Source organism: Streptomyces sp. NPDC005551 (assembly GCF_042871785.1).
Taxonomy (GTDB): domain Bacteria; phylum Actinomycetota; class Actinomycetes; order Streptomycetales; family Streptomycetaceae; genus Streptomyces.
Genome location: NZ_JBIAJE010000003.1, coordinates 859896 through 915960, shown reverse-complemented (window position 1 = coordinate 915960; position 56065 = coordinate 859896). Strand labels below are relative to the sequence as shown.

Below are 56065 nucleotides of genomic sequence, written 5' to 3'. Positions count from 1 at the left end.
ACCGCTCGCCACCCGGCCGTAGAACTGCCTGGCCGCCGTGGAGCCGAAGTCGACTCCCTTGAAGAGGGCCCAGTCGCCGTTGCCGATCGCGCTGATGTTCTGCCCGCCGCCCGAGTCGGTGGTCGACTCGGTGCTCACGCCGCCCTGGCCGTCGTAGGACTCGGCCTGGATCGCGCTGTACGCGTCACGGTTGCCGGACGGCGGCGGCGTGGTGCCGCCCCCGCCCGCGGCTTTGAGGACCTGCACGTAGTCGACGACCATCGGGTGGCCCGGCTCGGTCCCGCCGTCCGGGCCGCCGCCGAAGGCGTCGGGGAAGCCGCCGCCCATCGCCACGTTCAGGATGATGAAGTAGCCGTGGTTCGTGGCGTTCGTCCAGGTCGTGGCGTCGACCTGAGTCGCCTTGACCGTGTGGAAGTTGACGCCGTCCAGATAGAAGCGCATCTCCTCGACGCTCGTGGACCTGTCCCACTCGACGGCGTACGTGTGGAACCCGGCCTGGCACGTCGCCCCGGTGCAGGGGGTGTTGCCGCCGATGCCCGAGGTCTCGTTGCACGGGCCGCCCGGGGAGGTGCCGCAGTGCATGGTGGCCCACTCGGTGTTGAGGCCCTGGACGTTCTCCATGATGTCCAGCTCGCCGATGCCCGGCCAGTTCCAGTAGTTGCCCCGGAAGGGGGAGCCGAGCATCCAGAACGCCGGCCAGTAGCCCTTGGCGGCGGGGCCGGTCACGTTCGGCATCTGAATGCGGGCCTCGACGCGCAGCTTGCCGCCCGCGGGCGGCTGGAAGTCGGTGCGCCTGGTCTCGACGCGGCCCGAGGTCCAGTGGCCGGACGCGTCGCGCCGCGGGGTGATCCGCAGATTGCCGGAGCCGTCGAGCGAGACGTTGTCGGTGCTGCTGGTCATCGTCTCGATCTCGCCGGTACCGAAGTTGGCGGGACCGCCGGGGTAGCTGGTGCCCGTCGTGTACTGCCAGTCGGTCGTGTTGACGCCGCTGCCGGCGGGGCCGGTGAAGTCGTCGACGAAGACCTGGGACCAGCCGGAGGGGGGCGGCGGAGCGGACGCGGTCGCGGGGAGGGTGGCGGCCGTGGCGGCGGCGGCCGCCAGGCCGAGGGTGCTGAACACGGCGATGAGAGCGCGCCGCAGTGGGGCGCGTCTGCCGGGTGTGCCGGACGTTTCACTCATGGGGGTGCCCTCTTCGGGTGCGGAGTGAGGTGTGCGGGTGGTTTTTGAGAGCGCTCTCACAGCAGCTGCGCGGCCAATGTGCTCTCCGGCACCCCGGCCGTCAAGAGGTCAAGCCGAGAAAGTCCGTACGGGGAAGCGGAGTTCAGGGTGTGAAGGCGCAGGCCCGCCCGGAGGACGACGTGGTGCGCGGGAGGCGGGTTCAGTCCTTGTACAGACCTTCCAGTACCGCCGCGTACCTGTCGCGGATGACACGGCGGCGCATCTTCAGCGACGGGGTCAGCTCACCGGTCGCGGGACCCCACTCCTCGGCCAGCACTTCGTACCGTTTGACCTGCTCGGTCCGGTTCAGGCGGGAGTTGGCGGCGGCGACCGCCCGGTCCACCTCGGCGCGCACGGCGGGATGCCCGGCGAGGGCGGCCGGGTCCGTCCCGGTGCCGATGCCGTGGGCAGCCGCCCAGGCCGGCGCCGCCTCCGGGTCCAGCACGAGCAGGGCCACCAGGTAGGAGTGGTGGTCGCCGTGCACGAGGGCCTGCCCGATCAACGGGTGCTCCTTGAGTGCGTTCTCAACCAGTGCGGGGGAGACGTTCTTCCCCGTCGAGGTAATGATCATCTCCTTCTTGCGGTCCGTGATCCAGACGTATCCGTCCTCGTCGACACGGCCCACGTCACCGGTGCGCAGCCAGCCCTCCTCGTCCACGGCGGGCGCCACCGCCCCGTCCTCGCGGAGGTAACCGGCGAAGACGGACTCGCCGCGCACCTCCAGCTCGCCGTCCGCGGCGACCCTGACCTCCACCGAGGGCACGGGTCGCCCCACGGAGCCCAGCCGGAAGCCGCCGTGCGGACTGTTCGCGGTGGCCACGCCCGCCGTCTCCGTCATCCCCCAGGCGTCCATCACGACGATGCCGAAACCCGCCCAGAAACGCACCACGTCGATCGGCATGGGTGCCGACGCGCTGGCCGCCCAGGTGACCCGGTCGAGACCGCCGGCGGCCAGCAGCGGCACCAGTACCCGCTCGCGGGCCTGCGCGTAGGCCGCGGCGAGTCCGGCGGGCGGCTCCTCGCCGCGCTCCCGGCAGGCGACGTGGTCCCGCGCCACCCGCATCGCCTGTGCGACGGCGTCCTGCTGCTCCCCGGGCAGCACCGCGAGCCCGGTCCGCACGGTCGTGGCCAGCTTCTCCCAGATCCTCGGCACCCCGAAGAACTGGGCGGGGCGCACCGCGCGCACGGCCTCGGCGACACGCTGCGGATCGGGGCACAGGTAGACGTGGGAGACCCGGTGGCAGGGCACGTAGATGCTCAGCATGCGTTCCGCGATGTGGGCGAACGGCAGATAGCTGATGTGCTCGACGTACGGCGGGAGTTCGACGACCCCGTCGATGGCGCGGGCGTTCGCCAGCACCTGCCGGTGGGTGAGCACCACGCCCTTGGGCTCGCCGGTGGTGCCCGAGGTGTACACGACGGTGACCGGGTCGTCGAGGCGCGACGCGTCGAGCGACGTGCCGAAGTGCTCCGGCACCGGCTCCTCGGACAGGGCGGAGTACGGCAGGTGGGCGCCCCCGCTCCCGGGCTCCACCACGACCAGCCGGGTGAGCGGGGTGTCCTCGTCGTCCAGCGGCGCCGCCCACCGGGCGGCCTCGGCGGCGCCCTCCACGACGGCCACGGAGGCACGGCAGTTGCGCGCGATGTGCGCCAGCTGGGGCTCCGCGGAGGTGCCGTACACGGTGACCGGCACCGCGCCCAGGCGCACCAGCGCGAGGTCGGACAGCCAGTGCTCGGGCCGGTTGGCCATCATCAGCAGCACGTGGTCGCCCCGGCCGACGCCCAGCGCGGCGTATCCCGCCGCGAGGCGCGTGGTGCGGTCCCGTACCCCGGCCCAGTCCAGGGTGTTCCACTCGTCGGCGCCGGGCTCCCGCCAGGACAGGGCCGGCCGGCCCGGATGGAGCCGGGCGTTGCGCTCCACGAGTTGGGGCAGGGTCCGCGGCCCGGCCGGATCCCCGGCTGCGGCTGTGCGCGTGGCGTGCGTCATGACGGCCTCCTGGCAGGCTGCGGCGGATCGTCGGCAACTCCCTCGGCGCTCGCTCGGACAGTAGGAGCGGCGTCGGGGGCGGTCAACGAGCGGAGCCGAACCGCGCGGGAACAGGCCGGATGACGCCGGTCCCCGCCGCGCGTTCCGAGCGGCGTCGTGTGTCCGGCGGGCCGCGCGGGGTCCCTTCGGCGCGCCCGTCGCCCACGGCTGCCTGACGCCGTCCCCCTTCATCCCGCTCTTCACCGGGCCGGCGACGGCCGCGGACGCGGTGGCCGGAAGGTGCGCGGGGTGCCCGGCACCGTGCGCGCCTCCGTCGTTCCGGCCGGGTCGGACGGGCCCGGGGCCGCGGCCGCCCGGAATCCCTCCGGCACCGTGCGCGGCGCGCCGGCAGCGCCGGTCCTGCGGCCCTGTGCCCGGCCGGCCCTGCCCGCCGACCAGTCACGTTCCCTGCGACGGACCGTGTGAAGCCCCGGGACCGGGAGGCGTCCGGCGTGATAGAGACGGACACGCCGGCCGACGCACCGACGCGGTACGCCGCGGCGGCAGCGGGCGTAGGGGTGATCGTGGCAGGACAGCCGGGGAAGGCAGGAGTGGCGTGAAGCTGACGATTCTGGGTGGCGGCGGGTTCCGGGTGCCGCTCGTGTACGGGGCGCTCCTCGCAGACCGGGCCGAGGGCCGCGTCACCCATGTCGTGCTGCACGACGTGGACGCGGAACGGCTCTCGGCGGTGGCCCGGGTCCTCGCCGAGCAGGCGGCAGGGCAGCAGGGTGCCCCCGTGGTGACCGTCACCACCGACCTCGACGACGCCCTGCGCGGCGCCGACTTCGTCTTCTCCGCGATCCGCGTCGGCGGCCTCGAGGGGCGGGCGGCGGACGAACGCGTCGCCCTCGCCGAGGGTGTCCTCGGCCAGGAGACGGTGGGCGCCGGGGGCGTCGCGTACGGCCTGCGCACCGTGCCGGTCGCGGCCGACGTCGCGCGGCGCGTGGCCCGGCTCGCCCCCGACGCCTGGGTCATCAACTTCACCAACCCCGCGGGACTGGTCACCGAGGCCATGTCACGGCACCTCGGCGACCGCGTGATCGGCATCTGCGACTCCCCGGTCGGCCTCGGCCGCCGTATCGCCCGCGTGCTCGGCGCGAACCCCCGAGAGGCCTGGATCGACTACGTCGGTCTCAACCACCTGGGCTGGGTACGCGGTCTGCGCGTCGCGGGCCGGGACGAGCTCCCGCGCCTGCTCGCCGACCCCGGGCTGCTCGGTTCCTTCGAGGAAGGCAGGCTCTTCGGCGCCGACTGGCTCCGGTCCCTGGGCGCCGTCCCGAACGAGTACCTGCACTACTACTACTTCAACCGCGAGACCGTACGGGCCTACCAGGCGGCGAAGAAGACCCGCGGCGCCTTCCTGCGCGACCAGCAGGCCGCCTTCTACGAGGAGATGCGGCGCCCCGGTGCCGCGGCGCTGACGGCCTGGGACCGCACGCGCGCCGAGCGCGAGGCGACGTACATGGCGGAGAACCGGGACGCGGCGGGCGCCGGCGAGCGCGACGCGGACGACCTGTCGGGCGGCTACGAGAAGGTCGCCCTCGCCCTGATGCGGGCCATCGCCCGCGACGAGCGCACCACGCTGATCCTGAACGTCCGCAACCGCGGCACCCTCGCCGTCCTGGACGCCGAGGCCGTCATCGAGGTGCCGTGCCTGGTCGACGCCAACGGCGCGCACCCCGTCGCGGTGGACCCGCTTCCGTACCACGCCACCGGGCTGGTGTGCGCGGTCAAGGCGGTCGAGCGCGAGGTCCTCGCCGCCGCGGAGTCGGGCTCCCGCACCACCGCCGTCAAGGCCTTCGCCCTGCACCCCCTGGTCGACTCGGTGAACGTCGCCCACCGGCTGGTCACCGGCTACACGGCGGCGCATCCGGGGCTGGCCTACCTGAAGTAGCCGTGGCCGGACGTGCGCGTGGGGGTACCCGGCCGACCGGCGGCCCGGTACCCCCACGCGGAGAGCGTCAGCCGGTGAACCCGGCCGTGATGGAGGTGAACTGCCAGTCGGTCTGGCTGATGCCCGAGCAGTTGCTCGTCACGCCGCCACCGGGGCAGGGGCGGTCGCGGTTGACCGACCAGAAGGCGAGGCGGGCGATGTGGTGCGAGTTCGCCCAGTCGCGGATCTGGGCCCACATCGCGGGAGTGGTGTTCTCCTGCTGGTCGCTCAGGCCGTTCATGCCGGAGATGCCGATGTGGGAGTAGGCCGTCGCGTCGTCCCAGCCGAAGGTCGACCTGAGCTTGGTCTTCAGGCCTTCGGTGGCGCTCACCGTGCTGCCGTACATGTCGGATCCGCCGCCGAAGTCGAACGGCATGATCGTGAAGACGTCGATCCCGGCGTCGAGCGCCTTGGCCTGCTCGATGAGCCGGTTGCCCCAGTACGTGGGACCGGTCGTCGTCGTGCCGAACGTGATGATCGTGCGCAGGCCCGGGTTGTTCGCCTTGACGGTCTTCAGTGCGGTGAGGATGCGGTCCTGGACAGCGGCGTTCTCGAACTCGTCGGTGTTCTCGATGTCCATGTCGATCGCCTTGAGGCTGTAGGCGTCGATCACCTTCTGCAGCGCCGCGGCGAGCGCGCTCGCGGAGGAGCAGTTGGCGCCGAGCTTGCTGCCCGACCAGCCGCCGAACGACGGGACGATGTCACCGCCCGCGGACCGGATGGAGTTGATGACGCTCTGGTCGTTGCCCCCGGTGAGGGGACGGCTGCCGTCCCAGGCCGGGTTGCAGCCGCCCTGGTCGAGCATGAACGCCATCGTGTACCACTTGATGCCCGTCGAGCTCATCACCGAGGTCGCGCTCGGCGGGTCGCCCCAGCCGAGGTAGAGGTAGGGCGCCGCCTGCTTGAAGCCGGTGCCGCCGCCCCCGCCGGCGTCGGTCGTCACGCTCACCGCGTTGGACGCGCCCGAGGTGTTCCCCGCCGCGTCGCGTGCCTTGACCGTGAAGCTGTAGGCCGTGCTGGGCGAGAGCCCGCTGACCGTCGCGCTGGTGCCGGAGACGGTGAGCACCTGGTTCGAGCCGCTGTAGACGTCGTACGCCGTCACGCCGACGTTGTCCGTCGACGCGTTCCAGGCGAGGGACACGCTCGACGAGGTCTTGCCCGTGGACCGCAGGCTCGCCGGAGCCGACGGTGCCTGCGCGTCCGAACCACCGCCGCCGGGGCCGTCCAGGCTGATGTCGTCGGCGTAGTAGGTGCCCTGGCCGTACCAGCCGTGGGTGTAGATCTTGGCGCTGGTCTGCGAGGCGCCGGTGGTGAAGGACAGGGCCAGCTGGCTGTAGCCCGCGGCGGAGGACGTCCACGTCGAGGCGCCGCCGTCCACCCCCAGGTAGACGTAGCTGCCGCGCACCCACGCCGAGAGGCTGTACGTGGTGTTCGGCTGGACGGAGACGGTCTGGGTGCACTTGGCGTTGTCGCTCGAACTCGCGGCCCCCGCGAGGGCCTTGGAGCCGCCGTGCACGGGACTGGAGACGACCGAACCCAGGTTGCCCGTGCAGGTCCAGGGGGAGAGGCCGCCCGACTCGAAGCCGGGATTGGTCAGGACGTTCGCCGCCTGGGCCGTACCGGGCAGAGCGACCGCCCCGGTCATGGCCAGGGCGGCGGTGCCGAGCAGGGCGAGGAGGCGTCGTCTGGAACGCCGGAACAGTGTGATGCGCACGCGATCTCCCTGGAGAAATGGGGGTGTTCGGGAGTGCAGGGGAATGCGGGGGAGTGCGCAACCAAGTTGGTATGGACCAATGCCACTGTCAAGAGGTGGGCCCGGAATTGGTCCAGACCGGTTGTTGCAATTCGGTTCCGGTGCGGCCGGTTTCAGGACCAGGCGATCTCCCCGTGACGGGAGACGAAGCGTCCGGTACCGGCGCCGGGCTCCTCGGTGGCGAGGGCGACGATCGCGTCCGTGCCCTCGGTGACGGTCTGGGGGCCGCTGTGACCGTTGAGGTCGGTCGCGGTGTAGCCGGGGTCGGCGGCGTTGACGCGGATGCCCTGGAGCCCCTTGGCGTACTGCGTGGTCAACATCGTCAGCGCCGCCTTCGACGAGGTGTACAGCGGCGCGACGACCCGTGACTCGGGCCGGCCCGGGTCGTGGGTGAGGGCGAGGGAGCCCATGCCGCTGCTGACGTTGACGATCGCCGGGGCGTCCGAGCGGCGCAGCAGCGGCAGGAACGCGGTGGTGGTGCGGACGACACCGATGACGTTGACGTCGAGGACGGCGCGGGCGTCGGCGGCGGTGAGGTCGCCGGGATCGCCGACGGGGCCGTGCACACCGGCGTTGTTGATCAGGACGTCGATCCTGCCCTCGTGTTCGGCGACGTTCGCGGCGGCGGCGGCCACGGACGCGTCGTCGGTCACGTCGATGGGGACGTAGCGGGCGCCGAGCGCGGCGGCTGTCTCCTCGCCCCGCTCGCGGTCGCGGGCTCCGACGAGCACGGTGTGGCCGCACTCGATCAGGCGGCGGGCGGTCTCGCGGCCGAGCCCCTTGTTGGCTCCGGTGATGAAGGTGATCGTCATGCGTCCGATACTCGTCCCGATGAGGGAGGGGAGCCAGGGACGCTTCGACGGTAGGAAGGCCGGTACCACCCTCGCGCCCGCACGCACGACCCGGGATGGCGGGGGATGGGGATCATGTCTGCGCCGCGCCACCGGCCGCTTCCCCCGGGACAGCCCTCAGGCGGGTGCCGTCGCGGTGGTCGTCGTCGCGTCCTGCGCGGCAGCCGCTGAGCCCAGGGAGGTCTGGGATGCCTGGGACGTCGGCGAAGGCACCGCGGGCAGTGGCTGAGCCGGGGTGTTCGTCCGCTGCCGCGGCAGCGAGAGGGGGCGCAGCGGCCGCGGACCCGACACCACCGTGTAGTCCTGCGCGAGCCGCGCGGGCGTCAGGTCGCCCGGCTCCTCACCGAGCGCCAACTGCACGGCCGCCCAAGGGGCGTTGACACCACACTGCGCGAGCTGGTGCAGCCCGCCCGCCGGACGCGTGTTGACGTCCATGAGGACGGGCTCGTCCCCGTACATCCGGAACTGGATGTTCGTCAGATAGTGCAGTTCGAACGCCTCGGCGACCCGTCGGGCCGGTCCGGTCCACGACGGGTGGAGCGTGAAACCGCGGCGCCGCCCGTTCTTGGTGCGGCCCACGGCCATCCGCACCCGGCCGTCGGGTCCGGTGAGGCAGTCCACGGACACCTCCGGCTCCCCCAGGAGCGGCATCACCAGCCAGTCCACCGGCTGCTCGGCCCGCCGCACCGCCTCCACGACCATGTCGAGCGGCACCTGCGCACCGGGGAAGCCGTCGAGGTGCGTGAGCGAGAACGGTTCGCGGGTGACGACGCGGAAGCCCACCCCGCCCGCGCCCACCGCGGGCTTGAAACACGCCTGGTGGCCGTCGGCCTCCAGCGATTCGACCGCCGCGAGGAGTTCCTCCGCCGTCCGCACCCGCCACCACGGCGGCACCGGCACCCCCTGCGCCTGCACCGCCTCGTACGCCGTCACCTTGTCGTGGAAGACGGACACGGCCTCGGCGGGCGGCGCGAGCAGGGCCGTACCGAGCGCCGCGAACTCCGCGCGGTGCGCCACGATCTCGGCCTGGTGCAGGACGGGCACGAACACGTCGATGCCGTGCCGTGCGCACTGGTCCAGCGCGTACTCCACGTACGCGGCCCGGGAGAGTCCCTCCGGCTCCAGCGCGGCGCTGTCGGCCGCGGCCAGGAGAGGGGAGTCGGCGTCGCCGTGTGTGACACGGATCTCGACCGGCCGGTCGTGCGGATTGCGCCGCAGCTGATCCATGAAGAACACGTTCTCCGCGTACGTGCGGTTGAGCCAGACGCGTACGCGAGAGGCCATGCAGGCCACCTTTCAGGGTGTGCGGGCACGGCGGAGCGGGCCGGGCCCGGCCGAGGGTAGAGGGAGGTACACCGAGGCCGTACGCCGAAGAGGCTCGTGGCAGTGGTGTTGGCCCGATCATAGGGGGCGCGGGGCCTCCGTGGCGCCACGGGCGTGTTACGGATTGGCAGGCGGCCCCCACGGGCGGTCCGCGCGGACTCCCGGAACGTGGACTCGGAACCCGGTCGAGCCGCTCTTGTCGGTGCCCGGCGGATGTGTTCTTGTGGTCCACAAGGATCTAGGAGGGAGCGGGAGTGGACGCGACGGCCGGCCGTGCCGGGCACCTGCTGGCCATCAGCGATCTGCACGTCGGATACGCCGAGAACCGCGCCCTGGTCGAGCGGATGCGCCCCACGACCGACGACGACTGGCTCCTGGTGGCCGGAGACGTCGCGGAGACCGTGGCCGACATCCGGTGGGTCCTGGAAACGCTCGCCGGACGCTTCCGCAAGGTGATCTGGACCCCCGGCAACCACGAGCTGTGGACCCACCCGAAGGACACCGTCACCCTGCGCGGCGTCGCCCGCTACGAACACCTCGTCGCGCTGTGCCGCGAGATCGGTGTCCTCACCCCCGAGGACCCCTACCCCGTGTGGGAGGGCCGGGGCGGCCCCGCGGTCGTGGCGCCCCTCTTCCTGCTCTACGACTACTCGTTCCTGCCGCAGGGCTGCGAGACCAAGGCGCAGGGTCTCGACTACGCGGAGTCGACCGGTATCGTCTGCACCGACGAGCATCTCCTGCACCCCGACCCGTACCCCAGCCGCGACGCCTGGTGCCGGGCCCGGGTCGCCGAGACCGAGAGCAGACTCGCCGAGCTGCCCGAAGAGCTGCCCACGGTGCTGGTCAACCACTACCCGCTGGACCGGCACCCGACGGACATCCTGCACTATCCCGAATTCGCGATGTGGTGCGGCACCGGGCTGACCGCCGACTGGCACCGCAGGTTCCGCACGGCCGTGATGGTCTACGGTCATCTCCACATCCCGCGGACCACCTATCACCAGGGCGTCCGCTTCGAAGAGGTGTCGGTGGGCTACCCCCGCGAGTGGAGCAGACGTCCGGGACCGCACGGTACGCCGCGCCGCATTCTGCCGATGGAGGTCGGAGCCGGGTGATCGAGGAACTGCTCCCGGAGCCGGTCGTGGCCGTGGAGACGTTCGGTGACGACGAGGCCGGGCGCGCCGCGCTGTACCCCGAGGAAGAGGCGCTGATAGCGCGCGCCGTGGCGAAGCGCCGCCGGGAGTTCACCGCCGTGCGCGCGTGCGCCCGGCGCGCCATGGAGAAGCTCGGCGTGCCCCCGCGGGCGATCCTGCCGGGCGAGCGCGGAGCCCCCCGCTGGCCGGAGGGCCTGACCGGCAGCATGACGCACTGCGAGGGCTACGGCGCCGCCGCGCTGGTCCGCACCGCCGACCTCGCCTCCCTCGGCATCGACGCCGAGCCCCACCTGGAACTCCCCGAGGGTGTCCTCGACGCCATCGTCCTGCCCACGGAGCGGGAGCGGCTGCGGCGGCTTTCGGCGGCCGTCCCCTCCGTCCACTGGGACCGGTTGCTGTTCAGCGCCAAGGAGTCCGTCTACAAGGCGTGGTTCCCCCTGACCGGGCAGTGGCTGGACTTCTCCGAGGCGGACATCGACCTCTTCCCGGATCCGCAGACCGGGGACGCCGCGCCGCGCACCGGCCGCCTCCGCGCCGAACTCCTCGTGCCGGGGCCGCTGGTGGACGGCGCGCGCGTCCAGGCCTTCGAGGGACGCTGGACCGTCCAGCGGGGCCTGCTGGCGACGGCGCTCACCGTGCCGCGCCGCTGAGGACCACCGCTCGGATCCGTCCCCGCCGGCCTCACCCCGACCGCGGGCACCAGCTGTGCAGCAGCCGGAAGAACTCCGCCTCGTTGCCCGCGAGGCCGGCCGCCGCGAGCGCGCGCTCCGCCTCGGCGAGCGCGGCCGGCGGCACCACGGGCGGGCGCCCGGCGTCCGGCAGTCCGTCGAACGCGGCGCGAACGGTCTGGAGGAGACGCAGATAGGCCTGCACGGCGGCGCGTTCGTGGTCGGTCAGTACGGCGGTCGGCATCGGACGGCTCTCCCCGGGTCGGCTGGTCGAAGCGGTACGTGACTCCAGCTTGCCGTCCCCCACTGACAATCCGGCTTCCGCAGCCGTGGGTTCGCCCGCCCGGCGGACGTGGAACATTGTGAATTCGTTGGCCGGACAGGGTCAGCGGGAGCGTTTCCCCCGGCCGGGGGCCTGCCCGGTCGTCGCGGCCCGTCGCCGGACGGCCGCGACCACGGGTGACCGGCGCAGGGCGACCGACATCCGCACGAGGTCGCGGGGACCGTCGGCCGCCGCCTCCGGCGGCGCGGGGGCGGCGGAGGCCGCCGCCGAGCTGATGACCCTGCCCTCCGGGTCGGCGGCCCTCGCCCGTACGGCCGCCGACACCATCGCGGCGTCCGCCTCGGCCCGCGCCTCGGCGGGTTCCGCACCCGCCGCCACGGCGGCGTCGTAGGCGAAGGAGCGCACCTCGGTGTCGAAGTAGGGGTACAGGCCGAGCATTCCGTCGTGGATGTCGGACTCCCGCTGGGTGACCTGGAGTTCGGCGGGGGACCACCAGGCGATCCGCACCGCCCGCTCCCCGTGCCCGGCGACCGAGTTCAGCTCCCGCCACAGCGGCCCGAGCCTGCGGTACGTCGACCAGGTGCTCCAGATGTCCCCGACGCGCCGCCCGGCCAGCGGGAGGCAGAATCCGACCGCGCTCAGCTGCGCCCCGAGCGAGGCGAGCACGGGGGCCACGTAGGTGCTCAGGCCGTCCAGGTCGCCGCCGTTCCACCGGGCGGCCACGGCGGTCAGTTTGGCCGCCGCGTACGGGATGTTGCACAGGAAGCCGGTCGCGATGGTGAGCAGCCCGGCACGCAGCCAGCCGCGCACCTGGAGCGCCCAGCGCCAGCACATGACGTTCACCGCGACGCCCGCGACCGTGAGCGCCACCAGATAGAGCACGATCATCTCGCGGACGAAGGGCGTGTTGGCGTAGTGGGTGTCGAAGTCCCGCAGCCGTTCCTCGGGGGTGTCGCCGAGTACGAACAGGACCACCAGTGCCACGCTCACCAGGGTGTACCCGGCGGTCCAGCGCCGGGAGACGCGGCGGGTCGACTCGGGGGGCCCGCCGCGCCAGTTGACGATCAGTACGAGGCAGGAGGCGCTGAAGGCGCTCAGCAGGCAGTAGACCAGCGGCGCCGAGAAGTTCGGGACGCCGGTGAGTTCGTTGACCTCGGCGATGGTGGGCGGGGCGGCGAAGAGGAAGACGAGACCGGCCAGGGCGAGGAGCACGCCCACGGACCGCAGCAGCGGGTCGCGCCAGCCCCGGAGGAGCGCGGGCGCCTTCACGGCGAGGGAGACGCCCATGGCGACGGCGGGGATGTAGTAGCTGGATCCGTCCATGGTCCTCGGGGTCTTCCGGGGTGCTCAGCCCTGCGGCCCGCGGTAGCCCAGGGAGGCCTCGATCCGGCCCGCCAGGTCGTCCCGCCGCACCGGCCCGCGCAGCGGCGAACCGGTCAGCCACCTGCGGCACTTGCTGGCGAGGAGCAGGCCGAAGCTCTCGGCGTCCTGCTCGTCGCCGAGGTCGAACCGGGTGCGGGCCGCCACCCTGAGCACGGTGGCCTGGAGATCCGCGTCGTCGCGCAGCAGCCGGGCCGCGACGGCCGCGCCCTGCACATGATGGCCGCAGTGCCCGGCCTTCATGTGCCACAGCTCGTGCCCGAGGATCACCAACTGGTGGTCGGGGGCGGTGCGTTGCTCGATGATGACGAGGTCCTGGTCGGCCATGTCGAGCCACAGCCCGCTGGCGGTGCCGGGCGGGAAGGCGGCCGTGCGGTACTGGACGGGACGGCCGCGGCGCCTGCTCATGGCGTCGCACAGGGCGCCGTACAGGTCGGCGGGCTCCGCCGGCGCGGGCAGCGAGAGTTCCGCGACCAGCTCGCCGCACAGGCGGCGCATCTCCCTGCCAATGCCCACTGTTCTCCCCCGGATCACGACTCGGGCCGCTTGACGCTTTCCAGGAGCATGTCCAGCCATTCCGCGACCTTGTCCCGGTGCTGGTCCGTGGGCAGCTGCGCGGCCCGCCAGGCGATGCCGCGGACGCCGTGGTCCTGGAGCAGCCGCTCCAGCGGGTCGTCGGCGGCGAGGGCCGCCGCGCGTTCACGGTCGGCGAGCTGCTGGAGGAGTTCCTGCTCGCAGCGCTGGAGCGCGCTCGCGAGCGCCTCGGGGTCCTCGGCCGTGAGGAATCCGGCGTGCACCCGGAAGAAGCGCTGGATCGCGTCGCAGTGCTCCATGGTGGGCCGCCGGTCGCCGTTGATGAGGGCTCCGGCCTGCTGCCGCGACATGCCCGCGCCGTCGGCGATCTCCTGCTGCGTGTACTTGCGCCCGTTGGGCTTGAGCCGCGTGCGGCGCAGCAGGTCGAACCGCTGCAGGAACCGCGTCTGCAGGTCGGGTTCGCCGGCGGGCCTGCCGCTCAGCAGGGCCTTGACCACCGGTTCGGGGACGCCGGACTCGGCCGACAGGCGTCGCACGTCGAAGATCTCGCCGTGCGGCACACCGAGCCGGTCGGCGAGTGCGGTGACCCGGGCCACGACGGCCGGCAGCAGAACCGTCGCCACGGCGCCCGGAACCTCGAAGCCATCCGTCACCGACAGATCTCCTACGTCTCTCTCAGGTCTCTCACAAGATACTCAGGAACCCCCCGGAGAGTAGCCGCTCGTTCGAACCCACAGCCAGGTCTCGCCACAACTGTGGCGGGATTCAGCCGTCAACAGGCGCCAAATGCCACGATAGTTGACACGACTCCGCTCCGGGCAGCAGGATCGGGGCGCCGCGTGAAGGCCGCATAGGCAAGAGGGGTGACCTCCCGATGGCGTACCAGGCAGGAGGGCAGCGGTCACAGCCGCGGCCCGTCCCCGAGAGTCTCGAGGCTCAGGCGTATCTCCAGGACTACGCCACGCTTCTCGACGCTCTCCCCTTTCCGTCGGTCGTGCTCGACCACCGATGGGACGTCGTCCTGTCCAACGCCGCGTTCGAGACACTTTTCCGTGGTGTCGGCCCGCATCCGACGGCGATGCCGGGCGACAACTTCCTGCGGTTCGTCCTGTTCCACCCCGATGCGGCCACGGTTCTCGGCGAGCACGAGTCGAGCTGGTGTCTGCCGATGCTGGCCCACTTCGCCGCCGCCGTGGAGCGGCACGCGCAGGACCGCGGTCTGCAGTCGATCCGCCGGGACATCGCCCAGGACCCCCTCATGGAGGCCGCCTACCGGCAGGGGCTGCCGCACTGGATCCGGGCCGTGGGCCCCCAGGGCGTGGAGCAGGACGGAGCGGTGCGCCCGCTCGTGCACCCCGACCCGCGCTGGGGCCGTACGGACTGCCGGGTCGTCGGTGAGACCCCCAAGACCCTTCAGGACATGGGCTATACGCGCCTGACCCTGGTCCTGCGCGAGGCACGCCGCACGCCGCTCGTCCCGCGCAGGACCCGCCCGGCCCGGCACGGCGCCGCACACCTCCGCGTCGTGTAGCGGCTCCCGGCCCCTCCCGCGTCACCGGCGCCTCCCCGCGGCTGCTCGGCACGGCCGGGGCCGGGATGAGAGCTCCCTGCGTCCTCACTGGCGAACCTGCGCATCGGCCCCGGACAACGCAAGCCGCTTGCATGGCTTGCGCTATTCTTGCGCGCATGACGCGACGACTTGCTCAGGTGGCCAAGAAGGTCGGGGTCAGTGAGGCCACGGTCAGCCGGGTGCTCAACGGCAAGCCCGGAGTCTCCGACGCCACCCGGCAGGCGGTGCTCTCGGCGCTCGACGTCCTCGGTTACGAGAGGCCCACGCAACTGCGCGGCGAACGCGCCCGGCTGGTGGGCCTGGTGCTGCCCGAGCTGCAGAACCCGATCTTCCCTGCCTTCGCCGAGGTGATCGGCGGGGCGCTCGCCCAGCTCGGACTGACACCCGTCCTGTGCACGCAGACCAAGGGCGGGGTGTCCGAGGCCGACTACGTGGAACTCCTGCTCCAGCAGCAGGTGTCCGGCGTGGTCTTCGCGGGCGGCCTGTACGCGCAGGCCGACGCGCCGCACGACCACTACCGCCGGCTCGCGGACCGCAGGATCCCGGTGGTCCTGGTCAACGCGTCCATCGAACACCTCGGCTTCCCCGGCGTCTCCTGCGACGACGCCGTCGCCACCGAGCAGGCCTGGCGGCACCTGGCCTCGCTGGGGCACGAGCGGATCGGGCTCGTCCTCGGCCCCGCCGACCACATGCCCTCGCAGCGCAAACTGGCGGCGGCCCGCGCTTTCGGTGCCGACCTGCCCGACGAGCACATCGCCCGCGCCATGTTCTCCCTGGAGGGCGGACAGGCCGCCGCCACCCGGCTGCTGGACCGCGGGGTCACCGGCATCATCTGCGCCAGCGACCCGCTCGCGCTCGGCGCCGTACGGGCCGCCCGGCGCAAGGGACTCGCCGTCCCCGCGCAGGTCTCCGTCGTCGGCTACGACGACTCCGCGTTCATGAACTGCACCGAACCCCCGCTGACCACCGTCCGGCAGCCCATCGAGGCCATGGGCCGGGCCGCCGTCGAACTGCTGAACGCCCAGATCGGCGGCAGCTCCGTACCGGCCGAGGAGCTCCTGTTCGAGCCGGAACTGGTGGTGCGCGGCTCGACCGCGCAGGCGCCGCGCGGCTGACACCGCGCCGCGCAGGCGCCGCGCGGCTGACACCGCCGCCCCTGGGCACCCCTGGCGCGACGTCCCGCACACCCGGGGGGCCCGGCCGCTCCCCGCGTTCCGTGCACGCCGACGCCCCGCCGCGCAAACGCGACACGGGCTTCGCGGGCCTCGTGCAAGCGACGCACCGTTGCGATCCACGGCACTGTCAAATAATTACGGATTCTGCGCGAGATATTGCGGACCGATGTCGGCGGTGCTTGAGTGTGCGGCGCCAGACACGGCCGCACACCACCCGGTGTGCCGCCGTGGGCCTTCCACGCACCTGCCCAAAGGGGTCCACCGATGAGAAGCACCGGGTTCCGCCGCACCTGCACCGCACTCGTGGCTTCGGCCCTCACGCTCAGCGCCGTGAGCGCCTGCGGTTCCGACGACGACGCCGCGGGCGGCAAGACCCGCATCACGGTCAACTGCATGCCGCCCAAGAGCGCCAAGGTCGACCGATCGTTCTTCGAGGCCGACATCAAGGCCTTCGAGAAGCAGAACCCGGACATCGACGTCGTCGCCCATGACGCCTTCCCCTGCCAGGACCCCAAGACCTTCGACGCCAAGCTCGCCGGCGGTCAGATGGAGGACGTGTTCTACACGTACTTCACGGATGCCGGGCACGTCGTCGACATCAACCAGGCCGCCGACCTCACGCCCTACGTGAAGGACCTCGACAGCTACGACACCATCCAGCAGCAGCTGCGCGACATCTACACCGTCGACGGCAAGGTCTACGGCATCCCGCGCACCGGCTACTCGATGGGCCTGATCTACAACAAGAAACTCTTCGAGAAGGCCGGCCTCGACCCCGAGAAGCCCCCGGCGACCTGGGCGGAACTGCGCGCGGCGGCCAAGAGGATAGCCGCCCTCGGCGACGGCACCGTCGGCTACGCCGACTACAGCGCCCAGAACCAGGGCGGCTGGCACTTCACCGCCGAGATGTACTCCCAGGGCGGAAACGTGGTCAGCGAGGACGGCAGGAAGGCCGCCGTCGACACCCCCGAGGGCAAGGCCGTCCTGCAGAACCTCAAGGACATGCGCTGGAGCGACGACTCCATGGGCAGCAAGCAGCTCCTCGTCATCAACGACGTCCAGCAGCTGATGGGCTCGGGCAAGCTCGGCATGTACCTCTCCGCACCCGACAACATCCCGATCCTCGTGAAGGAGAAGGGCGGCGACTACAAGGACCTCGCGCTCGCCCCGATGCCCGGCGGCAAGGGCACGCTCATCGGCGGCGACGGCTACATGTTCAACAAGAAGGCCACCCCGGAACAGATCAAGGCCGGCCTCAAGTGGCTGGACCACATGTTCCTGACGCCCGGAGACGGCTTCCTCGGCGACTACGCCCGCGCCAAGAAGCACGACGCCCCGGTCGGCCTGCCCGAGCCCCGGCTCTTCACCGGCGCCGCCGACGCCAGGGACCAGGAGATCAAGAAGGCCAACGCCAACGTGCCGATGCGGAACTACCAGCCCTTCCTCGACGGCAACCAGAACCTTGAGATGAAGATCGAGCCGCCGCACGCCCAGCAGATCTACTCGGTCCTGGACGGCGCCGTCTCCGCCGTGCTCACCAAGAAGGACGCCGACGTCGACCAGCTCCTGAAGGACGCCTCCGGCAAGATCGACTCCATTCTGGCCCGAGGCTGACACCGTCCATGAAGACCGCATCGAAGCCCCCCGCCCCGGCTCCGGCCGCCGCCGGAACGCCGGAGGCGGTGCGGCGGCCGGCCCGGCGCCGGACGGGGAGCCCGTGGCGCCGCCGCCTCGCCGACCAGTCACGTGCGTACGCCTTCCTGGCCGGCGGCGTGCTCTGCTTCGCGCTGTTCTCCTGGTACCCGGCGATCCGCGCCGTCGTGATCGCCTTCCAGAAGTACACGCCGGGAGCGGGCGCGGAGTGGGTCGGCACCGACAACTTCACCCGGGTCTTCCACGACCCCGAGTTCTCCGCAGCCTGGCGCAACACGCTCACCTTCACCGTCATCGCCCTGCTCATCGGCTTCGCCGTCCCGTTCGTCCTGGCGCTCGTCCTGAACGAACTGCGCCACGCCAAGGCCTTCTTCAGGGTCGTGGTCTACCTGCCGGTGATGATCCCGCCGGTGGTCAGCGCGCTGCTGTGGAAGTGGTTCTACGATCCCGGAGCGGGCCTCGCCAACGAGGCGCTGCGCTTCCTGCACCTGCCGACCTCGAACTGGTCCAACGGCGCCGACACCGCGCTCGTCTCCCTGGTCGTCGTCGCCACCTGGGCCAACATGGGCGGCACCGTCCTGATCTACCTGGCCGCGCTCCAGGGCATCCCCGGCGAGCTGTACGAGGCCGCGGAACTCGACGGCGCGAGCCTGCTCCAGCGGATCCGGCACGTGACGATCCCGCAGACCCGCTTCATCATCCTCATGCTGATGCTGCTGCAGATCATCGCGACGATGCAGGTCTTCACCGAACCCTTCGTGATCACGGGCGGCGGCCCCGAGAACGCGACCGTCACCGTGCTGTACCTCATCTACAAGTACGCCTTCCTCTACAACGACTTCGGCGGCGCCTGCGCGCTCAGCGTCATGCTGCTCGTGCTGCTCAGCGCCTTCTCCGCCCTGTATCTGCGGCTCACCCGCTCGGGAGGCGAGGACGCATGAGCACCCGCACACTCATCTCCCCCCTGACACTGGCCCGCCCCCGCGGCAGGGCCGTCTACTGGACCGTCTTCACGGGCGTGGTGCTGCTGTTCGCGGTCGCCTTCCTCTTCCCCGTCTACTGGATGGTGTCCGGCGCCATGAAGTCGCCGGACGAGGTCGTGCGCACCCCGCCCACGCTCGTGCCCGACCACTGGAGACTCAGCGGGTACACGGACGCCTGGGACCTGATGGACCTGCCCACCCACCTGTGGAACACCGTCGTCCAGGCCACCGGCGCCTGGGTGCTGCAACTCGTGTTCTGCACCGCCGCCGCCTACGCGCTCTCCAAACTGAGACCGGCCTTCGGCAACGTGATCCTCGGCGGCATCCTCGCCACGCTGATGGTCCCGGCGCAGGCACTGGTCGTACCGAAGTACCTCATCGTCGCCGACCTGCCGCTGATCCACACCAGCCTGCTCAACGACCCGCTCGGCATCTGGCTGCCCGCCGTGGCCAACGCCTTCAACCTGTATCTGCTCAAGCGCTTCTTCGACCAGATACCGCGGGACGTCCTGGAGGCCGCCGAGATCGACGGCGCCGGCCGGCTGCGCACCCTCCGGTCGATCGTGCTGCCGATGTCCCGGCCGGTGCTGGGAGTCGTGTCGATCTTCGCCCTGGTGGCCGTCTGGCAGGACTTCCTCTGGCCGCTGATGGTCTTCTCGGACACCGACAAGCAGCCCATCAGCGTGGCCCTCGTCCAGCTGTCGCAGAACATCCCGCTCACCGTGCTGATCGCCTCCATGGTGATCGCCAGCATCCCCATGGTCGTGATGTTCCTGGTGTTCCAGCGGCACATCATCGCCGGGATCAGCGCGGGCAGCACCAAGGGCTGACGCCACCCCCTGAACGGCTTCACAGAAAGGTAGGCACAGTGGGACAGCCTTCCCCTGCCCGCACGCAGGACCAGTGGTGGCGCTCCGCCGTCATCTACCAGGTGTACGTCCGCAGCTTCGCGGACGGCGACGGCGACGGCACCGGCGACCTCGCGGGCGTCCGCGCCAGACTCCCGTACCTCGCCGAACTCGGCGTGGACGCGCTGTGGTTGAACCCCTGGTACCTGTCACCCCTGGCCGACGGCGGTTATGACGTCGCCGACTACCGGGTGATCGACCCAGCCTTCGGGACGCTCGCCGAGGCCGAGAAACTCATCGCCGAGGCACGCGAGCTGGGCATCCGCACCCTCGTCGACATCGTGCCCAACCACGTGTCCGACCAGCACCCCTGGTTCCGGGCCGCGCTCGCCGCCGGACCCGGCAGTCCCGAACGGGAGCTGTTCCACTTCCGGCCCGGCCGCGGCGACCACGGCGAACTCCCGCCCAACGACTGGCCGTCCCAGTTCGCGGGCTCCGCCGAACCCGTGTGGACCCGGCTGCCCGACGGCGACTGGTACCTCCACCTCTTCACGCCCGAGCAGCCCGACCTCAACTGGGCGCACCCCGCCGTCCGCCAGGAGCACGAGGACGTCCTGCGCTTCTGGTTCGAACGCGGCGTCGCGGGCGTACGCATCGACTCGGCGGCGCTGCTCGCCAAGGACCCCGCGCTGCCCGACCACGTCGAGGGCCGGGAGCCGCACCCCTACGTCGACCGCGACGAACTCCACGACATCTACCGCTCCTGGCGCGCCGTCGCCGACGAGTACGGCGGCATCTTCGTCGGCGAGGTCTGGCTCCCCGACAGCGAGCGCTTCGCCCGCTACCTGCGCCCCGACGAACTGCACACCGCCTTCAACTTCTCGTTCCTCTCCTGCCCCTGGGACGCCGGACGGCTGCGCACCGCCATCGACGAGACCCTCGCCGAACACGCCCCGGTCGGCGCCCCCGCCACCTGGGTGCTGTGCAACCACGACGTGACCCGCACGGTCACCCGCTACGGCCGCGCCGACACCGGGTTCGACTTCACCGCCAAGGCCTTCGGCACGCCCACCGACCTGGCACTCGGCACCCGCCGCGCCCGCGCCGCCGCCCTGCTCTCGCTCGCCCTGCCCGGCGCCGTCTACGTCTACCAGGGCGAGGAACTCGGCCTGCCCGAGGCGGAGATACCGCGCGAGCGGATCCAGGACCCGATGCACCACCGCTCCGGCGGGACGGACCCAGGCCGGGACGGGTGCCGCGTACCACTGCCGTGGACGGCCGACGGGCCCCACGCGGGATTCGGCGGCGAGCCCTGGCTCCCGCAGCCGCCCGGCTGGCCCGCGTACGCCGCCGACCGCCAGGCGCAAGACCCCGCCTCGATGCTGAGCCTGTACCGCGAGGCGCTGCGCATCCGCCGCGCCCGGCCCGGCTTCGGCGACGGCCCGCTCGCCTGGCTGCCCGCACCCGACGGCGTCCTCGCCTTCACCCGCGGAAACGGCCCGCTCTGCGTGGTCAACCTCTCCGCCTCTCCGGCCGAACTCCCGCCGCACAGGCAGCTGTTGCTCACCAGCGGTCCGCTGGAAGCCGACGGACGCCTGCCCCGGGACACGGCGGCCTGGCTGCGCGCCTGACGCCGCAGCCGGGCCGCCGCACCACCCGCTGTCCCCGCACCCCCACCATGAAAGGGATCAGCACATGTCCAGATCTGTCAGGAGCATGCCCGCCGCGGCGGTCGCCACGGCCGTCGCTCTCGCGGCCGGCCTGCTCGGCGCCACCACGGCACATTCCGCGGCCTCGGCCGCGGGCGCCGACCTGCCCTTCACCTCGGTCGAGGCCGAGACCGCCACCTCCACGGGCACGAGGATCGGCCCCGACCACACCCAGGGCACCCTCGCCTCGGAGGCGTCCGGGCGCCAGGCCGTACGCCTGGCCGCAGGACAGCGCGTCGAGTTCACCGTGCCCCGCACGGCCAACGCCGTGAACGTCGCCTACAGCGTGCCCGACGGCCAGTCCGGCACCCTCGACGTCTACGTCAACGGCACCAAGCTCGCCAAGTCGCTCCCCGTCACCTCCAAGTACTCCTACGTCGACACCTCCTGGATCGCCGGCGCCAAGACCCACCACTTCTACGACAACGCCCGGCTGCTCCTCGGCCGCGGCGTGCAGGCCGGCGACAAGGTGGCCCTCCAGGCCACGTCCACCCAGGTCACGGTGGACGTCGCCGACTTCGAGCAGGTGGCCGCGGCCGGCACCCGGCCGGCCGGATCGGTGTCCGTCACCGACAAGGGCGCCGACCCCGGCGGCCAGGGCGACTCCACGCAGGCCTTCCGGGACGCGATCTCCGCCGCACAGGGCGGAGTCGTGTGGATCCCGCCGGGCGACTACCGGATCACGTCCTCGCTCCAAGGCGTCGCCAATGTCACTCTGCAGGGCGCGGGCAGCTGGCACTCCGTCGTGCACACCTCGCGCTTCATCGACCAGAGCAACTCCTCCGGAGGAGTCCGTCTGAAGGACTTCGCGGTCCTCGGCGAGGTCACCGAACGGGTCGACTCCAACCCGGACAACTTCGTCAACGGCTCACTCGGACCCAACTCCGGCGTCTCCGGGATGTGGATCCAGCACCTCAAGGTCGGCCTCTGGCTGACCGGCAACAACGACAACCTCGTCGTCGAGAACAACCGCATCCTCGACACCACCGCCGACGGCCTCAACCTCAACGGGAACGCGCGCGGTGTCCGCGTCCGCAACAACTTCCTGCGCAACAACGGCGACGACGCACTCGCCATGTGGTCGCTGTACGCCCCCGACACCAACAGCAGCTTCGAGAACAACACCATCACCCAGCCGAACCTCGCCAACGGCATCGCCGTCTACGGCGGCACCGACATCGCGGTGAAGAACAACCTGATCTCCGACACCAACGCCCTCGGCAGCGGCATCGCCATCTCCAACCAGAAGTTCCTCGACCCCTTCTCGCCGCTCGCCGGGACCATCACCGTCTCCGGGAACACCCTCGTGCGCACCGGGGCGCTGAACCCCAACTGGGGTCACCCGATGGGCGCACTGCGCGTCGACTCCTACGACAGCGCGATCGAGGCGAATGTCAGCATCACCAACACGACGATCACCGACAGCCCCTACAGCGCCTTCGAGTTCGTGTCGGGCGGCGGACGCGGCCACGCCACCCGGAACATCACGGTCGACGGCGCCACGGTCAGCAGGGTCGGCACGGTCGTGGTCCAGGCGGAGACACCGGGCGCGGCCCGCTTCAGCAACGTCCGGGCCACCGGGGTCGGCGTGGCGGGCGTCTACAACTGCCCCTACCCGACGGGCTCCGGCACCTTCACACTCACCGACGGCGGCGGCAACTCCGGCTGGGACAGCACCTGGTCCAACTGCAACGCCTGGCCGCAGCCCGGCTCCGGGAACCCCGATCCCGACCCGGCCCGCAACCTCGCCAAGGGCCGCACCGCCACCGCGAGCGGCTCCCAGGACGTCTACACACCGGGCAGGGCCGTCGACGGGGACGCGAACACCTACTGGGAGTCGTCCAACAACGCCTTCCCGCAGAACTGGACGGTCGACCTCGGCTCGACGCAGCCGGTCCGCCGGGTCGTGCTGAAGCTGCCGCCCGCCGCCGCCTGGCAGGCGCGCACCCAGACCCTGTCGGTCCAGGGCAGCACCGACGGCAGCAGCTACTCGACGGTGGTGGCGTCCAAGGACTACCGCTTCGACCCGGCGAGCGGGAACACGGTCACCGTGACCCTGCCCGGCGGCACGAACCTGCGCCACCTGCGACTCCACGTCACCGCCAACACCGGCTGGCCCGCCGCCCAGTTCAGCGAGGTGGAGGCGTACCTGTCCTGACCACGCCGGCCGCAACTCCGCGGAGCCCGTACGCCGGGCCCCGCTGCCCCCGCTCCCGCCGCAGATGGCGGCGGCGGGGGCATGCGGCGCGACGAACCCGCCGCACCGCCCGGCCGCGGGACGGCGAATTCCCCGGCCGGGCCAAGTCGTCGCATCCTTGGAACGGGACGACAGTTCCCGCGCCCGGTGAACCCTCCGGGCAGCGGCGCCACAGGAAGAGGACCTCTCATGACCGTCAGCGACGGCGGCTCCGCCACCGCTCCCCGGGTGCTTCTGGGCACCTGGCCGACACCGCTGGAGGCCGCCCCGCGGCTGAGCGCGCACCTCGGCCTCCGGCCCGGGGACCTGTGGCTCAAGCGCGACGACCTCAGCGGTCTGGGCGGTGGCGGCAACAAGGTGCGCAAGCTCGAGTTCAGCTGCGGCCAGGCGCTGAACCGCGGCGCGACCGTCCTGGTCGCGAGCGGCGGCGCGCAGAGCAACTACGCGCGGCTGGCGGCCGCGGCGGGCCGTCGGCTGGGACTGAAGGCCGTGCTGGTCCTACGGGGGAACGGCCCGCGGGGGCGGACCGGGAATCTGAGCCTCGACGGGCTGCTGGGCGCGCGCGTGGTGTGGGCCGGGGACGTCGACGCCGCCGGTCTCGACCTCGCCGTCGCCGCCACGGCGGAGGAGCTGACCGAGCAGGGGGAGCGCGTCGAGGTCCTGCCGTTCGGGGGCAGCGACCGCAACGGGGCGCTGGGATACCTCGAAGGAGGCCGGGAACTGCACGACCAACTGCCCGACGTGGAGCACGTGGTCGTCGCCGGGGGCTCGGGCGGGACCATGGCCGGTCTGGTGGCCGCGCTCGGCGCGGAGCGGGTCCTCGGAGTCGACGTTGGTGCCGTGGCCGACCTTCCCGCCCGCGTCGCCGCATTGGTGGGCGCGGTGTCGGACGGCCGTACGGAGGCTTCCGCGCTGCGTCTGCGCCGGGACCAGGCCGGCGCCGGGTACGGGATTCTCACGCCTGCCGCCTCGTCCGCGCTGGAAGCGGCGGCGGTGTGCGAGGGCGTCATCCTCGACCCGGTCTACACCGCCAAGGCCCTCGCCGGTCTCGCGGCGGCCGTGGCGGACGGTGACATCCGGCCGGGCCGGCGCACGGTGTTCGTGCACACGGGCGGGCTGCCCGGACTGTTCGGCCACGAGATCGCCGGTGAACTGGCGGCCAGGGTGGCCCAGAGCCCTGACTCCCGTCAGTCCTGACGTCCGTCTGCCCGGCACAGGGCGCACACCCTTGGCGGGGAACCCGCCGGCGCCGGTGGCCGAAACCGTTGGTCGCATGTACCGCCGTGTTTCACGTGGATGCCACGAGGCCCTTCCCTGACGTTTGGTGCTCTTGGAACACTCCTTTCGCGCACCTTCCCTCAGCATCCGGGCCACCCGTGCCCCGTCAGGACAGAGGTCACCCACCCATGCCCCCAGTGAACCGGCGTCGTTTTCTGCAGCTCGCGGGCGGCACCGCGGGATTCACCGCGTTGTCCGACAGCATCGCCAGGGCCGCCTCGATACCCGCCGGGTACCGCAGCGGCACGATCGACGACGTCGAGCACATCGTCGTCCTGATGCAGGAGAACCGTTCGTTCGACCACTACTTCGGTTCGCTGAGAGGTGTCCGCGGCTTCGGCGACCCCCGGGTGGCCACCACGTCGGGGAAGAAGCCGGTCTGGTACCAGTCGGACGGCACCAAGGACGTGCTGCCCTTCCGGCCGGAGGCCGACGACCTGGGGATGCAGTTCATCCAGGACCTCCCGCACGGCTGGAACGACGGACAGGCCGCGTTCGACAAGGGCAGGTACGACAAGTGGGTGCCCAACAAGTCGGCCACGACGATGGCGTACCTGACGCGTGAGGACATCCCGTTCCACTACGCGCTCGCCGACTCGTTCACCATCTGCGACGCGTACCACTGCTCGTTCATCGGTTCCACCGACCCGAACCGCTACTACATGTGGACGGGTTACACCGGCAACGACGGCACCGGCGGCGGTCCGGTCCTCGGCAACGACGAGGCCGGCTACGGCTGGACGACGTACCCCGAGCGCCTGGAGAAGGCCGGGGTCTCCTGGAAGATCTACCAGGACGTCGGCGACGGCCTGGACGCGGCGGGCTCCTGGGGCTGGATCCAGGACGCCTACCGCGGCAACTACGGTGACAACTCGCTGCTGTACTTCGACAAGTACCGCAACGCCAAGCCCGGCGACCCGCTCTACGACAAGGCCCGCACCGGCACCGACGCGCGCAAGGGGGAGGGCTTCTTCGACCGGCTCACGGCCGACGTCAAGGGCGGGAAGCTGCCGCAGATCTCCTGGATCGTGGCCCCGGAGGCCTTCACCGAGCACCCCAACTGGCCCGCGAACTACGGTGCCTGGTACATCTCCCGGGTCCTGGACGCGCTCACCTCCGATCCGGAGGTGTGGGGCAGGACCGCGCTGTTCATCACGTACGACGAGAACGACGGGTTCTTCGACCACGTCGTGCCGCCGTTCCCGCCGCAGTCCGCCGACCGGGGCAAATCCACGGTCGACGTCGGCCCCGACCTGTACAAGGGGGACGCGGGGCACGTCGCCGGGCCGTACGGGCTGGGCCAGCGGGTGCCGATGCTCGTCGTGTCACCCTGGAGCAGGGGCGGTTACGTCTGCTCCGAGACCCTCGACCACACCTCGATCCTCCGGTTCATGGAGCGCCGCTTCGGCGTGCACGAGCCGAACATCTCGCCCTGGCGGCGCGCGATCTGCGGCGACCTGAGCTCCGCGTTCGACTTCTCCCGCAAGGACACCGGCCCCGTCGCGCTGCCGGACACCGACGGCTACGAGCCGCCGGACCGCGAGCGCCACCCCGACTATGTGCCGACGCCTCCCGCCCACCCCGTCCTGCCCCGGCAGGAGCGCGGTTCGCGGCCCGCGTGCCCGCTCAAGTACGCACCCCGCGTGGACGGTTCGGCGGACACGGCCGCCGGGAAGTTCACCCTCACCTTCGCCTCGGGCGCCCAGGCCGGCGCCGCCTTCCTCGTCACCTCGGGCAACCGCACCGACGGGCCGTGGAGTTACACCACCGAGGCGGGAAAGTCCGTCTCGGACACCTGGAACTCGGCCTACTCCGGCGGCTCGTACGACCTCACGGTGCACGGGCCCAACGGCTTCCTGCGCACCTTCCGGGGCCCCGGCAAGGCGGCGGGCCCCGAGGTGAGTGCCCGGCACGTGGGGGACGACGTGGAACTCACCTTCACCAACAAGGGCTCCGGCACGGTGGGTCTCCGGCTCACCGACGGCTACGGCGGCCGGGCGCGCACGTTCCGGGTGCGGGCCGGGGCGACCGTGAAGCACCGGGTCGACCTGCGGGCGAGCAGGCGCTGGTACGACCTGGAGGTCGTGTCCGAGGCGGATCCGGCGTTTGTGCGGCGGTTCGCCGGACATGTCGAGAACGGTCGCCCGGGCGTCAGCGACCCGGCGATCGTCACCGCGTGACGGTTACCCGGGCGCCCGTTCCCTTCCGTCCCGAGCGAGGTAGTGTGCCCCCGGTGACCACGCATTCGAACACACCTGCAGGTTGGTACCCGGACCCCCACGGGGCGGCCCAGACGCTCCGGTACTGGGACGGCTCCCAGTGGACCCAGCACACCAACACCGACCAGCAGGGGCAGAGCGCGCCCGCGGTTCCGCAGCAGGCGCAGGCGGCCCCGCAGCAGCCGGTTCAGCAGCCGGCGTACGGCGGCCCGCAGGCCCAGCAGGCGTACGGCGGCCAGCCCGTACAGCAGGCCCCCGCGGGCTCCGACCCGCGTGTGCAGCGTCAGGTGCAGCAGCAGGCCGGGGTGGCCGGCGGCGGTGCCGGGGGCGGCACCCTGTTCAGCGAGCCGGTCCTGGTGGTGAACCAGAAGGCCAAGCTGATCGAGCTGACCAACGAGTACAAAGTCATGGACCAGCAGGGCAACCAGCTCGGTTCGGTCGTCCAGGTCGGCCAGAGCGCCCTGAAGAAGATCCTGCGGTTCGTCGCCAGCATCGACCAGTTCATGACGCACAAGCTGGAGATCCGCGACGCGTACGGTCAGCCGCAACTGCTGCTGACACGGCCCCGCAAGTTCCTGAAGTCGCGGGTGCTCGTGGCGCGTCCGGACGGACAGCCCGTCGGCGAGATCGTGCAGCAGAACATGATCGGGAAGATCAACTTCGCGATCAACGCCGACGGCCGGCAGGTCGGCGCGATCAAGGCGGAGAACTGGCGCGCCTGGAACTTCGCGATCGTCGACCACGCGGACAACGAGGTCGCCCGGATCACCAAGACCTGGGAAGGCCTCGCGAAGACTTTGTTCACGACGGCCGACAACTACGTCCTGCAGATCCACTACCAGCTCCCCGAGCCCCTGCTGAGCCTCGTCGTGGCGACCGCGCTGACGGTCGACACGGCCCTCAAGCAGGACTCCCGCGGACTGGGCTGACCCGCACCGCGCCGCTGACCCGCACCACCACGCCGACGGCGGCCGCACCGACGTGTCACGTCGGTGCGGCCGCCGTTCGCTGTTCCGGTGCCTCGCGGCCCTACAGCCGGGTGAGGTGGCGCCTCGTGCGGCGGGCCGGCTGCCGGGGCACGAGCGCCGGCTCGTACGCCGCCGACCCCGGCTCCAGTGCCAGCACCGCGGCGACGGGGTGCTCGTCCGTCACGACGGGGTCGGGCGCCCAGCGCGACAGCGTCACGACGCCCCAGGCCGCGACCGCTGCTCCCGTCGCGGCCAGCAGGACACCCACCGCGCCGTACTGGAGCCGTTCGCCGAGCAGGGACAGGCCGATCGCCGCGGCGGCGACCGGGTTGGCCAGCGTCACCACGGCGAGCGGCGCGCCGAGTCCGCCCCGGTAGGCGGTCTGCGACAGCAGCAGCCCGCCCGTCGCGAACGCGGCGACCAGGAGCGCCACCACCACGACCTCGACGCTGAGCAGCGGTCCGCTGCGGTCCGTCGCGGCCACGGTCACCGTCTGGGTGAGCGCCGAGGCGACACCCGACGCGAAGCCGGACGCGCTCGCGTGCCGCAGGCCGGGCCGGGCGCCCGGCCGGGACAGGCCGCCGATGACCACCGCGGTCGCGGCGGCCACGCCCAGCGCCTGCGGCACGCTCAGGATGTCGTCCGGCGCGGGGCCCGAGGCGGTGACCAGCAGGGCCGCCAGGCCGATCAGCGTGAGGGCCGTGCCCCGCCACTCGACCGCGCTGACCCGGCGCCCCGCCACCCGGGCCCCCAGCGGCACCGCGGCCACCAGCGTGAGGGCGCCGAGCGGCTGGACGAGGGTGAGCGGTCCGTACTTGAGGGCCGCGACGTGCAGCAGCGCCGCGGCGGCGTTGAGGGTCACCGACCACCACCAGGCGCCGTCGCCGAGCAGCCGCAGGAGACCGGTGCCGGCGCTCTTGGCGGCCAGCCGCTCCTGGGCGACCGCGGCGGCGGCGTAGGCCACCGCGGAGAACAGCGACAGGACCACGGCGACGAGGGTGGCGCTCATCGTCCTGCCCCCACGAGCTCCGGCAGGGACTCCGCACTCCCGGCGTCCGCCGCGGGACGGGTACGGCCCGCGGTCGTCAGCGTGCGGTGCGGCAGGTGGATCACGGCGAGCGCGATGCCGAGCAGCGCGGTGGCCACGATCGCGTCGAGCCAGTAGTGGTTCGCCGTGCCGACGATCACCAGCAGGGTGAACAGCGGATGGAGCAGCCACAGCCAGCGCCACCGGGACCCGGTCGCCGCGATCAGGCCGACCGCGACCATCAGCGCCCAGCCGAAGTGCAGCGAAGGCATCGCCGCGAACTGGTTCGCCACCGAGTCGGTCGCGGGCCGTGCCCCGTACACGGTGGGTCCGTAGACCTGCCCGGTGTCGACGAGTCCCGTCGTGGCGAGCATCCGGGGCGGGGCGAGGGGGAAGGTGAGATGCAGCACGAGGGCGGCGGCGGTGACCGCGGCGAGGACCCGGCGGGACCACACGTAGTGGGCGGGACGCCGCAGGTAGAGCCAGATCAGGAAGGCCGCGGTGGCCGGGAAGTGGACGGTCGCGTAGTAGGTGTTCGCGAGGTGCACGAGCGTGTCGCCGTGCAGCAGCGCGCTCTGCACGGCGCCCTCGCCCGGCAGGTGCGCGGACCGCTCCCAGTCCCACACGCGGCCGGCGTTGCGGAAGGCCTCGGCGGTGTGGCCGTCGGCCAGCTGCCGGCCCGCCTTGTAGACGACGAAGAGTCCGACGACGAGCAGGAGCTCACGGACGAGAGGCGGGCGTACGAGGGTGCCGCGCGTCGCCGACGGTGCCGGCCGCGCGGTGGTGTGCCGCTGGTGTGTCCAACGTGTGGCCGCGTCGGGCGGCCGATCTGCAGGCTCGGTCTGGGAATTCATCCCCCGGCCCCTTCGCTGACGGTCTTGCGTGGGGTGGTGCGCGGTGAGCCCAGGGCAAGGTCCACTCCGGGGAGTGGGTCCTGTCCAGGACTCATCGATACGCCAGTGTACCGATACGAGCGTGTACCGGTACAGTGGCGTATCGATACACTGGACGAGCGGGTGCAGCGGACCGCCGATCGAGCGAGGGGAAGAGCCATGACGTCGCAGGCAGCGGAGGGACCGGAGACGGTCGCCACCTCGCGCCGCTCCAAGATCACGCCGGAGCGTGAGCAGGAGTTCTACGACGCCGCGCTCGACCAGATCCGCGAATGCGGGTACGAGGCCCTGACCATGGAGGGCGTGGCCGCGAGCGCACGCTGCAGCAAGTCCACGCTGTACCGCCAGTGGAAGACCAAGCCCCAGTTCGTGGCCGCGGCGCTGCGGGCCAGCCGCTGTCCGCGGTTCCGCGGCATCGACACGGGCTCGCTCGCCGGGGACCTGCGCGCGGCGGCCCGCACCGCGGGGGACCGGTCCGGCGACACCCAGCTCCTCCAGGCGCTCGGCCACGCCGTGATGCAGGACGAGGAGCTGCAGAAGGCGCTGCGCGACGCGCTCGTCGAGCCCGAGGTGGCCGAGCTGAGGGAGATGATCGCCCGCGCGGTCGAGCGCGGTGAGATCGCCGCCGACCACCCGGCGCTGGAGTACATCCCCGCGCAGCTGCTCGGCGTCCTGCGGGTCCGCCCCGTCCTCGAGGGGCGGTACGCGGACGGCGACTACCTCGAGGGCTTCGTGGAGGCGGTCGTGATTCCGGCCCTCGGCCTGACCTGAGACCCAGGCCGCCGTCCGCGGGATGACCGGACGTCGGCCTGACCGCGCCGCACCGTGGGGACGGGGGCGGCGCGCACCCCGGCCGGGTGGGGTTCCTCTTGAGCGGAGGGGCGCCCCACCCGGCCGCATTGTGTGCGGCCGGGTGGCGGGCCCGGACGCCGCGGAACCCGCCCTCCGGGCGGACGACGGGACTTTGCGGACACGACCTAGACGTTCTGGCCGCTGCCGCCGGCCGCCACCCGCTTGATGCCCTTGGTGATCTCGTCGATCACGGCCGCCTTCGTGCCGACGTCGACGCCGAAGCGGACGACGACGAGCTGCTCGGAGCCGGCCGGCGAGGGGAAGGCGAGCGACTCGACGTAGCCGTCGTCACCCTTGCTCGTGACGACCTTCCAGCGGACCAGGTAGCCCTTCTGCCCGGCCACGGTGACCGACTCGGACGCGAGCTCCCGGTGCGAGGTGATCTTCCCGTAGGTCTTGCCGCCGTACGACTCCTCCGCGTTCTTGGAGATGTCCTCCTTGGCCGCCGCCTCCGCCGTGGTCGCCTTGAGCTTCAGCGCCACGGCGGGCGCCGAGTACGCCCCGCCCTTGGTGCAGGTCTGCGAGGTGTCGCCGGGGCACTTGTAGGAGTCGTCCGAGGTGACGGAGGCACCCAGGCCGCTCTTGCCGGTCCAGCCGTCGGGGACCGGGAGCGCGATGCCGCTCATGGCGTCGGTGGCGAAGCCGTCCTCGGTGGGCGGCTGCCCGGACGGGTCCGGGGCCGGTGACTGCCCGTCGGGCCCGCCCGAGCCGCCGGGAGCGCCGTCGGACCCGCCCGTGCCACCGGGGCCGCCCCGGCCGTTCTGCCCGCCCGGCCCCTGGGAGTTGGCGCCGTTCCCGCCGCCGTCGTCCTTCGTCAGCGCGTACACGCCGCCGCCTATGCCCGCGAGAACCGCGACGGCGACGGCGACGGCTATGCCCGTGCGCAGTCCGCGCCGCGCGGGTGGGACCGGATGGCCCCCCGGCGGGTATGCCGGGGGACCCCAGGGGGCGGCGGACCCGACGGCGCGGGTCTGGTCCGTCCATGCGTTGCCGTCCCACCAGCGCTCGGTGGGGGGACGGTCACTTGTCTGACCCGGATCGGGATACCAGCCGGGAGGAGTCGCCTGCGTCATGGGACCCACCGTATGAGCCCTGGGTGAAAAGGGGATGAGAGGGCTCCCGAAGCGTGACCCGGGGGCGACGTCGCCGATGCCGTCCCGTGACGGGCCGCGCGCGGTGTCACCGCACGACGAGCCGCACGGGTGAACTCGGACCACTCGATGAAGTGGCCGACCGAGCCCGGAAGCAGGGCCCCGCGGGACTGCCGGGCCGGTCGGCGCGCGGCTCCGGGGCCCGCACGGAGACCGTCATGTCGCATCCTCCCGCGGCCGGCCCGGACCGGCCGCGCCGACGCGGACCGGTCCCGTCCACGCCGGAAACAAGCTTCAGTTTCATGGATATGACTGTCAATAACTTCCAGGGCGCTGGTCGCGACCCTCGCGCGTCGCCTTCGGACCCACACCGTCACCCGTGGCGGCAACAGCTGCCCTGACCGGCCTCCACTTCGGCCGCCGGGCGGCTAGGCTCGTTCTTCGTACGTCGTTTGGGCGACCTGGGGAGGTAGCGGGATGACGGAGGCACGGCCCCAGGTGGCCGCCTCGGCCTCCCTGTGGGAGCGCGACGAGGAACTCGCCACGGTCCGGCGGGCGATCACCGCCCTGCGCGCGGACTCGGCGTCCTCGGGAAGTCTGCTGGTGTTCACCGGCGAGGCGGGGCTCGGCAAGACCGCCCTGCTCGCCGAGACCCGTCGCCTCGCGGAGAGCAGCGGCTGCACGGTGTGGTCGGCCCGCGGCGGCGAGACCGTCACGTCCGTCCCCTTCAACGTCGTACGCCAGTTGCTGCAGCCCGCCCTCGTCTCGCTGCTGCCCGAGGAGGCGCGCGAGTACCTGGGCGACTGGTACGACATCGCCGGACCCGCGCTCGGCGTGACCGATCCCGGCGACCGACAGCCCGATCCGCAGGGCGTCTGCGACGGACTGGTCGCGGCGGTCCGGCGGCTCGCCCGGCGCGAATGGCCCCTCGTGCTGCTGATCGACGACGCGCACTGGGCCGACCAGGAGACGCTGCGCTGGCTGGCCGCGTTCGCCGAGCGTCTCGACGACCTGTCCGTCCTCGTCGTGGTCGCCCGCCGGCCCGGCGAGGTGAGCGGGGAGAGCGCCCGCCACCTCGACACGGTCGCCGCCGCGGCCCGCCCGGTCACCCGGCTGAGCGCACTGACCCCCGACGCGGCGGCCGGACTCACCCGGGCCACGCTCGGCGAGCACGCCGACGCGCCGTTCTGCCGGGAGGTCTGGGCGGTCACCGGCGGCAACCCGTACGAGACCGTGGAACTCCTCGCCAAGGTCCAGGACAGCGACCTCGACCCGGTCGAGGCCTCCGCCGCCGAACTGCGCGCCCTGAACCGCTCGGCACGCGGCCGCGGCCTCGTCGCCCGGCTCGAAGGACTCGGCATCGACGCCACCCGCTTCGCCTGGGCGGCCGCGATCCTCGGCACCGGGATCTCCCTGGACCTCGCCGCCCAGCTCGCCGGGATGCCCCGCGAGGACGCGCTGCGCTGCGCCGAACTGCTCGGCGCCGCCCGCATCCTGACCGCCTCCGAATCCGCGAACGGCCAGCTTCCCGAAGGCGACCTGGAGTTCGTGCACCCGCTGATCGCCAGCGCCGTCTACCGCTCGATCCCCGACGCCCTGCGCACCGCGATGCACGGGCAGGCCGCGTGGGCCGTCACGGACTCGGGACGCGGCGCCGCCGCGGCCTCCCGCCACCTCCTCGAAGTCCACCCGGACGACGACCCGGAGCTGGTCGAGCAGTTACGCGAGGCCGCCCGCGAACACCTCGCGGTCGGCGCGCCCGACGCGGCCCGCCGGTGCCTGGAGCGCGCTCTCCTGGAGCCCCCGCTGCCGGACACCCACGCGCGCGTGCTCTACGAACTGGGCTGCGCCACGCTGCTGACCGCACCCGCCAGGACCATCGGTCATCTGCGTTCGGCGCTGCAGATGCGGGGTCTCGAGGGTGAGCTGCGGGTGGACGCCGTCTTCCGTCTCTCGCAGGCCCTGCTCCACAACGACCAGCTGGAGGAGGCCGTCCGCACGGTCGACGCCGAGGTCGCCCGGCTGGAGCCGGGGCCCGCCCGCATGCGGCTCCAGGCCGTGCACTACATGTGGGAAGGCATCCACGCGGGTGAGGACGGTTCCTCCGGCGGCTCCCGCGGCCTCGCCGAACTCGTCAGGACGTGCACCGGCCGGGACAACTCCGAGCGCGCCCTGCTCATCCTGCGCGGCTTCGACGCGATGATGCACGGCGAGAACGCCGAAGAGGTCGTGGAACTCTGCGACCGCGCCCTCGTCAACGGCCGTCTCGCGCCCGGACTCGGCTGGACCGACACCGAGTGGGGCATCGAGCTGCTCATGATGCTGAGCAGCTCGTACGCCTACGCGGACCGGCTCGACCGTGCCGAGAGCCTCTTCAGCGAGGCCCTGCGTGCCTACGAGACGGCCGGCTGGAGCGGCGGCCACCTGGCGCTGGCCCACGCCTACCTCGGCCTGGCGCACCGCAGGCGCGGCAGGCTGGCCGACGCCGAGGCCTCCCAGCGCGAATCCCTGCGCCTCGCCGAACGCGTCGGGCGCGGACTGCCCCTGTACTGGTCGGCGACCTGCGGCCTCATCGACACGCTGCTCGCCCGCGGCCATGTCGACGAGGCGGAGGAGATCGCCGAGCGGTACGGATTCGCGCCTCCGTACCCGTCCACCATCGTGCTGCCCGACACCCGTTCCGTACGCGGCCGGCTGCTGCTCGCGCTCGGCCGCACCAAGGAAGGCGTCAACGAACTGGAGGCCGCGGAGAAGGCGGCCACCTCGCGCGGTCACCACAACACGGTGCTGGCCCCGTGGGCCGTCGACCTCGCCAGGGCGCTGGCCGCCGACGACCCGGTGCGCGCCGCCGCGCTGGCCGGCGAGGCCCGTCGGCAGGCCGAGCGCTTCGGCACGGACACCGCCATCGGGGAGGCGCTCCGCTGCGCGGCGTCCCTGGAGTCGGGCCAGCGCGCGGTACGGCTGGCGGCCCAGGCGGTCGCCTATCTCGAAGCCTCGCCCTGCCAGTTCGAGCACGCGGCGGCCCGCGTCGAGTACGGCATCGCGTCCCGCTCGGCCGCCGAACTCCACAAGGGCCTGACCCTGGCACGCTCCTGCGCGGCGGACGGCCTGGTGAGAAAGGCGGAACAGGCCCTGCGGGGGCTGTAGCCCACGGCACCCCGCGGTGGTCCGGCCCGGGGTGTCCTGCGGCTCTCCGGGCCCGGGTGCCGCGCGGCTCTCCGCTCCGAGGCACCCCGCGGTGGTCCGCCGGCCGGGTCCATGACGGGTCGCCGGACCGGCCCTCCACGGGAAACAGCGCCGCGGTCAGCAGGTCCCGTCCGCGTCCTCCTCGGCCAAGGCCCGCTGGGCGACCGCGAAGGCCGCGTTGGCGGCCGGGACACCGCAGTACACCGCGCTCTGCAGCAGCACCGCCCCGATCTCCTGCGGAGTCAGCCCGTTCCGCCGTGCCGCCCGGACGTGCATCGCCAGCTCGTCGTGGTGGCCGTGCGCCACCAGGGCCGTCAGTGTGATCATGCTGCGCTCGCGGCGGGACAGTGTCGGGTCGGTCCAGATCTCGCCCCACGCGTAGCGCGAGATGAAGTCCTGGAAACGGGCGGTGAAGGGGGTCTGCCGGGCCTGGGCGCGGTCCACGTGCGCATCGCCGAGGACCTCGCGGCGCACCTCCATACCGCGCCCTGCCGCACCCCCGAGGTGCCCGCGCAGGGCGGCCAGCACGGCCTCAGGGCGCTCCGCCGGCGCCAGATGCGAGGCTCCCGCCAGCTCGGTGAGCGAGGAGCCGGGGACCGCGTCCGCGATCTCGCGCAGCTGCGCCGGCGGAGTCGCCGGGTCCTCGCGGCCCGCGATCAGCAGGGTCGGGACGCGGATCGACGCCAGCCGGTCGCGCAGGTCGAAGGCGGCGAGCGCGTCGCAGCAGGCCGCGTACGCCGACGGGTCCGCGTTCCGGTGGTCCTCGACGAGCCGCGGGACCGTGAACCCCGGGGTGAACCAGCGTGCGTCGGCGGTCGCCGCGAGCTGCGCGAGGCCGTCCCGGCGGACCAGCTCGGCCCGCTCCCGCCACGGCTTCGCGCCGTTGAAGTGGGCCGAGGAGCAGATGACGGCGAGGGACGACACCCGGTCGGGGTGGTGCACGGCGAGGTGGAGTCCGACCGCGCCGCCCAGGGACACACCGGCGTACGCGAACCGGTCGATGCCGAGGGAGTCGGCGAGGGCCAGCACCAGCCCGGCCAGGTCGGCGACCGTCGCGCCGGGACCGATCAGCGACGCGGGGGAGCCTCCGTGGCCCGGCAGGTCCCAGCGGATCACCCGGTGGGTGACGGACAGTTCGGGCGCGACCCGGTCCCACAGCGCGGTCGACGTGCCGAGCGACGGCCCGAGAAGCAGCGGGGGAGCCGTACCGGATCCCTCCGCGCGGTGGTGCGGCAGCGGCCGGGACGGCTCGGTGGTCAAGATCGCTCCAGGGCACGGTCGGTGAGGGCTCCGGCGGCGCCGGAATAGCGGGCGGGGTCGGTGAGGTCCGCGAGGTCGAGGTCCGCGAGGTCGGGTTCCTCACGGAGGACGTCGAGCAGCGGCCGGTCCTCCGTGACGGTCCGTTCGGCGGCCCGGGTCAGCAGCTGCCTGGCGCGGGTCCGGCCGAGGACGGGGGCGAGTTCGGCGGCGAGCCGCTCGGAGACGATCAGGCCGCGGGTGAGTCCCAGGTGCGCGCGCATGGCGTCCGTGTTGACCTGGAGGCCCTCCGTCAGTTCGGCGGCGTCACGGGCCGCGCCGCCGACCGCCCGCAGCAGGTCACGCAGGGGCTCCCACTCGGAGTGCCACGCGCCCGCGGGACGCTCGTCCTCGGCGGCCATCGCCGCGTAGAGGGTGGCCGCGAGGTGCGGCGCCCGCCGGGCCGCGGCGGCCACCAGCGTCGCCCGCACGGGGTTCGCCTTGTGCGGCATGGCCGAGGAGCCGCCACCGATGCCCTCCGCCAGCTCACCGATCTCGGTACGGGACAGCGTGAGCACGTCGGCGGCGGTCTTGCCGAGCGCACCGGCCGTGAACGCCAGCGCCCCGGCCAGGTCCGCGACCGGTGTACGCAGGGTGTGCCACGGCAACAGCGGTTCCGCCAGGCCGAGTTCACAGGCGTACGCCGCCGTCAGCGCCCGGGGGTCACCGGGCACGCGCCCGCCTCCGGCTTCCGCCGACTCGGTCCCGAACGCCGTGAACGCGGCCAAGGTACCCGCGGCGCCGCCGAGTTGGGCGGGCAGTGAGTCCCGTACGGCCGAGACCCGGTCCCTGGCGTCCAGCACCAGCGACCGCCACCCCGCGGCCTTCAGACCGAAGGTCGTCGGCACGGCGTGCTGGGTGAGCGTCCGTCCGGGCAGCACGGTGTCCCGGTGCCGCGCGGCGAGCCGGGCCAGCGCCGACTGCGTACGTTCCAGGTCGGCCAGGACGGGATCCAGCGTGCGCGAGGCCACCAGCATGGTGGCCGTGTCGACGATGTCCTGGCTGGTCGCGCCGCGGTGGACATACGGCCCGAACTCCTCGCCGACCGCCTTGGTCAGGTCCGCGACCAGGGGAATCACCGGGTTGCCGCCGGACCGGGCGCGCAGCGCGATCGACCGCACGTCGAAGCGCGCGGCGTCGGCCGCCGCGTCCACCGCGGCGGCCGCCCGCGCCGGGACGAGCCCGAGCGACGCCTGGGCGCGGGTGAGGGCGGCCTCCGCGTCGAGCAGTGCCCGCAGATACGCGGTGTCGCCGGTGGCGGCCTGGGCCGCCGACCCCGCCCACCCGGGGGCGAGCAGGCCGGCGTCGGACTCGACGGGGTCGACAGCTGTCACCGGAACTCCAGGAAGACCGTTTCGCCTTCGCCCTGAAGACGGATGTCGAAACGGTACGTCCGGTGCGCCCCCTCGGCCGCGATCAGCGTGGCGCGCCGCTCGGCCGGAAGCGAGTCGAGCAGCGGGTCCGCGCCCTCGGCGAGATAGGCGCGGGTGAAGAGGTGGTGCAGCAGTCCGCGGGCGAACACGCACACGCTGATGTACGGCAGCCCGCGGTTGCCGGGCGGCAGCGTGTGCAGGGCGTAGTGCCCGTCGGCGTCCGTGGCGACCCGGCCGAAGCCCGTGAAGTCGGTGCCGTTGCGGCCGAGGTGTCCGCCGGTCACCGGGTCGCGCCGCAGCGACCCGGGCGCGCCTGTCAGCGAACCGTCGGGGGCCGCCTGCCAGAACTCCACGAGGGCGTCGGGGACCGGGCTGCCGGCGCCGTCGAGCACGTACCCGTGCAGCGTGATCGTGTCGGGGTGCCCCGGTGGCGCCACCTGCCCGCCGTCGGGGAACGGCAGCGCGTACCCGTAGAACGGGCCGACGGTGTGGGAGGGGGTGGGGAGCGGCTTCTCGCTCATGGCGGTCAACGGCCTTCCTCGATCCAGGTGGCGGAGGGACCGTCGAGGACGATGTCCCACTCGTAGCCGAGCGAGAACTCGGGTCGGGACAGGTCGTGGCGGTACGTGGCGACCAGTCGGTCGCGCGCCGACTCGTCGGTCACGGACCGCAGGATCGGGTCGTAGCGGAACAGCGGGTCGTTCGGGAAGTACATCTGCGTGACCAGGCGCTGGGTGAACGCCGTGCCGAACAGCGAGAAGTGGATGTGCGCGGGCCGCCAGGCGTTGGTGTGGTTGCGCCACGGGTACGCGCCCGGCTTGATCGTCGTGAAGGAGTAGCGCCCCTGATGGTCCGTCAGGGTCCGGCCCACTCCGGTGAAGTTGGGGTCGAGCGGCGCCGGGTGCTGGTCGCGCAGATGGGCGTAGCGGCCGGAGGCGTTCGCCTGCCAGATCTCGACGAGCTGACCGCGTACGGGGCGACCGCCGCTGTCGAGGATGCGGCCGGAGACGGTGATGCGCTCACCGAGCGGCTCACCCCGGTGCTGGACGGTGAGGTCGTTGTCGGTCTCGGTGGTGTCGGTCGGGCCGAAGACGGGACCCGACAGCTCGACCGTCTCGGGGTCGCCGCCGTTCACGGCGATCAGCGGCTGCTTGGGGTGGCGCAGTACCGAGCTGCGGTACGGGGCGTACCCGCGCGGCGGGTGGTGCCGGGCCGGCGCACCGCCGGCGAGTGCCTTGTCGTAGGCGTCCTGGAGTGCGTCGACCTCGAGGTCGATGTCCGACTGGGTGAGAGCCATGGGGCGACTTCCTATCGTTCGAGGACGAGGGCGAGGCCCTGGCCCACGCCGATGCAGAGGGTGGCGACGCCGACGCCGGAGCCGGCGGCCGCGAGCTGGTGGGCGACGGTGCCCGCGAGGCGGGCGCCGGACGCGCCGAGCGGGTGGCCGAGCGCGATGGCGCCGCCCCGCGGGTTGAGGACCGCCGGGTCGAACTCGGGCCATTCGGCGACGCAGCCGAGTACCTGCGCGGCGAAGGCCTCGTTCAGCTCCAGTGTCGACAGGTCGCTGAATCTCCTGCCCGCCTTGGCGAGCGCGCGGTGGACGGCCTCGACCGGGGCGAGTCCGAAGTAGTGCGGGTCGACCGCGGAGACGCCGGAGGCGCTCACCCGTGCGAGGGGTTCGCGTCCGGTGGCCTTCAGGCCTTCCTCGTCCACCAGGAGCAGGGCGGCGGCACCGTCGTTGAGCGGGGAGGCGTTGCCCGCCGTCACGGTCCCGTTCTCCGTGCGGAACGACGGCTTGAGCCGGGCCATCGCCTCCAGGGAGGCGTCCGTGCGGACGGACTCGTCCGCGGCGAAGGCGACCGGGTCGCCCTTGCGGCGGGGGACCGGCACGGGCGCGATCTCGGTGTCGAACAGGCCCGCGGCCTGCGCCGCGGCGGCCTTGCGGTGACTGTTCAGGGCGAACTCGTCCTGCCGTTCACGCGTGATGCCGTGCTTCTCGGCGATCAGTTCGGCCGACTCGCCGAGCGGGACGGTCCACTGCGGTTCCATCCGCGGGTTGACCATGCGCCAGCCCAGCGTGGTGGAGTAGAGCTCGGTGTGGGCGGCCGGGAAGGCCTTGTCGTTCTTGGGCAGCACGTAGGGGGCGCGGGTCATCGACTCGACACCGCCGGCCAGGGCGACGGAGGCGTCACCGAGCGCGATGGCGCGGGCGGCCTGGATGACCGCTTCGAGGCCGGAGGCGCACAGCCGGTTGACGGTGACGCCGGGCACGGAGGTGGGAAGTCCGGCGAGCAGGGCGGCCATGCGGCCGACGTTGCGGTTCTCCTCACCCGCGCCGTTCGCGTTGCCGAAGTACACGTCCTCGATCCGCGAGGGGTCCAGGCCGGGTGTCCGGGCGAGGAGTTCGCGGATGGCGTGGGCGGCCAGGTCGTCCGGGCGGACGCCGGCCAGCGACCCGTTGTACCTGCCGACCGGTGTGCGGACCGCGTCGACGATGTAGACGTCCCTCATGAGCTCTCCTCGGGCAGGCGAACCTCGGCGGCGGTTCTGGCGGCGATGTCCTCGGCGGTGACGCCCGGTGCGCTCTCCACCAGCACCAGGCCGTCCTCGGTGACGTCCAGGACGCCGAGGTCGGTGATCACACGGTCGACGCACCGCCTGCCGGTCAGCGGCAGCGTGCACTCCTGAAGGATCTTGGGGGAGCCGTCCTTGGCGGTGTGGGTCATGACGACGATGACCGTGCGGGCGCCGTGCACCAGGTCCATGGCCCCGCCGATGCCGGTGATCAGCTTGCCGGGGACCGCCCAGTTGGCCAGGTCGCCGTGGGCGGAGACCTGCATGGCGCCGAGCACGGCGACGTCGATGTGCCCGCCCCGGATCATCCCGAAGGACAGCGCGGAGTCGAAGTAGGAGGCGCCGGGCAGGACCGTGACGGTCTCCTTGCCCGCGTTGATCAGGTCCGGGTCGACCTGCTCCTCGGTGGGGTAGGGCCCGGTGCCCAGGATGCCGTTCTCCGACTCCAGGATCACCTCCACGCCGGGCGGGAGGTGGTTGGGGATCAGCGTGGGCAGTCCGATGCCCAGGTTCACGTACTGGCCGTCCCGCAGCTCGCGGGCCGCCCGGGCGGCCATCTCCTCCCTGGTCCAGGCCATCATGCACCCACCGTCGTGCCGGTCGCGGGGGCCGAGACCGTCCGCTTCTCGATCGGCTTGGCGCTCGCCTGCCCGGGCGTGAGGGCGACGACGCGCTGGACGAAGACGCCCGGGAGGTGGACGGCGTCCGGGTCGATCGCGCCCGGCTCCACCAGCTCCTCCACCTCGGCGATGGTCACCCGCCCGGCCATCGCGGCCAGGGGGTTGAAGTTCCGCGCCGACTTGTTGAAGACGAGGTTGCCGTGCCGGTCGCCCTTCGCGGCCCTGACCAGCGCGAAGTCGGTGCGGATGGCGTGCTCCAGCACGTACTCCGTGCCGTCGAACTCCCGTACCTCCTTGGGCGGCGAGGCCAGCGCGACGCCGCCGGAGCCGTCGTAGCGCCAGGGCAGCCCGCCGTCGGCGACCTGTGTGCCCACCCCGGCCGGGGTGTAGAAGGCGGGGATCCCGGCGCCGCCGGCCCGCAGCCGCTCGGCGAGCGTCCCCTGCGGGATCATCTCGACCTCCAGCTCACCGGACAGGTACTGCCGGGCGAACTCCTTGTTCGCGCCGATGTACGAGCCGGTGACGCGCGCGATCCGGCCCGCCGCGAGCAGGACCGCGAGCCCGGACTCCATCGCGCCGCAGTTGTTGGACACCACGCCCAGGCCGGACACGCCGCGCTCGTACAGCGCCCCGATCAGTACCGCCGGCACCCCGCTGAGGCCGAAACCGCCGACCGCCAGGGTCGCGCCGTCCGGCACATCGGCCACCGCCTCCAGGGCCGTGGCGACCACCTTGTCCATCCGTGAAGCCCCATCTCTCCCGAGCATCCAGCGCCGCAATTAGTCAGGGCACTGATTATCTGTGCGAGGTGTCCCACACGCTGCCATCGGATCCCCGGGCAGTCAAGACATCAGCTGTGCGTGGGCATGTGCGTCGCGACGCGGCACGGAAGGTCAGAGCGGAGGGCGGGTATTGTTCAGTGCACCAACGAAAGAGACTCTCGTACGTCGCGGCAGCCCGCGGGTACGCGGACCGAGGAGCGCACATGGCCGCGGTGGACCTCTCCACCCATCCCGGGCACCTCGCCCGGCGGTTGCAGCAGGCGCACTACCTGCTGTGGAACACGATGGTCTCCGAGGAGATCACCTCGCCGCAGTTCGCGGTCCTGAACGCGCTCGTCGCGGAGCCGGGCCTCGACCAGCGCACCGTGGGGGAGCGGGTGGGGCTCGACCGGTCCACCATCGCCGAGGTCATCAGCCGGCTCGGCCGCCGCGGTCTGCTGGACAAGGTGCGCGACCCGCAGGACGGCCGCCGCTTCCTGCTGCGCCTCACGGACGACGGCCTGCGCACCCATCGGAAGCTGACCGTGCGCACGGCCCGGATGAACCAGGTCTTCCTCAACCCGCTCTCCGCCGAGGAGCAGACCCGGTTCTTCGACCTCATCCGGCGGGTCGCGGACGCCGCCGAGGGACTCCGCAACCCGGCGGAGCCCCTCGCCGCGAACGAGGCCTGACCGGCCCTGCCCCGGGCGGCACACCTCACTGCTGGGCGAGCACCACCCAGACCTGGCCCTTCGCGAAGTTCATCCGCGTACCGTCCGCCGTGGTGAACCGCGTACCGTCCGCCGCCGAACGCCGGTGCCAGTCGACGTCGAACACCTGCCCGTCGCGCAGCACTTCGGCCTTGCCCGACCCGACGGTCTGCGTGTACGGCGTGCTGTTCCCGAGGAAGTCGTGGAACCGGGACGTCCGCACGGGCACGTGCTGCACGACCACGGTCGCGGGCGCCACCGGAACGCCGTCCGCCGTCACGGTCGGCCTGCCGTCCGTGGTCACCAGCCAGCGCCCCCGCTCCGCTGACCAGGTGAAGGTGAAGCGGGCCGCCGGGAAGCGGACGGTGCGCTCGTCCTGCGGGCTGCCGCCCGCCGGTGCCGCGCCGTAGCGGAAACCCGTCGTCAGGGCGTCCGCGCCCGGCGCCGAGCCCATCAGTTTCCGCGGGCGCAGGTAGAGGTTGTGGGGAGCCGCCTTGTCGGTGCCGCGGAAGTACGCGGCGGAGTTCTCCTCCGGGCGGACCGCGCGCAGCGGCGCCTTGTCGATCAGCGGCAGCAGCTTGTGCTGCGCGCCGGAGAAGGCGAGCGTCGGCTCGTCGAACTGGCGCAGCAGCTCCAGATCCGATTCGCGGGCACTGCGCACCGGGCCCACCACCTCGGGCAGTTCGGTCGCGTACACGGCCATCAGCCGGCTCAGCCCGCCCTCGACCTGCTCCGCGTACACCACGTCCGCGGCGTTCAGGCCCGTCTGCGGCCGCGCGTCGCTCGCGTTGTCGATCTTCACCGCGAGCACCGGATCGTGTGGCCCTTCGGTGGCCTCGGTGGGGGCCGGCTTCTCGTGCCGCCCGCGCCCGTCGTCGGGCGCGCCGCCGCCGGTGCAGCCCGCCAGCAGGGAACCCGTCACCGCGGCGGCCACCAGCGCCGCCGTCGTCATGCCGCGCCGCATCCGTGTCCTCTGTCCCATGCCCACCGTGGCCACCATGTCCTGTGCTGTCGATTGTGCGCTTATACGTTCATCGGTGGCCATACCCGATCTCTTCCGCATGTGCGCGCCGGATGGGCCGAACGGCCCAGCGGATGACAGCGGCGCGGCGCCCCGAAGGGCCGCACCCCTCAGGCGTCCGGGCCGAGGATCTCCGAGAGGTCGTAGGTCACCGGCTCCTCCAGCTGCCCGTAGGTGCAGCTCTCGGCCGTACGGTCCGGGCGCCAGCGGCGGAAGCGCGCCGTGTGCCGGAACCGCGCGCCGTTCTCCATGTGGTCGTACGCCACCTCCGCCACCCGCTCGGGCCGCAACGGCACCCAGGACAGGTCCTTCTTCGACGACCACCGGCTCGGCGCTCCGGGAAGGCGCGCGGATTCGTGCGCCGCTTCGTCCGCCCAGGCCGCCCAGGGGTGCGCGCCGACGTCCGGCATCCGCAGCGGCTCCAGTTCCTCCACCAGCTCCGCCCGGCGCTTCATCGGGAAGGCGGCGGACACCCCCACGTGCTGGAGCGCGCCCCGGTCGTCGTACAGACCCAGCAGCAGTGAGCCCACGACCGGCCCGCTCTTGTGCAGGCGGTAGCCCGCGACCACGACGTCCGCCGTGCGTTCGTGCTTGATCTTGAACATGGCGCGCTCGTCCTGCCGGTAGGTGACCGTCGGCGGCTTGGCGATCACCCCGTCGAGACCCGCCCCCTCGTACTGCTCGAACCACTGCCGGGCGACCTCGATGTCCGTCGTCGCCGGGGCGACGTGGACCGGGGCGCCGACTCCGGACAGTGCCGTCGTCAGGAGGGTGCGCCGGTCCGTGAGCGGCACGCCGAGCAGGGACTCGTCCGCCAGCGCCAGCAGGTCGAAGACCACCAGGGAGGCCGGGGTCCGCTCGGCCAGCATCCGCACCCGAGAGTCCGCCGGGTGGATCCGCTCCGTCAGCGCGTCGAAGTCCAGGCGCCCGCCCCTGGCGATCACGATCTCGCCGTCCAGCACGCAGCGCGTCGGCAACCGCTCCCGCAACGCCGCCGCCAGCTCGGGGAAGTACCTGGTCAGCGGCTTGCCGGTACGGCTGCCGAGCTCGATCTCGGCACCGTCGCGGAACACGATGGCCCGGAACCCGTCCCATTTCGCCTCGTACTGCATGCCCGGCGGAATCGTCGCCACGGACTTGGCGAGCATCGGCTTCACGGGGGGCATCACCGGCAGGTCCATGCTCCGATTCTGCGGGCAACCCCACCGGTTCGCCCGGTGTGCGAGGTATGTACGCCAGGCCTACCGTGGCTCGCATGGGCGATGCGGTGGAACTCGAGGCGGCGGGCAGGACGGTGCGGCTGTCCAGCCCCGACAAGATCTTCTTTCCCGAGCGCGGCTTCACGAAGCTGGACCTCGCGCGCTACTACCTCGCCGTCGGCGACGGCATCCTCCGCGCACTCCGCGACCGCCCCACCACCCTGGAGCGCTACCCCGACGGTGTGACCGGCGAGTCGTTCTTCCAGAAGCGGGCCCCCAAGAACATGCCCGACTGGATCCCGACCGCGCACATCGCCTTCCCCAGCGGCCGCACCGCCGACGAGATGTGCCCGACCGAGGTCGGCGCGGTCCTGTGGGCCGCGCAGTTCGGCACGCTCACCTTCCATCCCTGGCCGGTGCGCGGCGGTGACGTCGACCATCCCGACGAACTCCGGCTCGACCTCGACCCGCAGCCCGGCACGGACTACGCCGACGCCGTGCGCGCCGCCCACGAGCTGCGCGAGGTGCTCCACGAGTACGGCGGCCTGCGCGGCTGGCCCAAGACGTCCGGCGGCCGGGGCCTGCACGTCTTCGTGCCGATCGAGCCGCGCTGGACCTTCACCCAGGTGCGCCGGGCCGCCATCGCCGCCGGGCGCGAACTGGAACGCCGTATGCCCGAGCAGGTGACCACGGCCTGGTGGAAGGAGCAGCGCGGCGAGAAGATCTTCGTCGACTACAACCAGACCGCACGGGACCGCACGATCGCCTCCGCCTACTCCGTACGCCCCCGCCCGCACGCCCCCGTGTCCGCGCCGCTGCGCTGGGACGAGGTGGGCACGGCCGTGCCGCGCGACTTCGACCTGGCGACCATGCCGGGACGCTTCGCCGAACTCGGCGACGTGCACGCCGACATGGACGACCACGCCTTCTCCCTGGAGGCCCTGCTCGAACTCGCCAGCCGGGACGAACACGACCACGGCCTCGGCGATCTGCCGTATCCCCCCGAGTACCCGAAGATGCCCGGCGAGCCGAAGCGCGTGCAGCCGAGCCGCGCCAGACACACGGAGGGCTAGACCGGTCCGCCCGGGCGGTTCTCACGCCCGTGCGGACCGGGTGGCGGTGCGGGCCGGGGCAGGCCCGGCGTCGGGGCGGCGAGGCTATCCTGATCGGCAACCGCCGAGGAGGAGCCCTGAGGTGACCGAGCCGACGACAGAGTCGCGCCCCACACTGGAGGCCGTGGCCGCCCGGGCCGGGGTCTCCCGGGCCACCGTGTCGCGCGTCGTCAACGGCGGTGACGGCGTGCGCGAACCACTGGTCGAGCGGGTCAGACAGGCCGTCGAGGAACTCGGCTACGTGCCCAACCAGGCCGCCCGCAGCCTCGTCACCCGGCGCCACGACGCCGTCGCCGTGGTCATCGCGGAACCGGAGACCCGCGTCTTCGCCGACCCCTTCTTCGGGCTCCAACTGCGCGGCATCAGCAAGGAACTGACGGCACACGACACGCAGCTCGTCCTGCTGCTCACGGAGGGACGCGACGACCACACCCGCGTCGGCCGCTATCTCGCCGGAGGCCATGTCGACGGCGCGCTCGTCTTCTCGCTGCACCTCGACGACCCACTGCCCGAGCTGATCCTCGGCGCCGGCGTGCCGACCGTCTTCGGCGGCCGGCCCGGCTGGGGCGACGGGACGCCCGGCTCGGCGTCCCCCCTCTACGTCGACAGCGACAACCGGGGCGGGGCGCGGCAGGCCGTACGTCACCTGGTGGCGCTGGGGCGGACCCGGATCGCGCACATCACCGGCCCCCTCGACCAGACCTCGGCGGTGGACCGGCTCGACGGGTTCCGGGACGGCCGGGCCGACACCGATCCCCGGCTGGTCGCGGAGGGCGACTTCACGTCCGGCGGCGGCGAACGCGCGATGCGGGAACTGCTGGAGCGCCGTCCTGACCTGGACGCGGTGTTCGCCGCCAACGACCTGACCGCGTCGGGTGCGTTGCGGGTCCTGCGGGAACAGGGCCGCCGCGTGCCCGAGGACGTCGCCGTGATCGGGTTCGACGACATGGAGCCCGTCGCCGAACAGACGGACCCGCCGCTGACGACGGTTCGTCAGGACATAGAGGAGATGGGCCGGCTGATGGCGCGGATGCTGCTGCGGAACCTGGACCGCGACGGCGGCAGGGACCCGGAGGGCGCGGCGTCGAGCGTGGTCCTGCCGACGACGCTGGTACGCAGGTCCTCCGCGTAGACGACACGCTGGACCGGCCCGGGGCGCTGCCGGCACCCGGCAGTCGGCCCGCGCTTCGACGGCACCCGGAGCCTGGCATCCGGGGGCGGGCCACGACGCCGCCCCCGCGTTCCGCCGGTACCAGGGCGCGGGTCGCGGCGCCGCGTCGGCCCGGGGCGCCGTCGCGGACCGGCAGTTGGCCCGCGACGTCGACCGCCTCGACGGCGCGCCCACGCGGAGAGCGGTCGCCCGCCGGGATTCAGTCCTGCTGCGGTGTCGCGCTCTTGATCACCGCGAAGCGGGCCCCGTACGGATCGGCCAGCTTCGCCATGCGGCCCACGCCCGCCATGTCCGTGGCGGGCGTGCGGACCTCGCCGCCCAGCTCCTGAGCCCGGGCGACGACCGCGTCCGTGTCCGTGACCTCGAAGTACGGCAGCCAGTACGCGCCGGACCCGGCCTCCGTCGGATCGTCGGCCAGCGGGACGACGCCGCCGAACATGGCGTCCTCCTCGGTGTCGGCCGGGTTCACGCAGGTGTAGGTGCCGCCGGGGAAGGGCACCGCCGACGTGTTCCAGCCGAAGGCGGAGTGGTAGAACGCGGCCGCCGCGGGGACGTCCTGGGTGTAGAGCTCGATCCAGCACAGGGAGCCGGGGTCTCCCGCCACGTCCAGTCCGTCGAGCCGGGCCGGCTGCCAGATACCGAAGGGCACCCCGGCCCTGTCCGCGAGGATGGCCATGCGACCCTCGTCCATCACGTCCATGGGCTGCATGAGAACGGTGCCCCCCGCCCGCTCGACCGCCTGGGCGGTGGCCTGTGCGTCGGGACTCCGGAAGTACACCGTCCACGACGGCGGGCCCTGCTCGGGGGTGGTCTGCATACCGCCGGCGGCGGTCCTGCCGTCCAGCTGGAAGAAGCCGTAGCCGCCGGCCTCGGGGCCCGCCGACAGGAACTGCCAGCCGAAGAGGCCTCCGTAGAAGGACGTGGCACCGTCGATGTCGGGCGTGCCGACATCGAGCCAGTTCGGAGCGCCGTCGACAAAGCGGGTGGTGAGCATGATGTGCCCTCCTTCGCGGGATCCCGTCGCCTGCACTGCCGAGTCTTGCACCGCCCACTGACAACCGCCGCCGGGACGCCGCCGGGTCGCCTCCGCGCGCCGCCGTGCGCCGGTGTGCCGGGCCGGGCCATCATCAGGGGTCCCTCCGGCCGCGGAGCGGCCTGTGATCCGCCGGGCTCCCGAGCAGCCGTTGATCCGGCGTTGATCGAACGTTTTTCACCGCGCGGCACGATCTCGTCATGCACATCGACACGATCATCGAGCCCCGCACGGCATGGCGGGAGCAGGCGCTCTGCGCGCAGACCGGAGCGGACTTCTTCTTTCCCGAGCCGGGCAGCTCGGTGCGGGAGGCGAAGCGCATCTGCGGCATGTGCGAGATGCGCTCCGCCTGTCTCGACTACGCGCTGAACAACGACGAGCGCTTCGGAGTCTGGGGCGGGCTCTCCGAGAAGGAGCGGCTCGGCCTCCGGCGCGCCCGGGAATGACCGGGGTCCGGTCTCGGGGCCGGCCGCCCTCGGCATGCCGAACGGGGCCCGGTGTCCGGACCCCGTCGGTGGAGGTGCAAGTAGTGGTGGACGCCGGCTGCGGGGAGCGCGGCCTCCGGGGGCGTCAGCCGGCCGCGCGCGCCAGCAGCCGCGCCTTGCGGGCCGCGAGCTTCTCGTCGAACTTCGAGGCTTCCGAGTCCAGGCCGCGCATGTAGAGACCGAGCTCCTCCTGCGCGCGTACACCCTCCGGGCCGAGACCCTCGATCTCCAGGACCCTGAGGTGACGCAGCACCGGCTGGAGCACGTCGTCGTGGTGGATGCGCATGTTGTAGACCTCGCCGATGGCCATCTGCGCCGCGGCGCGCTCGAAGCCCGGCATCCCGTGACCCGGCATCCGGAAGTTGACGACGACGTCGCGGACGGCCTGCATGGTCAGGTCGGGGGCGAGCTCGAAGGCGGCCTTCAGCAGGTTCCGGTAGAAGACCATGTGCAGGTTCTCGTCGGTCGCGATGCGCGCCAGCATGCGGTCGCAGACCGGGTCACCCGACTGGTGGCCGGTGTTGCGGTGGGAGATGCGGGTGGCCAGCTCCTGGAACGCGACGTACGCCACCGAGTGGAGCATCGAGTGGCGGTTGTCCGACTCGAAGCCCTCGCTCATGTGGACCATCCGGAAGGCTTCCAGCTTGTCCGGGTCCACGGCGCGCGACGCCAGCAGGTAGTCGCGCATCACGATGCCGTGCCGGCCCTCCTCCGCGGTCCAGCGGTGCACCCACGTGCCCCACGCGCCGTCACGTCCGAAGAGGGAGGCGATCTCGTGGTGGTAGCTGGGGAGGTTGTCCTCGGTCAGCAGGTTCACGACGAGCGCGATCCGGCCGATCTCGGTGACCTTGGACTGCTCCTTGTCCCACGCCTCGCCGTCCTCGAACTGACCGGGGAAGTTGCGGCCGTCGCTCCACGGCACGTACTCGTGGGGCATCCAGTCCTTCGCCACCTTGAGGTGGCGGTTGAGTTCCGTCTCGACCACTTCCTCCAGGGCGTACAGCAGTCGAGCGTCGGTCCAGACGGTGGACGGGCTGCCGAGAGAGGGAGTGGTCGTCACAAGAACTCCAGGGGGACGTACGAGCAAAGAGCGGGGATAACCTACGGCATCGTAGGCTACGTACCCGTAGGTTACGAGACCGTAGGTTAAGAATGCCGTAAGGGGCGCGGTTGAGCGGGTTCCCATCGGGGGCATGATCACGCGCGGACGGACATGCGGACAGGGTGCACGGGCGACTTCCGGCCGGTTCAGACGTACAGCTCCCGCAGTCGCACCGAGAGGCACGTCACACAGCCTTCCAGCTTCTCGAACTCGCTGATGTCGACGACCACCGGCTCGTGCCCGAGATCCGCGAGCAGCTCGGCGGTCCTCGGCGCACTCGCCGCCATCAGCAGTTTCCCACCGCCGAGCAGGACCACGTGGGCCCCGGACTCCTCCGGCACCGGCAGGAAGCGGGGGAAGAGCGACGGCGCGTCGACCTGCGGGAGGTGGCCGAGGACCGTCCCGTCGGGCAGCGCGGTGACCGCCGATTTCAGATGCAGCACCCTGGTCACGGGGACGGCGACGACACGGGCCCCCAGCGGCTCGAACACGGCGCGCAGCTGCTGGACGCCCGCCGCGTCGGTCCGCCCGCCACGCCCGACGTAGAGGATGTCGCCGACCTTGAGGACGTCTCCGCCTTCGAGGGTGCCCGGCTCCCGGATCCGGTTCACCGAGCAGCCGAGGCGGGCCACGGCCTCCTCCACACCGGCGGTCTCCCCGCGCCGGGACTGCGCCCCGGGGCGGGTGATCAGCGCGACGTTGCGGAAGACGACCACGGTGTCCTCGACGAACACCGCGTCGGGGAAGCCGTCGGCGGGGTCCACCTCCACGGTGTCCCAGCCGTGCGTGCGCAGCGCCTCCGTGTACGCCTCCCACTGTTCGACGGCCAGGCCGACGTCGACCGCCGTGCGACCGACGTGGGTGACCAGCCCCGCCGCGAGGCGAGGGCCGGGGCGGCGGACGAGGGCCTTCTTGCTGGGCACGCGCGGGTCTCCGAATCGGCAGGGGGCCGGTGCAGTCCGGTGCACATCATGCAGGGTGGTCCGCGCGGACAGAAGCCCCCCCCGCGACCGCCCGCGCCCCCGGGGAGGGCCCCGGGGCTTCCGGCAGATGCGGTCGTGAGGGGCCCCGGGGCACCCGCAGGTCCAGAGGAGCAGGGGCCTAGGCGGGGCCGACGACCGCCTCCGCCGTGGTCTCGGTGAGTTCGCCCCCTTCCAGCAGCAGCCAGCGCGTGATGCCGACGGACTCCAGGAACGGCACGTCGTGGGAGGCGACGACCAGTGCCCCCTCGTACGACTCCAGGGCCGCGGTGAGCTGCCGGACGCTCGCCATGTCGAGATTGTTGGTGGGCTCGTCGAGCAGCAGGAGCTGGGGCGCGGGCTCCGCCAGCATCAGGGCGGCGAGCGCGGCACGGAAGCGTTCGCCGCCGGACAGCGTGTCGGCGCGCTGGTCGGCCCGCGCGCCCCTGAACAGGAAGCGGGCCAGCCGCGCGCGGATCCGGTTGTTCGTGGCGCCGGGCGCGAAGCGGGCCACGTTCTCGGCGACCGTCAGCCGGTCGTCGAGAACGTCGAGCCGCTGCGGCAGGAAACGCATCGGCACCTGGGCGCGCGCCTCGCCGGACACCGGTGCCAGCTCCCCGGCGATCGTGCGCAGCAGCGTCGTCTTGCCCGCGCCGTTGCGCCCGACCAGCGCGACGCGCTCCGGCCCCCGCAGTTCGAACGTGCCCTCCACCCGGGCGCCGTACCGCAGCTCCAGGTCCGCAAGCCCGAGAACCGTGCGGCCCGGCGGCACGGCCGTGTGCGGCAGGTCGACGCGGATCTCGTCGTCGTCCCGCACGGCCGTGGCCGCCTCGTCGAGGCGTTCCCTGGCCTCGGCGAGTCTCTCCTCGTGCATGATGCGGTGCTTGCCGGCGGACTCCTGCGCCGCCCGCTTGCGCGCGCCCATGACGATCTTCGGCTCGCGCTTCTGCTCGTACATCTTCTGCCCGTACCGCTTGCGCCGGGCCAGCTTGACCTGGGCGTCGGCCAGTTCACGCTTCTGTCTGCGCAGGTCGGACTCGGCGACGCGCATCATGCGCTCCGCCGCCTCCTGTTCGACGGCGAGTGCCTCCTCGTACGCGGAGAAGTTGCCGCCGTACCAGGAGACCTCCCCGGAGTGGAGCTCCGCGATCTGGTCGACCAGGTCGAGGAGTTCACGGTCGTGGCTGACCACCACCATGACACCGGACCAGGCCTCGACGGCCGCGTACAGCCGGCGGCGGGCGTACAGGTCGAGGTTGTTCGTCGGTTCGTCGAGCAGCAGGACGCCGGGGCGTCGCAGCAGCAGCGCGGCCAGCCGCAGCAGGACCGACTCGCCGCCCGACAGCTCGCCGGCGGTGCGGTCCAGGCCGATGTGGCCGAGCCCGAGTTCGCCGAGCATCGCCTCGGCCCGCTCCTCGACGTCCCAGTCGTCGCCGACGGCCGTGAAGTGCTCCTCGGCCACGTCGCCCGCCTCGATGGCGTGCAGCGCGGCGCGGACCGACGCGATGCCGAGCGCCTCGTCGACGCGCAGCGTGGTGTCGAGCGTGACGTTCTGCGGGAGGTAACCGACCTCACCCGTGACGCGGACGGTGCCGTCGGCCGGGGTGAGGTCACCCGCGACCAGCCTCAGCAGCGTGGATTTTCCCGTGCCGTTGGCACCGACGAGCCCGGTCCTGCCCGGGCCGAAGGCGGCCTGGAGGTCGTCGAACACGGTGGTGCCGTCGGGCCAGGCGAAGGACAGCGCGGTACAGGTGACGGACGTGGGGAAGGCGGACATGAAACCTCGCGGTTGCCTGGTGCGGTCGGGGGAACGCGTTCGGGACACCGCGAGGTGACGACAGTCCGGGAGGGGGCAGACGAAAAAGGGCCCGTGCCGGAAGGACGGCTCAGATGCCGAGGTCGCACGCTGCGCACCCGGGAGCCGGACAGGCCGGCTGCGAGTGGCGCGGTGTCTCAGGACCTCAGACGAGCAACGTCCTTCTCCATTCGACGACAACAGGACCCCTCCACGGTAGGAAGGGGCCCAGGGACTGTCAACGGAATAACGAGGGGCCCGCCGGGCCCGGCCGACGCGGCGCCCGGGCCCCACCGCCTACGGTGGGCTCCGCCCCCGACACGTGAAGGAGACTCCGTGCCCGACGGCTCGCTCTCGCTGCCCGCCCGGCTCTATCTGCTGGCCTGGGACATCACGAAACTCAAGGTCAGCGGCGCGACCCACCTCCATCACCTGGTCCGGGCCGGTGCCCTCACGGAACTGGCGCAGCGTGGAATCCTCACCGACGTGGACGGCATCGCCTGCCCCGCCGACACGGACCGCCGCACCGGTGACCTCGTCCTCGACGGCCTGCTGGAACTCGTCGAGGAATCCCGCCCGCGTAAATGGAAGACGTGGGTGACGCTGCGGGCCCGGGTCACCCTGGACGCCCTGCGCGCGCAGCTCGCCGCCGAGGGGTATCTGCTGGCGAGGAAGAAGCGGGTGCTCGGACTCTTCCCGTCCGTGGAGTACGAGCTCGCGCGGGTGCCGGTCGTGACGGCGCTGCGCGAGGAGGCGCGGCAGGTGCTGGAGGGGCCCCGGCCCGTCGCCGAGATCTCCGACCGGGACGCGGCCCTCGTCGCGCTGGCCGCGGCGGCCGAGTTGCGCACGTTCGTGTCGGGCAGGGACCGCAAGCAGCACAAGGCCCGCATCGACGAACTCACCGAACGCAGCGGCGCGGCGGCACCCGCCCTGAAGAAGGTCATCCAGGAGGTGCGAACGGCGATGATCGTCGCGGTCACGGCCGCGTCGACCGCGGGGGCGGGTGCGGGGAGCTGACCGACGGCGCCGCGCGCCGACCGATGTGCCGCGCGTACGCCGGCCAGGCGCTGCTACGCGCCGGCGTGACCTGGAGTGGAACGACGTCGGCCGCGCACAGCCCTCTGCGTGGGCCGACGTCGGTCGACCGAGGTCCGCCGCCGCGCCGTCGGTGTGGAGCAGCTCAACGCGTGGCCGGCGGAGGCAGGGCTGGGCAGACGCATGGCCTCGCGCACCCAGGCCTGCCCCTCGCACGTACACGTCGGATTTGCGCCAGCCAGGCCTCGGGCCCGGTGGTTGGCTCGCCCCATGACCGATTCCAGTCCCCTCCGCGAATCCGCCGTCGCCTTCCGTGCCCTGCACGTCCCGGGCCGCCCGCTCGTCCTGCCCAACGCCTGGGACACGGTGAGCGCCCTGCTCGTCGAGGAGGCCGGCGCCGCCGCGCTGGCGACCACGAGCGCGGGGATCGCCTGGCAGCTGGGCGCGGCCGACGGTGACCGGCTCGACCGCGGGCAGGCACTCGCCGCCGTCGAGCGGATCGCCGCCCGGGTCCGGATCCCGGTCACCGCGGACATCGAGAGCGGGTACGCGCCGGACGCCGAGGGGGTCCGGGACACCGTCGGGGCGGTGCTCGCCGCCGGTGCCGTGGGCGTGAACATCGAGGACGCGCTGCACGACGGCAGCGGGGTGCTGCGACCCGTCGAGGAGCAGGCAGAGCGCATCTCCGCGGCCCGCGCGGCGGCCGACGCGGCCGGAGTGCCGCTGTTCGTCAACGCCCGCATCGACACGTTCCTCGGGGCGGCGGGTCGGTTGGGCAGACCCTGGAGCGGGCCGCCGCATTCGTCGCCGCCGGTGCCGACGGCGTCTTCGTGCCCGGAGCCGCGGATCCGGAAGTGGTCAGGGCGCTCGCCGACGGCATCGACGCTCCGCTGAACGTGGTGGTCGGCCACGGGACACCGTCCACCGTCCCCGAGCTGGCCGCGCTCGGTGTCGCCCGGATCAGCGCCGGTTCGGGCCTCGCGCGGGCGGCGCACGCCCTGGTCCGCCGGGCGGCGCGGGAGCTACTGGACACGGGAACGTACGACGCGCTGGCCGACGGCCTCGACTACGGCGAGCTGAACGGCCTGCTCGGCACCGGTCGCCAGGACCGGAACCCGGCCGACGGTCGCCAGGACCGGAACCCGGCAGCCGGTCGACGCCGGGCCCGGTCCGGAAGGTGAAGGTCACGGGCGGAGCGGACCGCCGCCAAGACGCTCAGCACGCGTCCCGTATCAGCTCCGCCAGATCGTGGTCCAGGTCGAGCTGGAGGTGTTCGAGACCGAAGGGCACCAGCTCCGTCGTCCGCTCCAGGAAGCCGCGCACCTCGCCCGAACGGACGTGCACCACGGCGGTGCCCTCCGGGGCGTGGAACTCCAGCACGGTGCGGTCGTACCCGTACGGCCGCACTCGTACGTCGCCGTGCCCCTCCGGGCCCTCGAGGCCGGACACGAGCAGTTCGCGGGCGAAGGTCCAGCACACCTCCACGCCTTCGAGCGTGGCCGGGGCCGGGAAGGTCATCCGGACGGCGAAGGGGTCGCGCCGGTCGTACTGGAGCGTGGCGGGAATGCTCGGCATCCGCGGCGCGGCGGCGACGAGGCGGGCCTCTACGGGCTGCTCGATGACGGTGGACAACGCCTTGCTCCCTTGTGACGGCTGGACGGACTCCGGACGGACGAGATCTGGTACTTGAGGAGACGATGGAATGAGCCAATCCGTGCACCTGAAACTCAAGTGACCTCTGTCACCGGGTTCATTCGGAGGGGTGGACGTTCCGTAAGGTGATCCATTTCTCATCCTGTCGGCCGCGGACATCCCGGAGGACACCCGGACGCGGTCCCGGGGTTCCGCCGGAGGCCGTCTGGACGGCACCGGGGGAGTGGGCTAGCTTCGCCCGCCATGAGGCGCTTGGGAACGACGCGACGCACGAGCCGGACGGTCACCGTGGGACTCTGCGCGGCGGCGCTCGCCGCCGCGCTGGCGGCACCGGCGCAGGCATGGCAGGCCCCGGCGCGACAGGCGCAGGGACGCGGCCCCCAGCCGCACTGGGTCCTCAAGGACAGCGGCACGGACGTGCGCTTCCGCGGGCTGTCCGCCGTGGGCCGGGACACCGCCTGGGTGGCCGGATCCAAGGGCACCGTGCTGCGCACCACCGACGGCGGCGCGCACTGGCGGAACGTCTCGCCGCCCGGCGCGGCCGAGCTGGAACTGCGTGACGTCGAGGCGTTCGACGCGCGCCGCGCCGTAGTCCTGGCGATCGGCGAGGGCGAGGCGTCCCGGGTGCTGCGCACCGACGACGGGGGCGCGACCTGGACCGAGTCCTTCCGCAACACCGATGCCAGGGCCTTCTACGACTGCGTCACGTTCTTCGACCGCCGCCACGGTCTGGCGATGAGTGACCCCGTGGACGGAAGGTTCCGCATCCTGTCGACCGCCGACGGCGGCCGCTCCTGGACGGTGCTGCCCAGCGCGGGAATGCCCCCGGCGCTGGAGGGCGAGGCCGGGTTCGCGGCCGGCGGACAGTGCCTGGTCGCCTCGGGCCCGCGTGACGTGTGGCTGGCCACCGGCGGGGCCGCACGCGCGCGGGTGCTGCACTCCGCCGACCGCGGACTGACCTGGACGGCCGCGGACAGCCCGGTCCCGGCCGGCGACCCCGCGCGCGGCGTCTTCGCCCTCGCCTTCCGCGACCGCACCCACGGTCTCGCCGTCGGCGGTGACTACCGCGCCGACCAGCCGTCACCGCGCTCGGCGGCGGTCACCCGCGACGCCGGGCGCGGCTGGGAACCCGCCGCCCAGCCCCCGCCCGCGTACCGATCCGGAGTCACCTGGCTCCCGCACAGCCGCTCCGCCGCGCTCGCCGTCGGTCCCACGGGCACCGACCTGACCACGGACGGCGGCCGCACCTGGCGCACGGTGGACGCGGGCTCGTACGACACCGTGGACTGCGCGCCGGACCGGGGCTGCTGGGCCTCGGGCGAGAAGGGCCGCGTGGCACGGCTGGAGGGCTGATCCCCGCTCGTGCGGCAGGGGAGCGGCCGTGTGTGCGGGGG

General features: G+C 72.5%; 49 protein-coding genes (1 of these 49 running past the window's edge). 23 read left to right on the top strand and 26 right to left on the bottom strand.

What is annotated here, in order from left to right; translation table 11 throughout:
• Together ACFYP4_RS12360 and ACFYP4_RS12355 are read right to left on the bottom strand one after the other, a co-directional pair.
• On the bottom strand, window positions 1-1179 hold the 5' portion of the coding sequence (locus ACFYP4_RS12360; protein WP_358855324.1) for a glycoside hydrolase family 16 protein. The gene continues 222 nt to the left of window position 1, outside the view; the window shows 1179 of its 1401 coding nt (coding positions 1-1179); it begins with the start codon at window positions 1177-1179; its stop codon lies beyond the left edge, outside the window.
• Window positions 1180-1378: 199 nt separating this feature from the next.
• Entirely contained in the window at window positions 1379-3205 is a 1827-nt protein-coding gene (locus ACFYP4_RS12355; RefSeq protein ID WP_358855325.1) for an AMP-dependent synthetase/ligase, read from the bottom strand.
• 595 nt (window positions 3206-3800) lie between these two features.
• Between ACFYP4_RS12355 and ACFYP4_RS12350 the strand changes: the two genes are divergently transcribed.
• Window positions 3801-5138, top strand: a complete 1338-nt coding sequence (locus ACFYP4_RS12350; RefSeq protein ID WP_358855326.1) for a 6-phospho-beta-glucosidase — start codon at window positions 3801-3803, stop codon at window positions 5136-5138.
• 67 nt (window positions 5139-5205) lie between these two features.
• On the opposite strand, the gene ACFYP4_RS12345 is transcribed toward ACFYP4_RS12350, so the two are convergent.
• The 3 genes from ACFYP4_RS12345 to ACFYP4_RS12335 all read right to left on the bottom strand — a co-directional run bounded on the left by ACFYP4_RS12345 (window position 5206) and on the right by ACFYP4_RS12335 (window position 9065).
• Complete coding sequence (locus tag ACFYP4_RS12345; protein WP_358855327.1) at window positions 5206-6891, bottom strand: carbohydrate binding domain-containing protein; 1686 nt, start codon at window positions 6889-6891, stop codon at window positions 5206-5208.
• Between the two features lie 152 nt (window positions 6892-7043).
• On the bottom strand, window positions 7044-7742 hold the full coding sequence (locus ACFYP4_RS12340) for an SDR family NAD(P)-dependent oxidoreductase (protein WP_358855328.1): 699 nt from the start codon (window positions 7740-7742) through the stop codon (window positions 7044-7046).
• Window positions 7743-7898: 156 nt separating this feature from the next.
• Window positions 7899-9065, bottom strand: coding sequence for an ATP-grasp domain-containing protein (locus tag ACFYP4_RS12335; RefSeq protein WP_358855329.1), 1167 nt, complete (start codon window positions 9063-9065; stop codon window positions 7899-7901).
• Between the two features lie 293 nt (window positions 9066-9358).
• Here ACFYP4_RS12335 and ACFYP4_RS12330 point away from each other — a divergent pair, with 293 nt between their 5' ends.
• Both ACFYP4_RS12330 and ACFYP4_RS12325 read left to right on the top strand, forming a co-directional pair.
• The gene (locus tag ACFYP4_RS12330) at window positions 9359-10219 is read left to right on the top strand and encodes a metallophosphoesterase (RefSeq protein ID WP_358855330.1); all 861 of its coding nucleotides are present in this window, start codon (window positions 9359-9361) and stop codon (window positions 10217-10219) included.
• The gene (locus tag ACFYP4_RS12325; RefSeq protein WP_358855331.1) at window positions 10216-10908 is read left to right on the top strand and encodes a 4'-phosphopantetheinyl transferase superfamily protein; all 693 of its coding nucleotides are present in this window, start codon (window positions 10216-10218) and stop codon (window positions 10906-10908) included. Before ACFYP4_RS12330 ends, ACFYP4_RS12325 begins: the two co-directional genes overlap by 4 nt.
• Window positions 10909-10939: 31 nt before the next feature.
• Here ACFYP4_RS12325 and ACFYP4_RS12320 read toward each other — a convergent pair whose 3' ends face one another.
• The 4 genes from ACFYP4_RS12320 to ACFYP4_RS12305 all read right to left on the bottom strand — a co-directional run bounded on the left by ACFYP4_RS12320 (window position 10940) and on the right by ACFYP4_RS12305 (window position 13776).
• Entirely contained in the window at window positions 10940-11170 is a 231-nt protein-coding gene (locus tag ACFYP4_RS12320) for a hypothetical protein (RefSeq protein ID WP_358855332.1), read from the bottom strand.
• A 141-nt stretch (window positions 11171-11311) separates the two neighbouring features.
• Window positions 11312-12532 carry an MAB_1171c family putative transporter gene (locus ACFYP4_RS12315; protein WP_358855333.1) on the bottom strand — a complete coding sequence of 407 codons (1221 nt, stop codon included), beginning with the start codon at window positions 12530-12532 and terminating at the stop codon, window positions 11312-11314.
• Between the two features lie 24 nt (window positions 12533-12556).
• Window positions 12557-13087 carry a toxin-antitoxin system, toxin component gene (locus tag ACFYP4_RS12310; RefSeq protein WP_358855342.1) on the bottom strand — a complete coding sequence of 177 codons (531 nt, stop codon included), beginning with the start codon at window positions 13085-13087 and terminating at the stop codon, window positions 12557-12559.
• Window positions 13088-13119: 32 nt separating this feature from the next.
• Window positions 13120-13776 carry a helix-turn-helix transcriptional regulator gene (locus tag ACFYP4_RS12305; protein WP_358855334.1) on the bottom strand — a complete coding sequence of 219 codons (657 nt, stop codon included), beginning with the start codon at window positions 13774-13776 and terminating at the stop codon, window positions 13120-13122.
• 221 nt (window positions 13777-13997) lie between these two features.
• Between ACFYP4_RS12305 and ACFYP4_RS12300 the strand changes: the two genes are divergently transcribed.
• From ACFYP4_RS12300 to ACFYP4_RS12255, 10 genes are all read left to right on the top strand, one after another.
• On the top strand, window positions 13998-14654 hold the full coding sequence (locus ACFYP4_RS12300) for a hypothetical protein (protein ID WP_358855335.1): 657 nt from the start codon (window positions 13998-14000) through the stop codon (window positions 14652-14654).
• 155 nt (window positions 14655-14809) lie between these two features.
• A complete protein-coding gene (locus ACFYP4_RS12295) occupies window positions 14810-15808 on the top strand; it encodes a LacI family DNA-binding transcriptional regulator (RefSeq protein WP_358855336.1) in 999 nt (332 codons plus the stop codon).
• Between the two features lie 324 nt (window positions 15809-16132).
• Window positions 16133-17482 (top strand): ABC transporter substrate-binding protein, encoded by a 1350-nt coding sequence (locus tag ACFYP4_RS12290; RefSeq protein ID WP_388785022.1) that lies wholly within the window; start codon window positions 16133-16135, stop codon window positions 17480-17482.
• An 8-nt stretch (window positions 17483-17490) separates the two neighbouring features.
• Window positions 17491-18462, top strand: coding sequence for a sugar ABC transporter permease (locus tag ACFYP4_RS12285; protein ID WP_358855338.1), 972 nt, complete (start codon window positions 17491-17493; stop codon window positions 18460-18462).
• Window positions 18459-19334: a carbohydrate ABC transporter permease gene (locus ACFYP4_RS12280; RefSeq protein ID WP_358855339.1), complete on the top strand. Its 876-nt coding sequence runs from the start codon at window positions 18459-18461 to the stop codon at window positions 19332-19334. Before ACFYP4_RS12285 ends, ACFYP4_RS12280 begins: the two co-directional genes overlap by 4 nt.
• Before the next feature lie 38 nt (window positions 19335-19372).
• Window positions 19373-20983 (top strand): glycoside hydrolase family 13 protein, encoded by a 1611-nt coding sequence (locus tag ACFYP4_RS12275; protein ID WP_388785020.1) that lies wholly within the window; start codon window positions 19373-19375, stop codon window positions 20981-20983.
• A gap of 64 nt (window positions 20984-21047) precedes the next feature.
• A complete protein-coding gene (locus ACFYP4_RS12270; protein ID WP_388785018.1) occupies window positions 21048-23219 on the top strand; it encodes a discoidin domain-containing protein in 2172 nt (723 codons plus the stop codon).
• Between the two features lie 228 nt (window positions 23220-23447).
• Window positions 23448-24455: a pyridoxal-phosphate dependent enzyme gene (locus tag ACFYP4_RS12265; protein WP_388785016.1), complete on the top strand. Its 1008-nt coding sequence runs from the start codon at window positions 23448-23450 to the stop codon at window positions 24453-24455.
• Window positions 24456-24664: 209 nt separating this feature from the next.
• Window positions 24665-26716: a phosphocholine-specific phospholipase C gene (locus ACFYP4_RS12260; protein WP_388785014.1), complete on the top strand. Its 2052-nt coding sequence runs from the start codon at window positions 24665-24667 to the stop codon at window positions 26714-26716.
• A gap of 53 nt (window positions 26717-26769) precedes the next feature.
• On the top strand, window positions 26770-27684 hold the full coding sequence (locus tag ACFYP4_RS12255; RefSeq protein ID WP_388785012.1) for a phospholipid scramblase-related protein: 915 nt from the start codon (window positions 26770-26772) through the stop codon (window positions 27682-27684).
• A 100-nt stretch (window positions 27685-27784) separates the two neighbouring features.
• Here the strand turns inward: ACFYP4_RS12255 and ACFYP4_RS12250 are convergent, their stop codons facing one another.
• Both ACFYP4_RS12250 and ACFYP4_RS12245 read right to left on the bottom strand, forming a co-directional pair.
• A complete protein-coding gene (locus tag ACFYP4_RS12250) occupies window positions 27785-28732 on the bottom strand; it encodes a hypothetical protein (RefSeq protein WP_388785010.1) in 948 nt (315 codons plus the stop codon).
• Window positions 28729-29604: a phosphatase PAP2 family protein gene (locus ACFYP4_RS12245; protein WP_388785008.1), complete on the bottom strand. Its 876-nt coding sequence runs from the start codon at window positions 29602-29604 to the stop codon at window positions 28729-28731. Before ACFYP4_RS12245 ends, ACFYP4_RS12250 begins: the two co-directional genes overlap by 4 nt.
• Window positions 29605-29802: 198 nt before the next feature.
• Between ACFYP4_RS12245 and ACFYP4_RS12240 the strand changes: the two genes are divergently transcribed.
• Window positions 29803-30414, top strand: coding sequence for a TetR/AcrR family transcriptional regulator (locus tag ACFYP4_RS12240; RefSeq protein WP_358851942.1), 612 nt, complete (start codon window positions 29803-29805; stop codon window positions 30412-30414).
• Window positions 30415-30620: 206 nt separating this feature from the next.
• Here the strand turns inward: ACFYP4_RS12240 and ACFYP4_RS12235 are convergent, their stop codons facing one another.
• Window positions 30621-31568 carry a DUF2510 domain-containing protein gene (locus ACFYP4_RS12235; protein ID WP_358851941.1) on the bottom strand — a complete coding sequence of 316 codons (948 nt, stop codon included), beginning with the start codon at window positions 31566-31568 and terminating at the stop codon, window positions 30621-30623.
• A 495-nt stretch (window positions 31569-32063) separates the two neighbouring features.
• On the opposite strand from ACFYP4_RS12235, the gene ACFYP4_RS12230 reads away from it, so the two are divergent.
• Window positions 32064-34733 carry an AAA family ATPase gene (locus ACFYP4_RS12230; RefSeq protein ID WP_358851940.1) on the top strand — a complete coding sequence of 890 codons (2670 nt, stop codon included), beginning with the start codon at window positions 32064-32066 and terminating at the stop codon, window positions 34731-34733.
• 156 nt (window positions 34734-34889) lie between these two features.
• Here ACFYP4_RS12230 and pcaD read toward each other — a convergent pair whose 3' ends face one another.
• From pcaD to ACFYP4_RS12195, 7 genes are read right to left on the bottom strand one after another with little or no spacing between them, the layout of a single operon-like run.
• Window positions 34890-36032, bottom strand: a complete 1143-nt coding sequence (gene pcaD / locus ACFYP4_RS12225; RefSeq protein WP_358851939.1) for a 3-oxoadipate enol-lactonase — start codon at window positions 36030-36032, stop codon at window positions 34890-34892.
• Window positions 36029-37402 (bottom strand): 3-carboxy-cis,cis-muconate cycloisomerase, encoded by a 1374-nt coding sequence (gene pcaB, locus ACFYP4_RS12220; protein WP_388785005.1) that lies wholly within the window; start codon window positions 37400-37402, stop codon window positions 36029-36031. The genes pcaD and pcaB overlap by 4 nt, the downstream gene beginning before the upstream one ends.
• Window positions 37399-37962 (bottom strand): protocatechuate 3,4-dioxygenase subunit alpha, encoded by a 564-nt coding sequence (pcaG, locus tag ACFYP4_RS12215; protein WP_358851937.1) that lies wholly within the window; start codon window positions 37960-37962, stop codon window positions 37399-37401. Before pcaG ends, pcaB begins: the two co-directional genes overlap by 4 nt.
• 5 nt (window positions 37963-37967) lie before the next feature.
• Window positions 37968-38738, bottom strand: a complete 771-nt coding sequence (gene pcaH / locus ACFYP4_RS12210) for a protocatechuate 3,4-dioxygenase subunit beta (RefSeq protein WP_358851936.1) — start codon at window positions 38736-38738, stop codon at window positions 37968-37970.
• An 11-nt stretch (window positions 38739-38749) separates the two neighbouring features.
• The gene (locus tag ACFYP4_RS12205; protein WP_358851935.1) at window positions 38750-39952 is read right to left on the bottom strand and encodes a thiolase family protein; all 1203 of its coding nucleotides are present in this window, start codon (window positions 39950-39952) and stop codon (window positions 38750-38752) included.
• Window positions 39949-40593: a CoA transferase subunit B gene (locus ACFYP4_RS12200; RefSeq protein WP_358851951.1), complete on the bottom strand. Its 645-nt coding sequence runs from the start codon at window positions 40591-40593 to the stop codon at window positions 39949-39951. The genes ACFYP4_RS12205 and ACFYP4_RS12200 overlap by 4 nt, the downstream gene beginning before the upstream one ends.
• The gene (locus ACFYP4_RS12195; RefSeq protein WP_388785002.1) at window positions 40593-41375 is read right to left on the bottom strand and encodes a CoA transferase subunit A; all 783 of its coding nucleotides are present in this window, start codon (window positions 41373-41375) and stop codon (window positions 40593-40595) included. Before ACFYP4_RS12195 ends, ACFYP4_RS12200 begins: the two co-directional genes overlap by 1 nt.
• 245 nt (window positions 41376-41620) lie before the next feature.
• Between ACFYP4_RS12195 and ACFYP4_RS12190 the strand changes: the two genes are divergently transcribed.
• Window positions 41621-42088 (top strand): MarR family transcriptional regulator, encoded by a 468-nt coding sequence (locus ACFYP4_RS12190; RefSeq protein ID WP_358851933.1) that lies wholly within the window; start codon window positions 41621-41623, stop codon window positions 42086-42088.
• A gap of 25 nt (window positions 42089-42113) precedes the next feature.
• On the opposite strand, the gene ACFYP4_RS12185 is transcribed toward ACFYP4_RS12190, so the two are convergent.
• Window positions 42114-43088: a DUF3048 domain-containing protein gene (locus ACFYP4_RS12185; protein WP_358851932.1), complete on the bottom strand. Its 975-nt coding sequence runs from the start codon at window positions 43086-43088 to the stop codon at window positions 42114-42116.
• Window positions 43089-43237: 149 nt separating this feature from the next.
• Window positions 43238-44308: an ATP-dependent DNA ligase gene (locus ACFYP4_RS12180; RefSeq protein WP_358851931.1), complete on the bottom strand. Its 1071-nt coding sequence runs from the start codon at window positions 44306-44308 to the stop codon at window positions 43238-43240.
• A 74-nt stretch (window positions 44309-44382) separates the two neighbouring features.
• Here ACFYP4_RS12180 and ligD point away from each other — a divergent pair, with 74 nt between their 5' ends.
• Together ligD and ACFYP4_RS12170 are read left to right on the top strand one after the other, a co-directional pair.
• Window positions 44383-45399 carry a non-homologous end-joining DNA ligase gene (gene ligD, locus ACFYP4_RS12175; RefSeq protein ID WP_388785000.1) on the top strand — a complete coding sequence of 339 codons (1017 nt, stop codon included), beginning with the start codon at window positions 44383-44385 and terminating at the stop codon, window positions 45397-45399.
• Between the two features lie 121 nt (window positions 45400-45520).
• A complete protein-coding gene (locus ACFYP4_RS12170; protein WP_358851929.1) occupies window positions 45521-46570 on the top strand; it encodes a LacI family DNA-binding transcriptional regulator in 1050 nt (349 codons plus the stop codon).
• A 238-nt stretch (window positions 46571-46808) separates the two neighbouring features.
• On the opposite strand, the gene ACFYP4_RS12165 is transcribed toward ACFYP4_RS12170, so the two are convergent.
• Window positions 46809-47603: a VOC family protein gene (locus ACFYP4_RS12165; RefSeq protein ID WP_358851928.1), complete on the bottom strand. Its 795-nt coding sequence runs from the start codon at window positions 47601-47603 to the stop codon at window positions 46809-46811.
• Between the two features lie 239 nt (window positions 47604-47842).
• On the opposite strand from ACFYP4_RS12165, the gene ACFYP4_RS12160 reads away from it, so the two are divergent.
• Window positions 47843-48088: a WhiB family transcriptional regulator gene (locus ACFYP4_RS12160; RefSeq protein ID WP_358851927.1), complete on the top strand. Its 246-nt coding sequence runs from the start codon at window positions 47843-47845 to the stop codon at window positions 48086-48088.
• Between the two features lie 124 nt (window positions 48089-48212).
• Here ACFYP4_RS12160 and ACFYP4_RS12155 read toward each other — a convergent pair whose 3' ends face one another.
• The 3 genes from ACFYP4_RS12155 to ACFYP4_RS12145 all read right to left on the bottom strand — a co-directional run bounded on the left by ACFYP4_RS12155 (window position 48213) and on the right by ACFYP4_RS12145 (window position 51965).
• Window positions 48213-49187, bottom strand: coding sequence for an acyl-ACP desaturase (locus ACFYP4_RS12155; RefSeq protein ID WP_358851926.1), 975 nt, complete (start codon window positions 49185-49187; stop codon window positions 48213-48215).
• Window positions 49188-49375: 188 nt separating this feature from the next.
• Window positions 49376-50152 (bottom strand): dimethylargininase, encoded by a 777-nt coding sequence (gene ddaH / locus ACFYP4_RS12150; RefSeq protein WP_358851925.1) that lies wholly within the window; start codon window positions 50150-50152, stop codon window positions 49376-49378.
• A 178-nt stretch (window positions 50153-50330) separates the two neighbouring features.
• The gene (locus ACFYP4_RS12145) at window positions 50331-51965 is read right to left on the bottom strand and encodes an ABC-F family ATP-binding cassette domain-containing protein (RefSeq protein WP_388784996.1); all 1635 of its coding nucleotides are present in this window, start codon (window positions 51963-51965) and stop codon (window positions 50331-50333) included.
• Window positions 51966-52319: 354 nt separating this feature from the next.
• Between ACFYP4_RS12145 and ACFYP4_RS12140 the strand changes: the two genes are divergently transcribed.
• From ACFYP4_RS12140 to ACFYP4_RS12130, 3 genes are all read left to right on the top strand, one after another.
• Entirely contained in the window at window positions 52320-53000 is a 681-nt protein-coding gene (locus ACFYP4_RS12140) for a GPP34 family phosphoprotein (RefSeq protein ID WP_358851923.1), read from the top strand.
• A gap of 288 nt (window positions 53001-53288) precedes the next feature.
• Window positions 53289-53912, top strand: a complete 624-nt coding sequence (locus ACFYP4_RS12135; protein WP_388784994.1) for an isocitrate lyase/phosphoenolpyruvate mutase family protein — start codon at window positions 53289-53291, stop codon at window positions 53910-53912.
• A complete protein-coding gene (locus ACFYP4_RS12130; RefSeq protein WP_388785085.1) occupies window positions 53801-54199 on the top strand; it encodes an isocitrate lyase/phosphoenolpyruvate mutase family protein in 399 nt (132 codons plus the stop codon). Before ACFYP4_RS12135 ends, ACFYP4_RS12130 begins: the two co-directional genes overlap by 112 nt.
• 34 nt (window positions 54200-54233) lie before the next feature.
• Here ACFYP4_RS12130 and ACFYP4_RS12125 read toward each other — a convergent pair whose 3' ends face one another.
• Complete coding sequence (locus tag ACFYP4_RS12125; RefSeq protein WP_358851921.1) at window positions 54234-54650, bottom strand: SsgA family sporulation/cell division regulator; 417 nt, start codon at window positions 54648-54650, stop codon at window positions 54234-54236.
• Window positions 54651-54914: 264 nt separating this feature from the next.
• On the opposite strand from ACFYP4_RS12125, the gene ACFYP4_RS12120 reads away from it, so the two are divergent.
• A complete protein-coding gene (locus tag ACFYP4_RS12120; protein WP_388784992.1) occupies window positions 54915-56024 on the top strand; it encodes a WD40/YVTN/BNR-like repeat-containing protein in 1110 nt (369 codons plus the stop codon).
• Window positions 56025-56065: the final 41 nt, after the last annotated feature.

Excerpts from the sequence above, each read along its gene's own strand:
- ACFYP4_RS12355 (WP_358855325.1), bottom strand. The coding sequence starts at position 3,205 with ATGACGCACGCCACGCGCACAGCCGCAGCCGGGGATCCGGCCGGGCCG.
- ACFYP4_RS12340 (WP_358855328.1), bottom strand. The coding sequence starts at position 7,742 with ATGACGATCACCTTCATCACCGGAGCCAACAAGGGGCTCGGCCGCGAG.
- ACFYP4_RS12335 (WP_358855329.1), bottom strand. The coding sequence starts at position 9,065 with ATGGCCTCTCGCGTACGCGTCTGGCTCAACCGCACGTACGCGGAGAAC.
- ACFYP4_RS12320 (WP_358855332.1), bottom strand. The coding sequence starts at position 11,170 with ATGCCGACCGCCGTACTGACCGACCACGAACGCGCCGCCGTGCAGGCC.
- ACFYP4_RS12315 (WP_358855333.1), bottom strand. The coding sequence starts at position 12,532 with ATGGACGGATCCAGCTACTACATCCCCGCCGTCGCCATGGGCGTCTCC.
- ACFYP4_RS12310 (WP_358855342.1), bottom strand. The coding sequence starts at position 13,087 with ATGCGCCGCCTGTGCGGCGAGCTGGTCGCGGAACTCTCGCTGCCCGCG.
- ACFYP4_RS12300 (WP_358855335.1), top strand. The coding sequence starts at position 13,998 with ATGGCGTACCAGGCAGGAGGGCAGCGGTCACAGCCGCGGCCCGTCCCC.
- ACFYP4_RS12295 (WP_358855336.1), top strand. The coding sequence starts at position 14,810 with ATGACGCGACGACTTGCTCAGGTGGCCAAGAAGGTCGGGGTCAGTGAG.
- ACFYP4_RS12290 (WP_388785022.1), top strand. The coding sequence starts at position 16,133 with ATGAGAAGCACCGGGTTCCGCCGCACCTGCACCGCACTCGTGGCTTCG.
- ACFYP4_RS12285 (WP_358855338.1), top strand. The coding sequence starts at position 17,491 with ATGAAGACCGCATCGAAGCCCCCCGCCCCGGCTCCGGCCGCCGCCGGA.
- ACFYP4_RS12280 (WP_358855339.1), top strand. The coding sequence starts at position 18,459 with ATGAGCACCCGCACACTCATCTCCCCCCTGACACTGGCCCGCCCCCGC.
- ACFYP4_RS12270 (WP_388785018.1), top strand. The coding sequence starts at position 21,048 with ATGTCCAGATCTGTCAGGAGCATGCCCGCCGCGGCGGTCGCCACGGCC.
- ACFYP4_RS12265 (WP_388785016.1), top strand. The coding sequence starts at position 23,448 with ATGACCGTCAGCGACGGCGGCTCCGCCACCGCTCCCCGGGTGCTTCTG.
- ACFYP4_RS12260 (WP_388785014.1), top strand. The coding sequence starts at position 24,665 with ATGCCCCCAGTGAACCGGCGTCGTTTTCTGCAGCTCGCGGGCGGCACC.
- ACFYP4_RS12250 (WP_388785010.1), bottom strand. The coding sequence starts at position 28,732 with ATGAGCGCCACCCTCGTCGCCGTGGTCCTGTCGCTGTTCTCCGCGGTG.
- ACFYP4_RS12245 (WP_388785008.1), bottom strand. The coding sequence starts at position 29,604 with ATGAATTCCCAGACCGAGCCTGCAGATCGGCCGCCCGACGCGGCCACA.
- ACFYP4_RS12240 (WP_358851942.1), top strand. The coding sequence starts at position 29,803 with ATGACGTCGCAGGCAGCGGAGGGACCGGAGACGGTCGCCACCTCGCGC.
- ACFYP4_RS12235 (WP_358851941.1), bottom strand. The coding sequence starts at position 31,568 with ATGACGCAGGCGACTCCTCCCGGCTGGTATCCCGATCCGGGTCAGACA.
- ACFYP4_RS12230 (WP_358851940.1), top strand. The coding sequence starts at position 32,064 with ATGACGGAGGCACGGCCCCAGGTGGCCGCCTCGGCCTCCCTGTGGGAG.
- pcaG (WP_358851937.1), bottom strand. The coding sequence starts at position 37,962 with ATGAGCGAGAAGCCGCTCCCCACCCCCTCCCACACCGTCGGCCCGTTC.
- pcaH (WP_358851936.1), bottom strand. The coding sequence starts at position 38,738 with ATGGCTCTCACCCAGTCGGACATCGACCTCGAGGTCGACGCACTCCAG.
- ACFYP4_RS12205 (WP_358851935.1), bottom strand. The coding sequence starts at position 39,952 with ATGAGGGACGTCTACATCGTCGACGCGGTCCGCACACCGGTCGGCAGG.
- ACFYP4_RS12200 (WP_358851951.1), bottom strand. The coding sequence starts at position 40,593 with ATGGCCTGGACCAGGGAGGAGATGGCCGCCCGGGCGGCCCGCGAGCTG.
- ACFYP4_RS12195 (WP_388785002.1), bottom strand. The coding sequence starts at position 41,375 with ATGGACAAGGTGGTCGCCACGGCCCTGGAGGCGGTGGCCGATGTGCCG.
- ACFYP4_RS12190 (WP_358851933.1), top strand. The coding sequence starts at position 41,621 with ATGGCCGCGGTGGACCTCTCCACCCATCCCGGGCACCTCGCCCGGCGG.
- ACFYP4_RS12185 (WP_358851932.1), bottom strand. The coding sequence starts at position 43,088 with ATGGGACAGAGGACACGGATGCGGCGCGGCATGACGACGGCGGCGCTG.
- ACFYP4_RS12180 (WP_358851931.1), bottom strand. The coding sequence starts at position 44,308 with ATGGACCTGCCGGTGATGCCCCCCGTGAAGCCGATGCTCGCCAAGTCC.
- ligD (WP_388785000.1), top strand. The coding sequence starts at position 44,383 with ATGGGCGATGCGGTGGAACTCGAGGCGGCGGGCAGGACGGTGCGGCTG.
- ACFYP4_RS12165 (WP_358851928.1), bottom strand. The coding sequence starts at position 47,603 with ATGCTCACCACCCGCTTTGTCGACGGCGCTCCGAACTGGCTCGATGTC.
- ACFYP4_RS12160 (WP_358851927.1), top strand. The coding sequence starts at position 47,843 with ATGCACATCGACACGATCATCGAGCCCCGCACGGCATGGCGGGAGCAG.
- ACFYP4_RS12145 (WP_388784996.1), bottom strand. The coding sequence starts at position 51,965 with ATGTCCGCCTTCCCCACGTCCGTCACCTGTACCGCGCTGTCCTTCGCC.
- ACFYP4_RS12135 (WP_388784994.1), top strand. The coding sequence starts at position 53,289 with ATGACCGATTCCAGTCCCCTCCGCGAATCCGCCGTCGCCTTCCGTGCC.
- ACFYP4_RS12120 (WP_388784992.1), top strand. The coding sequence starts at position 54,915 with ATGAGGCGCTTGGGAACGACGCGACGCACGAGCCGGACGGTCACCGTG.